At 72.9% G+C, this 53,495-nt stretch carries 60 protein-coding genes (1 of these 60 only partly in view); 30 read left to right on the top strand and 30 right to left on the bottom strand.

Features of this window, described 5'->3' with window-relative positions; all coding sequences use genetic code 11:
- Positions 1 to 241: 241 nt before the first annotated feature.
- Both ACLJPY_RS25830 and ACLJPY_RS25825 read left to right on the top strand, forming a co-directional pair.
- Positions 242 to 1,519 carry a sensor histidine kinase gene (locus tag ACLJPY_RS25830; RefSeq protein WP_410592192.1) on the top strand — a complete coding sequence of 426 codons (1,278 nt, stop codon included), beginning with the start codon at positions 242 to 244 and terminating at the stop codon, positions 1,517 to 1,519.
- Between the two features lie 101 nt (positions 1,520 to 1,620).
- Positions 1,621 to 2,046 carry a hypothetical protein gene (locus ACLJPY_RS25825; protein ID WP_410592190.1) on the top strand — a complete coding sequence of 142 codons (426 nt, stop codon included), beginning with the start codon at positions 1,621 to 1,623 and terminating at the stop codon, positions 2,044 to 2,046.
- Here ACLJPY_RS25825 and ACLJPY_RS25820 read toward each other — a convergent pair.
- The 5 genes from ACLJPY_RS25820 to ACLJPY_RS25800 all read right to left on the bottom strand — a co-directional run bounded on the left by ACLJPY_RS25820 (position 2,043) and on the right by ACLJPY_RS25800 (position 5,820).
- Positions 2,043 to 2,732, bottom strand: a complete 690-nt coding sequence (locus tag ACLJPY_RS25820; protein WP_410592188.1) for a GNAT family N-acetyltransferase — start codon at positions 2,730 to 2,732, stop codon at positions 2,043 to 2,045. The genes ACLJPY_RS25825 and ACLJPY_RS25820 overlap by 4 nt on opposite strands.
- A gap of 109 nt (positions 2,733 to 2,841) precedes the next feature.
- A complete protein-coding gene (locus ACLJPY_RS25815; protein WP_410592186.1) occupies positions 2,842 to 3,468 on the bottom strand; it encodes a hypothetical protein in 627 nt (208 codons plus the stop codon).
- An 81-nt stretch (positions 3,469 to 3,549) separates the two neighbouring features.
- A complete protein-coding gene (locus ACLJPY_RS25810) occupies positions 3,550 to 3,957 on the bottom strand; it encodes a VOC family protein (RefSeq protein ID WP_410592184.1) in 408 nt (135 codons plus the stop codon).
- Between the two features lie 100 nt (positions 3,958 to 4,057).
- The gene (gene pspAB, locus ACLJPY_RS25805; RefSeq protein WP_410592183.1) at positions 4,058 to 4,612 is read right to left on the bottom strand and encodes a PspA-associated protein PspAB; all 555 of its coding nucleotides are present in this window, start codon (positions 4,610 to 4,612) and stop codon (positions 4,058 to 4,060) included.
- A gap of 218 nt (positions 4,613 to 4,830) precedes the next feature.
- Positions 4,831 to 5,820, bottom strand: coding sequence for a zinc-dependent alcohol dehydrogenase family protein (locus tag ACLJPY_RS25800; protein ID WP_410592181.1), 990 nt, complete (start codon positions 5,818 to 5,820; stop codon positions 4,831 to 4,833).
- Between the two features lie 83 nt (positions 5,821 to 5,903).
- On the opposite strand from ACLJPY_RS25800, the gene ACLJPY_RS25795 reads away from it, so the two are divergent.
- From ACLJPY_RS25795 to ACLJPY_RS25775, 5 genes are all read left to right on the top strand, one after another.
- Positions 5,904 to 6,227 (top strand): ArsR/SmtB family transcription factor, encoded by a 324-nt coding sequence (locus ACLJPY_RS25795; RefSeq protein WP_410592179.1) that lies wholly within the window; start codon positions 5,904 to 5,906, stop codon positions 6,225 to 6,227.
- 70 nt (positions 6,228 to 6,297) lie between these two features.
- A complete protein-coding gene (locus ACLJPY_RS25790) occupies positions 6,298 to 6,738 on the top strand; it encodes a MarR family winged helix-turn-helix transcriptional regulator (protein ID WP_410592177.1) in 441 nt (146 codons plus the stop codon).
- Complete coding sequence (locus tag ACLJPY_RS25785; protein WP_410592175.1) at positions 6,735 to 7,541, top strand: ABC transporter ATP-binding protein; 807 nt, start codon at positions 6,735 to 6,737, stop codon at positions 7,539 to 7,541. Before ACLJPY_RS25790 ends, ACLJPY_RS25785 begins: the two co-directional genes overlap by 4 nt.
- The gene (locus tag ACLJPY_RS25780; RefSeq protein WP_410592173.1) at positions 7,501 to 8,322 is read left to right on the top strand and encodes an ABC transporter permease; all 822 of its coding nucleotides are present in this window, start codon (positions 7,501 to 7,503) and stop codon (positions 8,320 to 8,322) included. Before ACLJPY_RS25785 ends, ACLJPY_RS25780 begins: the two co-directional genes overlap by 41 nt.
- A 36-nt stretch (positions 8,323 to 8,358) precedes the next feature.
- The gene (locus tag ACLJPY_RS25775) at positions 8,359 to 10,479 is read left to right on the top strand and encodes a transglycosylase domain-containing protein (protein WP_410592171.1); all 2,121 of its coding nucleotides are present in this window, start codon (positions 8,359 to 8,361) and stop codon (positions 10,477 to 10,479) included.
- A 1-nt stretch (position 10,480) separates the two neighbouring features.
- On the opposite strand, the gene ACLJPY_RS25770 is transcribed toward ACLJPY_RS25775, so the two are convergent.
- Positions 10,481 to 10,906 carry a nitroreductase/quinone reductase family protein gene (locus ACLJPY_RS25770; RefSeq protein WP_410592169.1) on the bottom strand — a complete coding sequence of 142 codons (426 nt, stop codon included), beginning with the start codon at positions 10,904 to 10,906 and terminating at the stop codon, positions 10,481 to 10,483.
- 156 nt (positions 10,907 to 11,062) lie between these two features.
- On the opposite strand from ACLJPY_RS25770, the gene ACLJPY_RS25765 reads away from it, so the two are divergent.
- Positions 11,063 to 11,479 (top strand): zinc-ribbon domain-containing protein, encoded by a 417-nt coding sequence (locus tag ACLJPY_RS25765; protein WP_410592167.1) that lies wholly within the window; start codon positions 11,063 to 11,065, stop codon positions 11,477 to 11,479.
- 210 nt (positions 11,480 to 11,689) lie between these two features.
- Here the strand turns inward: ACLJPY_RS25765 and ACLJPY_RS25760 are convergent, their stop codons facing one another.
- Both ACLJPY_RS25760 and ACLJPY_RS25755 read right to left on the bottom strand, forming a co-directional pair.
- Positions 11,690 to 11,968 (bottom strand): hypothetical protein, encoded by a 279-nt coding sequence (locus ACLJPY_RS25760; RefSeq protein ID WP_410592165.1) that lies wholly within the window; start codon positions 11,966 to 11,968, stop codon positions 11,690 to 11,692.
- Positions 11,969 to 12,134: 166 nt separating this feature from the next.
- Positions 12,135 to 12,569, bottom strand: coding sequence for a single-stranded DNA-binding protein (locus ACLJPY_RS25755; RefSeq protein WP_410592163.1), 435 nt, complete (start codon positions 12,567 to 12,569; stop codon positions 12,135 to 12,137).
- Positions 12,570 to 12,692: 123 nt separating this feature from the next.
- On the opposite strand from ACLJPY_RS25755, the gene ACLJPY_RS25750 reads away from it, so the two are divergent.
- The 3 genes from ACLJPY_RS25750 to ACLJPY_RS25740 all read left to right on the top strand — a co-directional run bounded on the left by ACLJPY_RS25750 (position 12,693) and on the right by ACLJPY_RS25740 (position 14,620).
- On the top strand, positions 12,693 to 12,830 hold the full coding sequence (locus tag ACLJPY_RS25750) for a hypothetical protein (RefSeq protein WP_410592161.1): 138 nt from the start codon (positions 12,693 to 12,695) through the stop codon (positions 12,828 to 12,830).
- Positions 12,831 to 12,845: 15 nt separating this feature from the next.
- Positions 12,846 to 13,406, top strand: coding sequence for a phosphate uptake regulator PhoU (locus tag ACLJPY_RS25745; RefSeq protein WP_410592159.1), 561 nt, complete (start codon positions 12,846 to 12,848; stop codon positions 13,404 to 13,406).
- A gap of 209 nt (positions 13,407 to 13,615) precedes the next feature.
- Positions 13,616 to 14,620, top strand: coding sequence for a pirin family protein (locus ACLJPY_RS25740; protein WP_410592157.1), 1,005 nt, complete (start codon positions 13,616 to 13,618; stop codon positions 14,618 to 14,620).
- On the opposite strand, the gene ACLJPY_RS25735 is transcribed toward ACLJPY_RS25740, so the two are convergent.
- The 4 genes from ACLJPY_RS25735 to ACLJPY_RS25720 form a co-directional block, all read right to left on the bottom strand.
- Complete coding sequence (locus tag ACLJPY_RS25735) at positions 14,594 to 15,439, bottom strand: alpha/beta fold hydrolase (RefSeq protein ID WP_410592155.1); 846 nt, start codon at positions 15,437 to 15,439, stop codon at positions 14,594 to 14,596. The two genes, ACLJPY_RS25740 and ACLJPY_RS25735, sit on opposite strands and share 27 nt — an antisense overlap.
- A 382-nt stretch (positions 15,440 to 15,821) precedes the next feature.
- Positions 15,822 to 16,478 carry a GntR family transcriptional regulator gene (locus ACLJPY_RS25730; protein ID WP_410592154.1) on the bottom strand — a complete coding sequence of 219 codons (657 nt, stop codon included), beginning with the start codon at positions 16,476 to 16,478 and terminating at the stop codon, positions 15,822 to 15,824.
- A 24-nt stretch (positions 16,479 to 16,502) separates the two neighbouring features.
- Complete coding sequence (locus ACLJPY_RS25725; RefSeq protein WP_410592152.1) at positions 16,503 to 17,873, bottom strand: pyridoxal phosphate-dependent decarboxylase family protein; 1,371 nt, start codon at positions 17,871 to 17,873, stop codon at positions 16,503 to 16,505.
- 63 nt (positions 17,874 to 17,936) lie between these two features.
- On the bottom strand, positions 17,937 to 18,836 hold the full coding sequence (locus ACLJPY_RS25720) for a phosphatase PAP2 family protein (RefSeq protein WP_410592150.1): 900 nt from the start codon (positions 18,834 to 18,836) through the stop codon (positions 17,937 to 17,939).
- A gap of 110 nt (positions 18,837 to 18,946) precedes the next feature.
- Here ACLJPY_RS25720 and ACLJPY_RS25715 point away from each other — a divergent pair, with 110 nt between their 5' ends.
- The 3 genes from ACLJPY_RS25715 to ACLJPY_RS25705 are packed head-to-tail and all read left to right on the top strand — an operon-like array spanning position 18,947 to position 21,509.
- Positions 18,947 to 19,636, top strand: coding sequence for a response regulator (locus ACLJPY_RS25715; RefSeq protein ID WP_410592148.1), 690 nt, complete (start codon positions 18,947 to 18,949; stop codon positions 19,634 to 19,636).
- The gene (locus ACLJPY_RS25710; RefSeq protein WP_410592146.1) at positions 19,633 to 21,042 is read left to right on the top strand and encodes an ATP-binding protein; all 1,410 of its coding nucleotides are present in this window, start codon (positions 19,633 to 19,635) and stop codon (positions 21,040 to 21,042) included. The genes ACLJPY_RS25715 and ACLJPY_RS25710 overlap by 4 nt, the downstream gene beginning before the upstream one ends.
- Positions 21,039 to 21,509 (top strand): hypothetical protein, encoded by a 471-nt coding sequence (locus ACLJPY_RS25705; RefSeq protein ID WP_410592144.1) that lies wholly within the window; start codon positions 21,039 to 21,041, stop codon positions 21,507 to 21,509. The genes ACLJPY_RS25710 and ACLJPY_RS25705 overlap by 4 nt, the downstream gene beginning before the upstream one ends.
- Positions 21,510 to 21,539: 30 nt before the next feature.
- Here ACLJPY_RS25705 and ACLJPY_RS25700 read toward each other — a convergent pair whose 3' ends face one another.
- The gene (locus ACLJPY_RS25700; protein WP_410592142.1) at positions 21,540 to 22,130 is read right to left on the bottom strand and encodes an NADPH-dependent FMN reductase; all 591 of its coding nucleotides are present in this window, start codon (positions 22,128 to 22,130) and stop codon (positions 21,540 to 21,542) included.
- Positions 22,131 to 22,226: 96 nt separating this feature from the next.
- Between ACLJPY_RS25700 and soxR the strand changes: the two genes are divergently transcribed.
- Positions 22,227 to 22,709: a redox-sensitive transcriptional activator SoxR gene (soxR, locus tag ACLJPY_RS25695; RefSeq protein WP_410592141.1), complete on the top strand. Its 483-nt coding sequence runs from the start codon at positions 22,227 to 22,229 to the stop codon at positions 22,707 to 22,709.
- Between the two features lies 1 nt (position 22,710).
- On the opposite strand, the gene ACLJPY_RS25690 is transcribed toward soxR, so the two are convergent.
- The 3 genes from ACLJPY_RS25690 to ACLJPY_RS25680 form a co-directional block, all read right to left on the bottom strand.
- Positions 22,711 to 23,211 (bottom strand): mycothiol transferase, encoded by a 501-nt coding sequence (locus tag ACLJPY_RS25690; RefSeq protein WP_410592140.1) that lies wholly within the window; start codon positions 23,209 to 23,211, stop codon positions 22,711 to 22,713.
- Positions 23,212 to 23,284: 73 nt separating this feature from the next.
- Entirely contained in the window at positions 23,285 to 23,902 is a 618-nt protein-coding gene (locus ACLJPY_RS25685) for a hypothetical protein (protein ID WP_410592139.1), read from the bottom strand.
- A 2-nt stretch (positions 23,903 to 23,904) separates the two neighbouring features.
- Positions 23,905 to 24,600 carry a hypothetical protein gene (locus ACLJPY_RS25680; RefSeq protein WP_410592138.1) on the bottom strand — a complete coding sequence of 232 codons (696 nt, stop codon included), beginning with the start codon at positions 24,598 to 24,600 and terminating at the stop codon, positions 23,905 to 23,907.
- 241 nt (positions 24,601 to 24,841) lie between these two features.
- Here ACLJPY_RS25680 and ACLJPY_RS25675 point away from each other — a divergent pair, with 241 nt between their 5' ends.
- A complete protein-coding gene (locus tag ACLJPY_RS25675) occupies positions 24,842 to 25,582 on the top strand; it encodes an SDR family oxidoreductase (protein WP_410592136.1) in 741 nt (246 codons plus the stop codon).
- On the opposite strand, the gene ACLJPY_RS25670 is transcribed toward ACLJPY_RS25675, so the two are convergent.
- On the bottom strand, positions 25,579 to 26,007 hold the full coding sequence (locus ACLJPY_RS25670) for a DUF6314 family protein (protein WP_410592135.1): 429 nt from the start codon (positions 26,005 to 26,007) through the stop codon (positions 25,579 to 25,581). The two genes, ACLJPY_RS25675 and ACLJPY_RS25670, sit on opposite strands and share 4 nt — an antisense overlap.
- Before the next feature lie 67 nt (positions 26,008 to 26,074).
- Between ACLJPY_RS25670 and recQ the strand changes: the two genes are divergently transcribed.
- Positions 26,075 to 27,913 carry a DNA helicase RecQ gene (recQ, locus tag ACLJPY_RS25665; protein ID WP_410592133.1) on the top strand — a complete coding sequence of 613 codons (1,839 nt, stop codon included), beginning with the start codon at positions 26,075 to 26,077 and terminating at the stop codon, positions 27,911 to 27,913.
- A gap of 1 nt (position 27,914) precedes the next feature.
- Here the strand turns inward: recQ and ACLJPY_RS25660 are convergent, their stop codons facing one another.
- Positions 27,915 to 28,139: an antitoxin gene (locus tag ACLJPY_RS25660; protein WP_410592132.1), complete on the bottom strand. Its 225-nt coding sequence runs from the start codon at positions 28,137 to 28,139 to the stop codon at positions 27,915 to 27,917.
- 156 nt (positions 28,140 to 28,295) lie between these two features.
- On the opposite strand from ACLJPY_RS25660, the gene add reads away from it, so the two are divergent.
- The gene (add, locus tag ACLJPY_RS25655; RefSeq protein ID WP_410592131.1) at positions 28,296 to 29,270 is read left to right on the top strand and encodes an adenosine deaminase; all 975 of its coding nucleotides are present in this window, start codon (positions 28,296 to 28,298) and stop codon (positions 29,268 to 29,270) included.
- Here the strand turns inward: add and ACLJPY_RS25650 are convergent.
- Complete coding sequence (locus ACLJPY_RS25650) at positions 29,248 to 30,612, bottom strand: vWA domain-containing protein (protein ID WP_410592129.1); 1,365 nt, start codon at positions 30,610 to 30,612, stop codon at positions 29,248 to 29,250. The two genes, add and ACLJPY_RS25650, sit on opposite strands and share 23 nt — an antisense overlap.
- Positions 30,609 to 31,490 carry an AAA family ATPase gene (locus tag ACLJPY_RS25645; protein WP_410592128.1) on the bottom strand — a complete coding sequence of 294 codons (882 nt, stop codon included), beginning with the start codon at positions 31,488 to 31,490 and terminating at the stop codon, positions 30,609 to 30,611. Before ACLJPY_RS25645 ends, ACLJPY_RS25650 begins: the two co-directional genes overlap by 4 nt.
- Positions 31,491 to 31,600: 110 nt before the next feature.
- Here ACLJPY_RS25645 and mgrA point away from each other — a divergent pair, with 110 nt between their 5' ends.
- Positions 31,601 to 32,629 carry an L-glyceraldehyde 3-phosphate reductase gene (mgrA, locus tag ACLJPY_RS25640; RefSeq protein WP_410592127.1) on the top strand — a complete coding sequence of 343 codons (1,029 nt, stop codon included), beginning with the start codon at positions 31,601 to 31,603 and terminating at the stop codon, positions 32,627 to 32,629.
- Between the two features lie 324 nt (positions 32,630 to 32,953).
- Here the strand turns inward: mgrA and ACLJPY_RS25635 are convergent, their stop codons facing one another.
- Positions 32,954 to 33,814: an SDR family NAD(P)-dependent oxidoreductase gene (locus ACLJPY_RS25635; RefSeq protein ID WP_410592125.1), complete on the bottom strand. Its 861-nt coding sequence runs from the start codon at positions 33,812 to 33,814 to the stop codon at positions 32,954 to 32,956.
- A 149-nt stretch (positions 33,815 to 33,963) separates the two neighbouring features.
- Here ACLJPY_RS25635 and ACLJPY_RS25630 point away from each other — a divergent pair, with 149 nt between their 5' ends.
- The 3 genes from ACLJPY_RS25630 to ACLJPY_RS25620 are packed head-to-tail and all read left to right on the top strand — an operon-like array spanning position 33,964 to position 35,785.
- A complete protein-coding gene (locus ACLJPY_RS25630; protein WP_410592123.1) occupies positions 33,964 to 34,629 on the top strand; it encodes a TetR/AcrR family transcriptional regulator in 666 nt (221 codons plus the stop codon).
- A gap of 14 nt (positions 34,630 to 34,643) precedes the next feature.
- Positions 34,644 to 35,513, top strand: a complete 870-nt coding sequence (locus ACLJPY_RS25625) for a TIGR03564 family F420-dependent LLM class oxidoreductase (protein ID WP_410592121.1) — start codon at positions 34,644 to 34,646, stop codon at positions 35,511 to 35,513.
- Entirely contained in the window at positions 35,510 to 35,785 is a 276-nt protein-coding gene (locus ACLJPY_RS25620) for a cyclic-phosphate processing receiver domain-containing protein (protein WP_410592120.1), read from the top strand. The genes ACLJPY_RS25625 and ACLJPY_RS25620 overlap by 4 nt, the downstream gene beginning before the upstream one ends.
- Here ACLJPY_RS25620 and ACLJPY_RS25615 read toward each other — a convergent pair.
- The 4 genes from ACLJPY_RS25615 to sigC form a co-directional block, all read right to left on the bottom strand.
- Positions 35,782 to 37,005: a PucR family transcriptional regulator gene (locus ACLJPY_RS25615; RefSeq protein WP_410592119.1), complete on the bottom strand. Its 1,224-nt coding sequence runs from the start codon at positions 37,003 to 37,005 to the stop codon at positions 35,782 to 35,784. The two genes, ACLJPY_RS25620 and ACLJPY_RS25615, sit on opposite strands and share 4 nt — an antisense overlap.
- 134 nt (positions 37,006 to 37,139) lie before the next feature.
- Positions 37,140 to 37,598 carry a (2Fe-2S)-binding protein gene (locus ACLJPY_RS25610; protein ID WP_410592118.1) on the bottom strand — a complete coding sequence of 153 codons (459 nt, stop codon included), beginning with the start codon at positions 37,596 to 37,598 and terminating at the stop codon, positions 37,140 to 37,142.
- 10 nt (positions 37,599 to 37,608) lie between these two features.
- Complete coding sequence (locus tag ACLJPY_RS25605) at positions 37,609 to 39,855, bottom strand: molybdopterin cofactor-binding domain-containing protein (protein WP_410592116.1); 2,247 nt, start codon at positions 39,853 to 39,855, stop codon at positions 37,609 to 37,611.
- 165 nt (positions 39,856 to 40,020) lie between these two features.
- Positions 40,021 to 40,572 (bottom strand): RNA polymerase sigma factor SigC, encoded by a 552-nt coding sequence (gene sigC / locus ACLJPY_RS25600; RefSeq protein WP_410592114.1) that lies wholly within the window; start codon positions 40,570 to 40,572, stop codon positions 40,021 to 40,023.
- 110 nt (positions 40,573 to 40,682) lie between these two features.
- On the opposite strand from sigC, the gene ACLJPY_RS25595 reads away from it, so the two are divergent.
- On the top strand, positions 40,683 to 41,369 hold the full coding sequence (locus tag ACLJPY_RS25595; RefSeq protein WP_410592112.1) for a zf-HC2 domain-containing protein: 687 nt from the start codon (positions 40,683 to 40,685) through the stop codon (positions 41,367 to 41,369).
- A 30-nt stretch (positions 41,370 to 41,399) separates the two neighbouring features.
- Here the strand turns inward: ACLJPY_RS25595 and ACLJPY_RS25590 are convergent, their stop codons facing one another.
- Positions 41,400 to 41,912, bottom strand: a complete 513-nt coding sequence (locus ACLJPY_RS25590) for a PadR family transcriptional regulator (protein WP_410592111.1) — start codon at positions 41,910 to 41,912, stop codon at positions 41,400 to 41,402.
- An 89-nt stretch (positions 41,913 to 42,001) separates the two neighbouring features.
- On the opposite strand from ACLJPY_RS25590, the gene ACLJPY_RS25585 reads away from it, so the two are divergent.
- Complete coding sequence (locus ACLJPY_RS25585) at positions 42,002 to 42,562, top strand: hypothetical protein (protein WP_410592109.1); 561 nt, start codon at positions 42,002 to 42,004, stop codon at positions 42,560 to 42,562.
- The gene (locus tag ACLJPY_RS25580; protein ID WP_410592107.1) at positions 42,559 to 43,839 is read left to right on the top strand and encodes a carotenoid oxygenase family protein; all 1,281 of its coding nucleotides are present in this window, start codon (positions 42,559 to 42,561) and stop codon (positions 43,837 to 43,839) included. Before ACLJPY_RS25585 ends, ACLJPY_RS25580 begins: the two co-directional genes overlap by 4 nt.
- Positions 43,840 to 43,843: 4 nt before the next feature.
- Here ACLJPY_RS25580 and ACLJPY_RS25575 read toward each other — a convergent pair whose 3' ends face one another.
- On the bottom strand, positions 43,844 to 44,584 hold the full coding sequence (locus tag ACLJPY_RS25575) for a DUF427 domain-containing protein (RefSeq protein ID WP_410592106.1): 741 nt from the start codon (positions 44,582 to 44,584) through the stop codon (positions 43,844 to 43,846).
- A gap of 100 nt (positions 44,585 to 44,684) precedes the next feature.
- Between ACLJPY_RS25575 and ACLJPY_RS25570 the strand changes: the two genes are divergently transcribed.
- From ACLJPY_RS25570 to ACLJPY_RS25560, 3 genes are all read left to right on the top strand, one after another.
- Positions 44,685 to 45,884 carry an ROK family protein gene (locus tag ACLJPY_RS25570; RefSeq protein WP_410592104.1) on the top strand — a complete coding sequence of 400 codons (1,200 nt, stop codon included), beginning with the start codon at positions 44,685 to 44,687 and terminating at the stop codon, positions 45,882 to 45,884.
- A 91-nt stretch (positions 45,885 to 45,975) separates the two neighbouring features.
- Positions 45,976 to 46,413, top strand: coding sequence for a MarR family winged helix-turn-helix transcriptional regulator (locus ACLJPY_RS25565; protein WP_410592103.1), 438 nt, complete (start codon positions 45,976 to 45,978; stop codon positions 46,411 to 46,413).
- Positions 46,410 to 47,594, top strand: coding sequence for a cytochrome P450 (locus ACLJPY_RS25560; protein ID WP_410592101.1), 1,185 nt, complete (start codon positions 46,410 to 46,412; stop codon positions 47,592 to 47,594). Before ACLJPY_RS25565 ends, ACLJPY_RS25560 begins: the two co-directional genes overlap by 4 nt.
- A gap of 221 nt (positions 47,595 to 47,815) precedes the next feature.
- Here ACLJPY_RS25560 and ACLJPY_RS25555 read toward each other — a convergent pair whose 3' ends face one another.
- The gene (locus ACLJPY_RS25555; protein WP_410592099.1) at positions 47,816 to 50,539 is read right to left on the bottom strand and encodes a helix-turn-helix transcriptional regulator; all 2,724 of its coding nucleotides are present in this window, start codon (positions 50,537 to 50,539) and stop codon (positions 47,816 to 47,818) included.
- Between the two features lie 99 nt (positions 50,540 to 50,638).
- Between ACLJPY_RS25555 and ACLJPY_RS25550 the strand changes: the two genes are divergently transcribed.
- Positions 50,639 to 52,054 (top strand): FAD-dependent oxidoreductase, encoded by a 1,416-nt coding sequence (locus ACLJPY_RS25550; protein ID WP_410592098.1) that lies wholly within the window; start codon positions 50,639 to 50,641, stop codon positions 52,052 to 52,054.
- Between the two features lie 13 nt (positions 52,055 to 52,067).
- Here ACLJPY_RS25550 and ACLJPY_RS25545 read toward each other — a convergent pair whose 3' ends face one another.
- Complete coding sequence (locus ACLJPY_RS25545) at positions 52,068 to 52,544, bottom strand: pyridoxamine 5'-phosphate oxidase family protein (protein ID WP_410592096.1); 477 nt, start codon at positions 52,542 to 52,544, stop codon at positions 52,068 to 52,070.
- Between ACLJPY_RS25545 and ACLJPY_RS25540 the strand changes: the two genes are divergently transcribed.
- Positions 52,543 to 53,019, top strand: a complete 477-nt coding sequence (locus tag ACLJPY_RS25540) for a MarR family winged helix-turn-helix transcriptional regulator (RefSeq protein ID WP_410592094.1) — start codon at positions 52,543 to 52,545, stop codon at positions 53,017 to 53,019. The two genes, ACLJPY_RS25545 and ACLJPY_RS25540, sit on opposite strands and share 2 nt — an antisense overlap.
- Before the next feature lie 117 nt (positions 53,020 to 53,136).
- Here ACLJPY_RS25540 and ACLJPY_RS25535 read toward each other — a convergent pair whose 3' ends face one another.
- On the bottom strand, positions 53,137 to 53,495 hold the 3' portion of the coding sequence (locus ACLJPY_RS25535) for a PaaI family thioesterase (protein ID WP_410592093.1). Its footprint extends 142 nt past the window's final position; only the last 359 of its 501 coding nucleotides appear in the window; its start codon lies off the right edge, out of view; its stop codon occupies positions 53,137 to 53,139.

Here is a 53,495-nt window from a genome sequence, read left to right as displayed (position 1 = left end):
CCGCGAGGCACCGCCGGCCGCCCCACTCACGGCTCGGCTGCCGCGCGCCGCGTGATCGCCGCCGGGCGGCCAGGCACCTTCCGCACGCCGCGCGACCGCACCCGGTCCGCCCGGGCGTAGATCACGAACCGGTCGAGGACTTTGCTCCAGCGGGCTGGCTCCGGGCCCGGACGGTTGACGACCGGCCTGCCGCGCTGCCAGGCTCAGGCCGCCCGGACGGCCGGATGAATGGGGACCACCGATGCCCGAGGCGGGCTCTGCCGCACCGCCACGCGCCTTAGTTCGCACGCTCCTGCGCAGCGGCACACCCGCGGAACCCACCGAGCCCGTTCCCGACAACGGCGACCTCACCGCCGTCGGGGACGCGACGCTCGCCCGCGCCTCGCGCTACTGGGTCGTCGTTCCGCTGGCCTACCGGGTCGCCGCGTTCGTCAAGGTGTTCATCGGGTTCACCGCGGCGAACGGCGTGCTCGGGCTCGGGCCGGTGCTGGGCGCCACCGTGTTCGCCGTCGTGGTCAACACCGCCGCGGTGCTCTGGGTGCTGCGTTCGGGCGGGTTGCGGGCGCGGCTCACCGGGCGTGCCCTCGGGCTGGACCTCTCGCTCGGCGTGGCCCTCAACCTCGTGGTGGCGATGACCGCCCCCGCCTCGGTGCAGCCGTTCGCCGTCGACGTGTCCTGGACCTGGCTCGTCGGCTCGGTCGCCATGTGGGCCGGAACCTCCGGGCTGCCCGCGGCACTGTGGCTGTTCGCCGCGGCCGTCCCGCTCCGGGCCGCGCTGACGCTGGCCGGCGGCCTGCCGCTGAGCAACCCGCTCGCCGTGACGCGGTCGATCGGCTGCATGGTGGCGCTGGCCGTGGCGATCGTGCTCGCCGTGGCGATCCTCATCCTGCTCGGCGTCGGCACGCGGTTCGCGGTCGACATCGGGCTGCGGCGCGGGCGCGAAGCCGAACGCCACCGGACGCGGCGCATCATGCACGACAGCGTGCTGCAGACCCTCGAGGCGTTGGCCATCTCGGCGCCCGGCGACGACGCCCAGGCCGTCGCGCGGCTGTCGGAGCTGCGTTCGGTCGCCAAGGCGGAAGCGGCCGAGCTGCGCCGCCGGATCACCGAGCCGGTGCCGACCGGGCCGACGCGGAGCTTCGCGGTCGAACTCGCCGACGTCGCCACCGACCTGGCGCGCGACGGCCTGCGCACCCAGCTCGTCGCCGCGGACTTCGCCGACGACCACAAGGTCTCCCAGGACCGGCGCACCGCGTTGTGCGAAGCGGTCCGGGAGGCGCTGCGCAACACGGTGAAGCACTCGGGGACCAAGCAGGTCGTGCTGCGCGTGGAAGAACGCGACGGCGGCATCGCGGTGGTGGCCCGCGACCAGGGCCAGGGCTTCGACGTCCGCGCCCGGCCGCCGGGCTTCGGCATCAGCCAGTCCATCATGGCCCGGCTCGCCGAGGTCGGCGGGCACGGCACGGTGGACTCGCAGCCGGGGCGCGGCACCCGCGTCACCATGTGGGTGCCGGGCTGAGCCAGGCGACGGCGTCTCCCGGGCGTCGGTTGGCCGGATCCCGGCGGTTCATGGCAATCCAGCCACTCCCCCGCGCCCGCGAAGATCGCTAGCTTCGGCACGTGTCGAAAATCCTGCTCTCGATCCACGTCCTGGCGGCGATCCTCGCCGTGGGCCCGGTCGCCGTCGCGGCCAGCATGTTCCCCGCCGCGGTCCGGCGGGACGACGTCAAGGCGGCGACCCTGCTGCACCGCATCTGCCGCGTCTACGCCTACGCCGCCATCGCGGTTCCGGTGTTCGGCTTCGGCGTCGCCGGCACGATGCACGTCATGGGCGACCCGTGGCTGCTCGCGTCGATCGGCCTGACGGCGGTCGCGGCCGCCGTGCTCGCCCTGCTGATCCTGCCGCGCCAGCGGCGCCTGCTGGCCGCGGAGTCCACTTCGGACACCCTCGGCCGGCTGGCCGTGCTGACCGGCGTGTTCAACCTGCTGTGGGCGGCGGTGACGGTGCTGATGATCGTCCGGCCCGGGTCGTCGACCGGTGCCTAGACCCCGACCGCCAGCGGGACGCGGACCGCCACGAACTCCGGCCGGTGCCGCAGGGCGAACCCCAGGGAGAGGTAGAGGCGGATCGCGGAGGTGTTCCCCGCCGCCGCGTGCATCATCGGGATTTCGCCGCGCTCGCGGATGCCCGCGGCCACCGCGAGCACCAGCCGCGTCGCCAGCCCCTGCCCGCGGTAGGCCGGGTCCGTGCAGACCGCGCTGATCTCCGTGTAGCCGGGCGGGTGCAGCCGCTCGCCCGCCATCGCGACGAGCGCGCCGTCGCGCCGGATGCCCAGGTACGTGCCCAGCTCGACGGTCCGCTTCCGGAACGGGCCCGGCCGCGTCCGCTCGACGAGGTCCAGCATCTCGGGCACGTCCGCGGGGCCGAGCCGGACGGCCTCCGGATCGGGCGCGGCCGCGACCCCCTCGTCGACCAGCTGCACGCCGGGGATCTCGTCGAGCACCTCCCAGCCGGCCGGCGGCCGGGCGGTGGCCGCGGCGAGCACGACGACCGCCCCCGGTCCGGCGAGCTCGGCGACGTCCAGCCAGTCCTGCTCGCCGGGGTCGTCGGGCAGGGCCAGGAACGGCGCGACGTCCTCCGGGTAGCGCAGTACGCGCCCCTGCCGCTCCGCGAAGTGCGCGTGCGGACCGGCCAGCGAGGCCCAGGTCGGGTTGTCCAGCGGAGAAGCCATGCCTCCAGCATGCGGACACCCGGGCGGTAGCCGCGGTCACTCCCACATCCTGGGTCGCCAGCCGCCCTCCGAGGTCCGGCGTGGAGCCGGCCGACGGGCTGTCGGGCGCTCAGCCGACCGTGGTCAGCTCCTCGTCCGAGAGCACCTCCGACCCGGCCGTCACGACCAGCCTGCCGCCGCCGACCTGGTAGCGGTAGTCGCCGTTCACCGCGACGAAGCCGGCCCCGGACGCCTCGGCGGGCAGCGTGATGTGGGTGTCACCGGAGGCCGCCTGGCCGCGGGCCTGGCCGTCGTAGAAGATCCGCCCGTCGGGGGTGCGGCAGATCGTGACGACGGACTTCGCGGTCTGCCCCACGAGCAGCGCCGTTCCGGTGCCGCCCGGCAGGTAGCGGGCCGCGTCCGGCGGGCACGGCTTGTCCGCCGCCGTCGTCGTCGTGGACGGCGTGACCGGCGGGGTGACGCCGTTCGCGGTCGTGACCACGGTCTTGGTCGACGGCAGCACCGGCGTCGTGTACTGCGGGAACGGCCCGGACGCGGCCGGCGCGGGCCGGGGGCGTCCGGCGAACAGCAGGACCCCGCCCACCGCGAGGCCGGCGACGACCATCAGAGCCAGCAGGACCCACAACGCCCGAGCGCGGGCCCGGCCCGGTGCCAAGCCGCCGCAGGTGCCGCAGCGCCCGGCCGCGGGGTCGTTGACCGCGCCGCACTGCGCGCACGTCCAGGGAAAACCCGCCATCGGGCCTCCTTAGGCCCGGCGCCACGCCACGCCGGTCCCCCCATCGTCACCGACGAGGGCACCGGCTGCAACGGCTCGCGATCAGCCCTGCACGACGTTGACCATCCACGGGATGCCGAACTTGTCGACGCAGGCACCGAATTCGTCGCCCCACACCTGCTTTTCGAACGGAACCGTCACCGTGCCGCCCTCGCTCAGCTTGTCCCAGTAGCCGCGCAGGTCGTCGGCGTCGTCCCCGCTGAGGCTCACCGAGATGTTCGTGCCCGGGTGGTGCTCCATCCCGGCCGGGGTGTCCGACGCCATCAGCGTGAAGCCGTTTTCGGCCTCCAGCTGGGCGTGCATGATCTTGTCCGCGTCCGCGCCTTCGGGCGCACCCGATTCCCCGAACGTGTTCAGGGTGAGCGTGCCGCCGAAGACACCCTTGTAGAACTCCATGGCCTGCCGCGCGTCGTCGCGGAAGCTCAGGTACGGGTTGAGGCGAGAAGCCACGGCCATCTCCTTCGATCGGACGAGACCAGCATCCTCGCAGAGCCCGGGAGCTGCGCCAATCGGCGGATTTTCAGGGCCGTGGCCGTTCGGACGGCCCGGTTCAGAGCACGAACCGCCGCTGCGCGACGGGTTCCATCGGCAGCGAGCCGTGCAGCGCGGCCCGGGCGCGCAGCTCCAGGGCCCGGTCCAGCGGCCGGGCCCCCGGCGCCGCGGTGTGGAACGTGCCCCGGTCGAACAGGTAGACCAGCGCCAGCTTCCCCTCGCGACGCCCGGCCGGCTCGGCGAACTCGACGGTCGCGAACCGCAGCGAGCCGCCGTAGCCGGCCCTGGCCAGCCGGTCGGCGACGTCGACCAGGTCGCCGGTCAGCACGCGCAGGTCGCGGTTGCGGCGCCAGCACCGGACCGTCGAACGGCCGTGGAGGTCCTGCGTCACCAGCGGGTGCACCGGCAGCCGCGCCGACGTCGCGGCGATCAGCTCCGCCCGGGTGCGCGCCAGCGCGTCCCCGTCGATCTTGAAGTCGACCGTGCCGCCGCCGGTCGGCGTGAGGCCGAGCGCGGCCCGCACCCGCGGGGCGGCCGCGGCGAGGGTGTAGAGGGACTGCAGGTGCGGGCGGGAGGTCCAGCACCGGACGAGCTTGCTGTCCAGCAGGGTCACGACGAACGTTCCTATCCTCATTGCGAAGGCCGCCGGACCGGGCGCACTGGCAGTGTCCACTGTGGACGTCAGGCGCGGGGACGCGGGACCGGAGAGGACAGCATGCGCCCGCGGCGCGCGTTCCGGACCGCGACACCCACCGCGGCGCGGCGAACGGCACCCGCCCGCCGCCGAACGGTCGCTCCGGTACGTTCCGCCGATCAGCGGTACCCCTCGCCTCACGCGGTGGCGATCACGACCTTGCCGAAGTTCTCCCGCTGCTCGAAGCGCCGGAAGGCCGCTCCGGCGTCCTCGAACGGGTGAACGCTGTCGATGACGGGCTCGATCGGCCACACGTCGAGCCACCGGAGGAGGTCTTCGGTGTCCGCGCGGCTGCCGACCCAGATCTTCCGCACGGTCGCGCCGCTGCGGAACAGGTCCATGAAGTCGACCGCGGGCCCGCTGCGGCCGACGAACCCGACGAGCGCGATTTCGGCGTGGTGCGTCCCGGCGGCGACCAGGGACTGCGCGAACGTGCCGGGGCCGCCGACCTCGACGATCCGGTTCGCACCCCGTCCGCCGGTGGCGTCGAGCACCGCCTTGCCCCAGTCCGGCGTCGCGACGTAGTCGATCACCGTGTCCGCACCGAGCCCGCTCAGCTTCGCCGCCTTCTCCGGGCTCGAGGTCGTCGCGACGACCCGGGCCCCGCGCGCCTTCGCCAGCTGCACGGCGAACAGGGAGACGCCGCCGGTGCCGAGGGTCAGCACGACGTCGCCCGGACGCAGACCGTCCAGCGACGTCCACGCCGTCACCGCGGCACACGGCAAGGTCGAGCCCTGCTCGAAGGTCAGCGAGTCCGGCAGGGCGACCAGTGCGTGCTCCCGGACAGCGCGGTATTCCGCGAGCCAGCCGTCCTGGCCGTTGCCGTAGCCCACCAGCGTGCCGGGCATCCGGCCGGCGATCCAGTCCGCGTGGAAGGCGTTGATCACCCGGTCGCCCTCGGCGAAGCGCGTGACCCCCTCGCCGATCGCCGCGACCTCACCGGCGGCGTCCGAAACCGGGACCAGGGCGCCCGCTCCGGAGCCGAAGTGCTCACCGTTCAGGATGAGCAGGTCGCGGTAGTTCAGCGACACGGCCCGCACCCGCACGAGCACCTCGCCGTGCCGCGGCCGGGGCACCGGCTCCTCGCGCTGGACCAGGCGGCCGGATTGGGGACGGTAGACGCGCACCGCAACTCCTTGATGTTAACCGATTGGCTAACATCGACCATGGCACAGCCGCTCGCCCGCGGGCAACCGGGGATACTCGGACCATGGCCAGCCGCACCGCGACCCCCCTGGACCACCCGGACCTCGACGACGTCTCCTTCGCCGAAGCCCTGGAGGCACTGCGTGACCCGCACCGGCTGGCCATGGTCGCCGCGCTCGCCCGCGAACCCGGCCGGCCGTGCGGGGCGATCATGCCGCCGGTCAGCAAACCGGCGGCGTCCCGGCACTTCAAGATCCTGCGCGCGGCCGGACTGCTCCGGCAGTGGGACAGCGGCACGCAGCGGCTGAACGCCCTGCGCCGCGAGGAGTTCGACCGGCGCTTCCCGGGCCTGCTCGACTTGGCCCTCGCCGAAGCCGCGCGCGGCTGATCCGCCCGTTTCTCGCCAACCAGACATTTAGCGTTGCTAAAGGCTCTGGGGCAGAGCTACCTTCGGCGGCATGACCGAACTCGCCGACCGGCTGCTGGGCACCGTCCAGGGAATCCGCCGGGTGCTGCGCCGCCGGGTCCGCGTCGGCCTGCCGGGTCCGCCTTTGCCCGGCGCCCAGGTCGAGCTCCTGCGCGTCGTGGCCGACCACCCCGGCATCGGCGTCGCCGCGGCCGCGCGCGAACTGCACCTGGCGAACAACTCCGTCAGCACGCTGGTCAACCAGCTCGCCGACGCCGGGCTGTTGCACCGCGAAGCCGACCCCGCCGACCGGCGCGCGGCCCGGCTGACGGTGACCGCCGCGGCCGCGGACCGGATGGCGGCCTGGCGCCGGGCCCGCACCGGGCTGGTGGCCGACGCGCTCGCGACACTGTCCGAAGAGGACACCGCGACCATCGAGCAAGCGTTGCCCGTGCTCGAGAAACTCACCGCCCTCCTGAAGGAGCAGGCATGACCGAACCCGCGGCGGTGCGCTGCACCGGCCTGAGCCACTCGTTCGGCGCGACCCGCGCGGTGGACGGCGTGGACCTCGAAATCCACCCCGGCGAGGTGTTCGGCCTGCTCGGCCCGAACGGCGCCGGCAAGACGACCACCCTCCGGATGATCACCACACTGCTGCCGACCACCCCGGCCCGGATCACCGTCTTCGGCGTCGACGTCGCCCGCCGCCGGATGGCCGTGCGACGGCTGATCGGGTACGTCCCGCAGCAGCTGTCCGCCGACGGCGCACTGACCGGCCGCGAAAACGTCGCGTTGTTCGCGCGGCTCTTCGACGTGCCCCGCCGCGGCCGGGCCGACCAGGTCCGGCAGGCCCTGGACCTGGTCGGGCTGGCCGACGACGCCGACCGCACGGCCAAGACCTACTCCGGAGGCATGATCCGCCGGCTCGAACTCGCCCAGGCCCTGGTCAGCTCGCCCCGGCTGCTCATCCTCGACGAGCCGACGATCGGCCTCGACCCGGTCGCGCGGTCGTCGGTCTGGGACCGCATCGGCTCGATCCGCGAGGCCACCGGCATGACCGTGCTCGTCACGACCCACTACATGGACGAGGCCGAGCAGTACTGCGACCGCGTCGCCCTGATGCACGCCGGCCGGATCCGCGCGTTGGGCACCCCGGCCGAGCTGGAGAGCGACCTCGGCCCGAAGTCCACTTTGGACGACGTGTTCCGGGCCGTCACCGGGAACGGCCTGACGAGCGAAGAAGGAGGGATCCGCGGTGTCCGTGCCACTCGCCGTACCGCCCGCCGTCTCGGCTGAGGAGGGCCTGCTGCGCCGGCTGCGCGTGCTCGGCGCCCGCGTCGGCGCGATGTGCCTGGTGGAGCTGCAGAAACTGCGCCGCGACCAGACGGAGCTGCTCACCAGGGCGATCCAGCCCGCGCTGTGGCTGCTGATCTTCGGCGAGACCTTCACCCGGCTGCGCGCGATCCCGACCGGCTCGACGCCGTACCTCGACTTCCTGGCGCCGGGCATCCTGGCCCAGTCGGCGTTGTTCATCGCGATCTTCTACGGCATCCAGATCATCTGGGAGCGCGATGCCGGTGTGCTCGCCAAGCTCCTGGTGACCCCGACCCCGCGCGCGGCCCTCGTCGCGGGGAAGGCGTTCGCGGCCGGGGTGCGCGCGCTCGTCCAGGCGCTGATGGTGCTGATCCTGGCCGCGGTGCTCGGCGTCGGGCTGACCGCGAACCCGGTGAAGCTGCTCGCGATGGCCGTCGTGCTCGTGCTCGGTTCGGCGTTCTTCTGCTGCCTGTCCATCGTGATCGCCGGGATCGTGCTGTCGCGGGAACGGCTGATGGGCATCGGGCAGGCCATCACCATGCCGCTGTTCTTCGGTTCGAACGCGCTGTACCCGGTCGACCTGATGCCGTCGTGGCTGAAGGTGCTCAGCCACGTCAACCCGCTGAGCTACCAGGTGGACGCCCTGCGCGGGCTGCTGATCGGGACGCCCGCCCACCTCGGGGTCGACTTCGCCGTGCTGGCCGCGGCGACGGCCGTGGCCGTTTCGGTCGCGTCGGCCCTTCTCGGCCGGTTGGCCCGGTGAGGCACATGTCTCAGCGAACGGAAGCTTTATCGCCGGATGCCTAATCTCGGAATCGTGAAACGTCGTCGGGGCGTGGTCCCTTTTGCCGGGTTGTGCCTGCTCGCCGGAATTCTGGTGGCCGGGACGATGGCGCCCGCCGCCATCGGCGCGGGCCTGCTTTCGAATCAGGTCAGCGATTCGGTGGACGCCATTTCCGCCCAGCTCGCCGCGGCCGATCCACCGCTGGTGACCACGGTGACCGACCGCGACGGCACCCCGATCGCCACCCTGTACGCGCAGTACCGGCTGCCGGTCACGGCCGCCGGGATCGCCACCACGGTGAAGGCCGCGATCATCGCGGTCGAGGACCGCCGGTTCTACACCGAAGGCGGCGTCGACATGCAGGGGATGCTGCGCGCGGCGGTCAACGACAGCACCGGCGGTGCCCTGCAGGGCGCGTCGACGATCACCCAGCAAGAAGTCAAGAACTACCTGATCAACGTCGTGGACCGGAACGACCCCGCGGCCCAGCAGGCCGACCGGGAGGATTCCCTCGCCCGCAAGCTGCGCGAAGCGAAGATGGCCGTCCAGCTCAACGCCACCATGAGCAAGGACGACATCCTGGCCAACTACCTGAATGTGGTCGAATTCAGCGGAACCGTGTACGGGGTGGGCGCGGCGGCGAAAGCGTATTTCGGGACGACGCCGGACAAACTGACGGTGCCGCAGGCCGCGCTGCTCGCCGGAATGGTGAACAACCCCAGCGTCTACAACCCGTACACCCACCCGGACAAAGCGCTGCAGCGCCGGAACCTCGTCATCGACGACATGGTGAGCAACGGTTCCATCCCGGCCTCGTACGCGGCGACGGCGAAGGCAGCTCCGCTCGGCGTGCTGCCGAACGGCCCGGTCACGCCGTCTGCCACGTGCCTGGGCGCGGCGCCGGACGCCGGGTTCTTCTGCGCCTACGCCGAAAGCTACCTGGTGCACGCCGGGTTCACCGCCGACCGGCTGGCCACCGGCGGGTACACGATCAAGACCACGCTCGACCCGCGCGACTCGCAGGTGACCAAGGACGCCGTCGACGCCAACGTGCCGACCACCCAGGACGGCGTGGCCAACACCTTCGCCGTCGTCCAGCCCGGTCAGGACGGGCACCAGGTGCTCGCCATGGTCGCCAACCGCAACTACGGCACCGATCCGGCGAAGGGTGAGACGTCGACCGACATCGTCGCCGACGCGAGCAACGAGTTCGGCGCGGGCTCGTCGTTCAAGATCTTCACCTCGGCCGCGGCGCTCGTCACCGGCAAGGCGGGCCTCGACACGCCCCTGCCCAACCCGGACAGCCAGTGCTTCACGCCGCCGGACGCCGACGCGCACACGCCCTGCTACACCGTGCACAACGACGGTCACTACGCGGACCCGATCACCCTCGCCGACGGCCTGGCGACGTCGCCGAACGTCGCGTTCGTCGGGCTGGAGAACCAGGTCGGGATGCCCGCCGTGCTCGACATGGCGTCCAAGCTGGGCCTGCGGAACACCCTGGCGACCAACGACGCCGGCCGCACGCCGGACCCGAAGTCGGGCAACCCGCAGTACCGCGAGCCGCAGTCGCAGTACTTCGAGAACCTGCTGTCGTTCACCCTCGGCAACAGCCCGGTCAGCCCGCTGGAGATGGCCAACGTCTCGGCGACGCTGATGAGCGGCGGCGTGTGGTGCCCGCCGAACCCGATCCTGTCGGTGACCGACCGGAACGGCAACGCCGTTCCCGTTCCCCAGCAGGCGTGCGAACGGGTCATCCCCCAGGGCGTGGCGGACACGCTGGAAGCGGGGCTGAGCAAGGACACCACGAGCGGCACGTCCGCCGAAGCGGCCCGCGCGGCCGGCTGGACCCGCCCGGACATCGGCAAGACGGGCACGACGCAGCTGAGCGAATCGGTCGCCTTCGTCGGAGGCGTCGACGGTTATGCGGTGTCGTCCATGGTGTTCGCCGACGGACCGCACCCGCGGGAGATCTGCCCGGGCACGCCGGTGCACCTCGGCAACTGCGGCCACGGCGCGTTCGGCGGCACGGTCGCCGCGCCGCCGTACTTCCACGCCATGAGCCGGCTTCTGGCCGGAGTGCCCGACCAGCCGATCCCCGCCGCCGATCCGGGCTACCTCCAGGCGCGGTCGTGACCTACCGCGGTTCGAGGAAGACGAGCGGGATCTCGCGCTCGGTCTTCGTCTGGTACTGCGCGTAGTTCTTGAAGTCGGCGGTGATCTTCGGCCACAGCCGCGCGCGCTCTTCGGCACTGGCAACCCGGGCCCGCATCGGCCGCTTCGGGCCGCCCTTCAGCGACACCTCGACCTCGGGCTGGTCGCGCAGGTTGAGGAACCACGCGGGGTGCGTGTCGTCGCCGCCGCGCGAAGCGACGACCACGAGCGTCTCGCCCTCCTGGTAGGGCGAAGTCAGCAGCACCGACCGGGGCTGCCCGCTCTTGCGGCCGATGGTGGTGAGCTCCAGGACGGGCATGGCGACCTGCCAGCCCACCCGCCCACCCGTCAGCTTGATCAGGCCGCGGTGCACGGCATTCATCGTCTTCAGGGCGAAGTCGCTCGGCATGATCCCAATCTAGTCCGGCGGACGCGGCCGCCGCGAACGGGCCGGATATCCGTTTCGTCGGTTTCCGGTCCGGACGAGATCGCCGAAACCGCCCCGGCCGCGGGTCACGGTGTGCGAGGCTGCCGGGCGAAGGAAGAACCGAAAGAGAGAGAACCGATGCTGATCTGGGGCTGGCGTACACGCATCTACGTGCTGGCGATGACGACGTTCTTGTGCGGCCGGTGCGGCAACCCTGCTTCGCACGCGGTGCGCAAGGCGGTCACGAAGTTCACGCTGTTCTTCATCCCGCTGTTCCCGATCAGCGTCAAGTACACGGCGCAGTGCACGTTCTGCGGGATCGAGAACCGCATCCCGAAGGAGGACGCGCTCCGGCTGCAGGCCCAGGAGGAGCAGGGGCAGGGCTCGCAGCAGGCCGCGCCGGGGTACCCGCCGCACCCGTCGCAGGGCGGTGCGCCGCAGGGCGGGTTCCCGCAGCAGGGGTACCCGCAGCACCCGTCGCAGCCGCAGGGCTTCCCGCAGCCGGGGCAGCTGCCGCAGCAGGGTCAGCAGCAGTTCCCGCAGCAGGGTCACTAGGCACGGGCTGTCGCCGGCGGTTCAGCGAGTGGTCCGGACCGCCGGCGGCCCTGTCCGCCGCCCGGGCACTGCGGCGGCCGCGCGCCCTTAACCCGCGCACCATGACCGCGCCGTCGCCGAAGCGTTCGCCTCGGGCGCGCACGGGCCGCGTCCGGCTCCGGCGGTGGCAGTGCTTCACTGTTGAGTTGTCAAACAACGCCGGTCGCCGGGTCAGGCGGCCGATCTCTCGTCGGGGGCGATGAGGGCGCGGCCTTCGGGCGTCAGGACCGCCGGGACCAGCTCACCGGGGCGCCCCGGGCAGGCCGCGCGGATCAGGCCCTGGTGGGCCAGCGCGTGGGCCGCGAACTGGTCGCCGCACGACAGGCCGTCGATGAACAAGTCCGGCTCGCTGCTGCAGGACACCCGGGCGCGGCCCGCGCCGACGGCCCGGAGCATGGCCCGCATCCGGTGGTTGACCGCCGGTGAACCGGTGTTCTCGTTCCCGTTCATGTCGGTCCCTCCCGCTCGTGGTTCGGCCGCTGCCCCTGCGTCGATTCGGTGGGCGGGATTTCGACAGCAGGTCCGGCCGGAGCGTCTCCTCATCGTCGCCTCGGGCGATCCAGCACGGGTCGAATCCCCGTTGACGTGTTCGGAGGCGAACCGCGAGCGGACGGGATCAGAACGGCGGATCGCCCGCCGCCACCGGTTCCGGTGTCCAGGAGCTGCTGCCCTCACCTCCCGCCGCGCGGCTGAGCTTGGCCACCTTGGCCGTCGCGTACCGCAGGCTCGGGCCGATCTCCTCGACGTCCAGCTCCGTCACCGTGCGTCTCTCGCCCTCCTTCGTGTCGTACGACCGCTGTCTCAGCCGGCCGTGGACGACCACGCGGGTGCCGCGCGCGAGCGACTCCGCGACGTTTTCCGCGTACTGGCGCCACAAACTGCAGCGCAGGAACATCGCGTCACCGTCGCGCCAGGCGCCGGATTCGCGGTCGAACACCCGCGGGGTGCTCGCGACCGTGAAGTTCGCGACCGCCGAACCGCCCGGGGTGAAGCGCAGTTCCGGGTCGCCCGTGAGGTTGCCGACCACCGTGAGCGTTGTTTCGCCTGCCATCGGTCTCTCCTTCCAGCCGGGTGCGGGGTGCACCGCTGTCGCCGATGAGGAGAGCACGGGGGTCCGACAGTTCCGGACCGGGCGACGAGGTGCCGACACCCGGCCGGGGTGTTTCCTCCCGCCATGCCGACGGCGTTCCAACGGGAACTGGTCACGCTCGCCCACCGGCTCGCGGACCTCGCCGACCTCGCCGCGGTCGCGCTCGAAGAGGCCACGCGTTCGGTGCTGGAAAGTGACCACACGCTGGGCGGACGTGCGTAGGAGGAGGCCGCCGCGGTGGCCGCGCCCGGGGCCGCGTGCGAGGACCAGGCGTGCGCGCTGCCGGCCCTGCACACCCCGCGGGAGGCGGACGTGGAGGTGGTCGTCGCCGCCGTGCACACCGCCGCGGATCTCACTCGGATGGGTGGTCTTGCGCGGGAGGTGGCTTCGGCGCGGAGGCCCGTGCCGGCGGAGGTGCGGGCCGCGCTGGAACGGCTGGGCGGGCAGGCGGTCGCGACCGCGCGGGCTCTGCGCGCGCTGCTGGTGGGCGGGGACGGTGCGGCGCTCGGTGACGCGGTGGCTCTCGCCGAGGCCGCCGGGCGGGAGGTGCGGGAGTGGGCGTCCGGGGGTGAGTGGGCGCGCGGGGCCGGTGTTGCGGTCGATGTCGCGCTGCGGGGTGCGGTTTACGGGCGGTTCGTGGCGTTGGCGGGGCGGATCGGGTGGCGGGCGGCCGGGTTTGCGGCGGTGGGGAGTTGGCGGCCGGGGTGCGTTGGCCGGGTGGGTTCGCTGGTGGGCTGCCGGTCGGCGCTTGGCGGCTCGGGTCGCGGGAGGCGCTGGGCTGCCGGGCTGGGTGGCTGACGAGCCGAAGCTTCGCGACTCGGACCGGTGCGTCGGGTGAATCGGCGGCTGACCGGCTGCCGAGCCGAAGCTTCGCGAATCAGGGTCCCTGAGCACCGAAATGCCAAGTAGGGCCGGATCGGACCGCTGCGAGACTCGTCCGAACGACGTACCTCCGCCGTGACCCCGCCCACCCACGCCCCTTCCGGATCGCGACTACCGTGGCGGGCATGAGCAACACCGAGGCCTCTCCCGCCGAACTCGCCTGTGGTGATCGGGCCGCCGTCGTCGATCCGGAGCGGCCGGGTGTCGAGGTTCTCGCTCCTCGGGAGGTTCCGCTCGGCGGTCCGCGGGCCATGCGGGTGCGGCGGACCCTTCCGCAGCGGTCGCGGTCGCTGATCGGGGCCTGGTGCTTCGCCGACCACTACGGTCCCGACGAGGTCGCCGGGCCCGGGGCGATGGACGTCGCGCCGCATCCGCACACCGGGTTGCAGACCGTCAGCTGGCTCTTCTCCGGGGAGATCGAGCACCGGGACAGCCTCGGCACGCACGCCATGGTGCGGCCCGGCGAACTGAACCTCATGACCGGCGGGCACGGCATCTGCCACTCCGAGGTCTCGACCGCCGCCACGAAGACGCTGCACGGCGTGCAGCTCTGGATCGCCCTGCCCGAACGGCACCGGCACACCGCGCGGGCCTTCGACCACTACGTCCCTTCGGTAAACCGCATCGAAGGCGCGGAAATCCGCGTGTTCCTCGGCTCGCTGGCCGGCCGGACCTCCCCGATCCCGACGTTCAGCCCGCTGCTGGGCGCGGAAGTCGTGCTGGGCCCGGACGCGCACATGTCGCTCGGTGTCGATCCCGGCTTCGAGCACGGCGTCCTCGTCGACACCGGTGACGTCTTCGTGGCCGGCACCCACGTCCGGGCGGCGGAGCTGGGGTACGTCGGCACCGGCGTGCGCTCCCTGACCCTGAGCAACCGCGGCGTCGATCCGGCCCGGTTCCTGCTGCTGGGCGGCACGCCGTTCGAGGAAGAAATCCTGATGTGGTGGAACTTCGTCGGGCGCACCCACGAAGAGATCGCCGCGTTCCGGGAGGCGTGGGAAGCCGGGTCGGAGCAGTTCGGCAGCGTCACCGGGTACCCGGGCGAGCGCCTGCCGGCTCCCGCGCTGCCCGCGGTGCGCATCAAGCCGCGCCGCAACCCGGCGTCAAGCCAGGAAGCCGCCCACGGCTGAGACGAACGCGGGCGCGTCGTCCAGCCACGGGTAGTGCACGGCGCCGGGCAGCACGACGGCTTCGGCGTCCGGGAACAACGCGGCGAAACGGGCGGCGACGGTCGGGCTCGCGATCCAGTCCAGCTCGCCGGCCAGCACCAGCACCGAGGCGGTGACGGCGCCGAGCGCGGCACGCGTCGCCTCCGGTTCGAAAGCTCCGGCCGAGTTGTAGATGCGGGCGGCCGTGCCGTTGCGCTGGCCGGGTTCGCCGGCCTGGTGCCGGCGGGCCGCCGCGTCCCAGCGGCCGTAGTACAGCGGCGCGAAGGCGGCCCAGTCGGCTCGGGTCGCCTTCTTGGCGGCGATCGCCTCGTAGGCGGCGGCCGCGGCGGCGAACCAGGGCTCGCCGGTCCGCCGGGCCATGATCCGCCGTCGCTCGCCGGACGGGACGTCGAAGCCGACGGCCCGCGGGCTCGGCGCGATCAGCGCCAGCCGGCTCAGGCGCTGCGGGTACCGGGCCGCGTACCGGACGGCCAGGCTCGCCCCGGCGGAGTGCCCGAGCAGGTCGAACCGCTCGAGACCGAGGTGCTTGCGCAGTGCCTCGACGTCCTCGACCTGGCGGTCGCAGCGGTAGGTGGCGGGGTCGGCGGGCGGCTCGGAGTCCCCGGTGCCCCGCAGGTCCAGCACGGCCAGGCGGCGCCGGGCGCTCACCCCGCCGAGGTCGCCGAGGTAGCCGCCGGCCCGCATCGGGCCGCCGGGCAGGCACACCACCGGTGGCTCGGCGCCGGAACCCGAGAGGTGGCAGGCGAGCGCGGTTCCGTCCGGCGCGGAGAAGATCGGCACCCGCCGACCCTGGCACCCGCCGGGCGGCGGGACAAGACGGCGATTCCCGTTACCGAACCCCGCGCCGGGCAACCCACGACATCGCCGATCCCGACGCCTCCCGGCTCCCGCACGAGATCGACTCCCCGCAACGCCAACCCGATGTGCTCCGGCTCACCGCTCCCCCGGCGAGGTGTGCCTCCAACGCACCGACCCGACCACCCGGGGGCGGCACTTTCACGTGAAAGTGCCGCCTTCCACCTCACCGCTCCCGCGCCGGACAAGCCACCAACCTCGCCAACCCAACGCCCGGCACACCGCTCCCGCGCCGGATCAGCCCTCAACCCCGCCAACCCAACGCCCGGCCCCACGCGAGATCAGCCGCCAACCCGGCGCCCCCAGCTCACCCCTTCCGGGCCAGGTAAGCCTCCAGCGTCGCCAACCGATGTTCTCGGGCGAACCGCTCGACCTCCTCCGGCTCCGCGCCGCCTTCGATCAGTGCCAGCAGGCGGTCGTGCTCCTCGACCGACTGGGGGGCGCGGCCCGGAACCGAGCTGAACGTGCTGTCGCGGACCGCGGCCAGGCGCGTCCAGCAGCGGTGGACCAGGTCGACCAGGTTCGGGTTGGGGCACGCGCCGAACAGCACCTCGTGGAACTCCGCGTTCAACGCCGTGAACGCCACCGGGTCGAACTCGGCGAGGCTGCGGCGCAGGCGTTCGTTGAGTTCGCGGGCCCGGCCCAGCGCTTCCGCCGTCAGCAGCGGTGCGGCGAGACCGGTGGCCGCGCCCTCGACGATCGCCACCGTCTGCATCGCGTGCCGGTACGCCACCGGGTCGACGGCCACCACCCGGGCGCCGACGTTGCGCTCGAACTCGATCAGCTCTTCGGCCTCCAGCCGGCGCAGGGCCTCGCGCACGGGCACCGCGCTGACTTCGAGCTCGCGGCCGATCTGGTCGAGCACCAGCCGGTAGCCGGGTCCGTACCGGCCGTCGAGGATCCTGGCCTTGATCGTCTCGTAAGCCAGCTGCGACTTCGTGGCCGGTTTTCCCGCGGGAATCATGGAGGAACGATAGCCAAGCCGCGGTCAGGCGAGGCGCTCCAGCACGGCGAAGATGCGGTCGACGTCGGCTTTCGTGGTCCGCCAGTTGCTGAAGGCCGCGCGCAGCGCCGGGCGGCCTTCGTACACCGTCGGCGTCAAGAACGTGGTCCCCTCCTCGGCGATGGCGCGCACGAGCGAGTCGACGTCGGACTCCCCCGCCGGGGCGAAGCAGACGACGTTGAGCCGCACCGGCGCCAGGAGCTGCCAGTCCGGCGAGGCGTCGATCCGCGCGCCCAGGTCCCGGGCCAGCGCGACGCAGCGCTCGACGATTTCGCGGTGCCCGGCGCGGCCGTACGCCACGAGCGAGAACCACGCCGGCAACGCGCGCAGCCGCCGGGAGTTCTCCGGCGTGAGGTGCAGGAAATCCGGTGTCTCGCCGATCTCGCCGAGGTAGGCGGCGTTGTTGCTGAACACGCGCAGCTGCAGGTCGCGGCGGCGGGTGAACTGGACGGCCGAGTCGTAGGGCACGTTGAGCCACTTGTGCAGGTCGACGACCACCGAATCGGCCTGGTCGAGGCCCGCGGTGAGCGCCGCGTGCTCCGGCGCCAGCGCCGCGAACCCGCCGAACGCGGCGTCGACGTGCAGCCAGAAGCCGTACCGCTGCTTGAGCTCGGCGATCGCGCGCAGGTCGTCGAAGTCGACGGTGTTGACCGTCCCCGCGTTCGCGACGACGACGGCCGGGCCGTCGAGCGTCTCGAGCGCTTCGGCGAGCTTCGCGACGTCGACCGCTTCACGGCCCGGCAGCACCGGCACCTTCCGCAATGCCGAACGGCCCATTCCCAGCAGCGACAACGCTTTCAGGACGCTCGAGTGCGGCGAACCGGACAGCACGGTGACCGGCCCGAGCGCGGCGGCGCCTTCGGCCGAGACCGACACGCCGGCCCGCTCGCCGAGCCATTCGCGGGCGATGGCCAGCCCGGTCACCGTGGACATCGTGGCGCCGGTGACGAACGCGCCGGAGAACTCCGGGCCCAGCCCGAACAGCGTGGCCAGCCAGCCGACGGTCTCGCGTTCCAGGTCCTGCGCGGAGGAATCCAGCCCGCTGGCGGGGTTCTGGTCGTGGGCGGCGGTGAGCCAGTCCCCGGCCAGCGCGGCCGGGGTGGCGCCCCCGGTGACGAACCCGAGGTACCGCGGACCGGCGCTCGCGGCGAAGCCGGGTTCCCAGCGCCGCGCGAACTCCTCCAGCGCGCCCCGCGCCCCCGCGCCTTCGGCCGGCAGGGGCGCCGGCGCCACGGCCTCGGGTGGGACAGCGGCCGCGCGGTCGGCCAGCCCGGCGAGTGCCTCGGCCGCGGCTTTGCTTGCGGCGGCGAGGAGATCGGGCAGTGAGTGCAGGTCTTCGGCGAGCCTCGGGTCCATCTTGCCGACGCTAAGCGCGAGCGGCGTCCGCTGTCGCGGGCCAATCCGCCGAAACTGGCCCGGTCACCGCCGGAGGCGGCGGACGCGCGTCTCGGCCGGGTCGAACGCCACCCGCCGCAGCGGTCCCGCCAGCAGCAGCACCACCGCCATCGCCGAAAGCGCCGCGAGCACCAGCGCCGCCACGAACTGGGCGGCGCCCGACGTCGCCGTCGCCAAGACCGCGTAGCCGGCCAGGACGACGGCCGGCGGGGCCAGCAAGCCGGTCAGCACCGGGACCGGCGGCACCCGGTCACCGTCGGGGCGGCGGGCGGACACCACCGCCGCCCCGGCGCAGGTGACCGCGGCGACCAGCAGGCAGCCGCCGACGGTGTCGCTCAACCGGTGCCAGCCCAGTGCCACCGCCGCCGCCGAGACCCAGGCGACGCCGGCGCCGCCGGTCACCAGGACCATCAGCCGGAACCGGCGGGGCAGGACGATCGCGAGCGCCACGAGCACGGCCATCGCCGCGCTGACGTGCCCGCTCGGGAAGCTGTTGTGGCTCGCCACGCCGAAGCGGTCGCCGGTGCTCGGGCGGTCCAGGACGTACAGCTTGAGCAGCTGCGCCACCACCAGCGGCGCGGCCAGCAGCACCAGCGCCATCAGGCCGAGGGCGAGCCGTCGCCGCGCCAGGGAGATCACCACGATCAGGACCGCGACGCCGCCGAGCAGCACCACCAGGTCGGCCTCCCGCAGCGGAGCCGCCCAGTCCACCGTCGTCCCCGCGGACTGGGCGCTGCGGACGACGCCGTTCTCCACACCGCGGCCGGCTTCGGTGCGCACGAAGAGCAGGTAGGCCGCGACGAACGCGAAAGCGAACCCGGCCGCGCCCGCCGCCAGCACCGCCGTGCGGGACGCCGCCCGGGTCACGGGCGCGGGGCCGTCCGGGCGGGCCGCGGAGGGTGCGTCGGAAAGGATCACTGCCATGTCCCCGAGTCTGGGACGCGCGTTTCGGGATCCCGTCAGGACGATGTCATGGTTTCGCTACAAGATCCGCCCGGGTCGCCATGACGTGCGCTTTTCCGAATAATGGCGCCGTGGCCGAGGTATTGGTGGTAGAAGACGACGCGGCGGTGCGGGAGGGCCTGCAGCTGGCCCTGCGCCGGCAGGGACACGTGGTGCACACCGCGGAATCGGGCGAGCTCGGCATCGAAGCGCTCGTGCAGCACCGGCCCGAGCTCGTCGTGCTCGACCTGATGCTGCCCGGTATGGACGGCTTCGAGACCTGCCGCCGGATGCGGGCGGCGGGTCCCGTCCCGATCATCATGCTCACCGCGCGCAGCGACGACTTCGACGTCGTGGCCGGGCTCGAAGCGGGCGCCGACGACTACGTCGCCAAGCCCGTCGAGCCGCGGGTGCTCGACGCGCGGATCCGGGCGGTGCTGCGCCGGGCGACCGGCGAGCGGCCGGGCGAGCAGACGGCGGCCGAGGAGCGGCACGGCGACCTCGTCATCGACCGGGCCGCGCTCGAGGTGACCAAGCGCGGCACCCCGGTGTCGCTGACCCCGACCGAGCTGAAGCTGCTGCTGGAGCTCTCGCGCACGCCCGGGCAGGTCTACAGCCGCCAGCAGATCCTCTCCGCGGTGTGGGACCACGACTACCTCGGGGACTCCCGGCTCGTCGACGCCTGCGTGCAGCGGCTGCGCGCGAAGATCGAGGACGTGCCGGCCAAACCCGAACACGTGCAGACCGTCCGGGGGTTCGGCTACCGGTTCGGCCGCTCGTGACGGCACCGCGGATCCGGTCGTGGCTCGCCGGGCTGCGGCCCCGGCTGGTCGCCGCCTTCGCGGTCATCATGATCCTCGGCGCCACCGCCGCGGCGGGCACGAGCTACGTCTTCGCGCGGCGCGCCATCCTGGAAGGCATCCAGGACCAGACGATGCTGAAGCTGCGCGACCAGATCAGCGCGTACCTGCCGACCGTGTCGCTGCCGGCGTCCCAGGCCACGCTCGAGGCGTTCGCGACGGCGCTCAAGTCCAGCAACGCGCTCGTGGTCTACCGACAGCTGCACGCGACGTCGGGCCTGTCGATCGACGAGGTGCCCGCCGACCTGCGCCACGCCGTGGCGACCAGCACCAACATCCAGTTCCAGCGCGTCGACGTCCAGGGCTTCCCGTTGTTCTTCGTCGGCGTCCCCGTGCAGACCAGCGCCGGAAAGCCGAGCGGGCTCGAGGTCTACGCGATGGCACGGCTGACCGATCAGCAGCAGGCGATCGACGACCTGGCCCGCCACGCCTGGTTGTTCTCCGCGCTCGTGCTGCCGTTCGCGGTCGGCGTCGCGTTGCTCGCGGCCCGGCAGGTGCTGCGGCCGGTGCGCGCGCTGAACACCGCGGCGAGCCAGCTCGGCCGCGGACGGCTGGACGTGCGGCTGCGCGCGAAGGGCTCGGACGAACTCGCGCAGCTGGTCACCACGTTCAACCACACCGCCGCGGAGCTGGAGCGCACGGTCGGCACGCTGCGCGCGATGGAGGCCGACGCGCGGCGGTTCGTCGCCGACGTCTCGCACGAGCTGCGGACGCCGCTGGCGGCGATGAACGCGGTCACCGACGTCCTCGACGAGGACGCCGAGCAGCTGCCGCCGGACACCGCCGTCGCGGCCCGGCTGGTGTCGGCCGAGACGCGGCGGCTGACCCGGCTGGTGCAGGACCTGATCGAGATCTCGCGGTTCGACGCCGGGCGGGCGGAGCTGCGCCGGGAAGAACTGGACGTCGCGGCGGCGGTCACCGACACCCTCGCCGCCCGCGGCTGGGAACCCGGGGACGACCTGGTCGCGGACCTGCCGCCGGGCATCGTCGCCCGGCTCGACCGGCGGCGGCTCGACATCGTCGTGGCGAACCTGGTCGGCAACGCGCTGCGGCACGGCGCGCCGCCGGTCGAAGTGGTGCTGCGGGCGGAGCGCGGTGAGGTCGTGCTGACCGTCACCGACCACGGCCCGGGCATCCCCGCCGACGTGCTGCCGCGCGTGTTCGACCGCTTCACCAAGGCCGACACCGCCCGCGCCCGGTCCGAAGGCAGCGGCCTCGGGCTGTCCATCGCCCGGGAGAACGCGCGGCTGCACGGCGGCGACATCGTCGCGGCCGGCACCGGCACCGGCGCCCGGTTCGAGCTGCGCCTGCCCCGGGAGGTCCCGTGAAGAAGCTCCTCGTCCTCGCCGTGCTGCTGCTGACGAGCGCGTGCGGCATCAAGCCGACGCCGGTGCTCGCGGCGGGACCCGCCCCCACGCTGCGGAACCCGGTGAACGACGGGACCGCCACCGACGTGGTCCTCTACTTCCTCCGCGACGACCGGGCGGTGCCGGTCGCGCGGCCCGCCGTCTTCCCGATGCGGTTCGAAGTCGCCCTGACGATGCTGATGGAAGGTCCGTCCGCCGAGGAGACGTTCGAGGGGTACACGACGGCGCTGCCCCGCTCCGGCGAGATCGCGCTGACGCCCGGCCCGCCGACGACGGTCAACATCTCCTTCCCGCTACGGACGATCAGCGCGGCCGGGATCAACCAGCTGGTCTGCACCGCGCTCGCCGCACTGACGACGCAGCGGCCCGGCACCATCGCCCTCGCCGGGCCGGACATCCAGCTGCCGTACCAGACCTGCGAAGGGTGAACACCGGTGTCGACTTGACGGCAAGCCGCCTCAGCCCGGGTAGGGCCGGGCCGCCCGCGCCTCCGCCAGCGACCGCGCCCACCAGCCGAGCTGGTCGAGCAGCGCCTTCGCCGCGACGCCCGCCGCGTCGTCGTTCGGCACGCCGTCTTCGCCGAAGCACCCCTGGGCGCCGTGGAAGCTGACCGTCTCGCGGATGGTCACCGCGTGCAGCTCCGCGAAGACCGGGCGCAGGTGCTCGACCGCGCGCAGGCCGCCGGAAATCCCGCCGTAGGAAACGAAAGCGACCGGTTTGGCCCGCCATTCGGGCCGGTGCCAGTCGATGGCGTTCTTGAGCGAAGCCGGGTAGCTGTGGTTGTACTCCGGGGTGACCACCACGAACGCGTCGGCGGCTTCGAGCCGCGGGGTCACCTTCGCGACCTCGGCGGCGACGGCCGCGGGCGGTTCGGCGCCGAACGCCGGCATGGCCAGCGGGAGATCGGCCTCGGCGAGGTCGACGACGTCGGCTTCGAAGCCACCGTGCGCGTCCGCGACGCCCGCCACCCAGCCGGCGACCACCGGCCCGAACCGTCCTCCCCGGACACTGCCCACGATCACCGCGACCCGCACCCGCGCTTCCGACACACTTCCTCCTCGCCACAACGGAAACTCTGCCGTCGTCGAGGATGGGACTTCAAGCTCACTTGAAGTCAAGCGCGCCGCTGTGGTTGGGTGGCGGCCATGGTGAACGCCCCCACCCGCGCGCTGCCCGACCTGACGGTCGGCGAACTTTCCCGGCGCAGCGGAGTACCCGCGTCGGCCCTCCGGTTCTACGAGGACGAAGGCCTGATCCACAGTCGCCGCACCGCGGGCAACCAGCGGCGCTACCGCCGGGACACGCTGCGGCGGGTGACGTTCATCCGGATGTCGCAGCGGGTGGGCATGCCGCTGGCGAAGATCCGGGAAGTGCTCGGCCTGCTGTCCGACGACCGCACGCCCACGCGCACCGACTGGGCACGGATCTCCCGCTGCTGGCAGGACGACCTGAACGCGCGCATCCGCCAGCTGGAACAGCTGCGCGACCAGCTGGACGACTGCATCGGCTGTGGCTGCATGTCGCTGGCCAAGTGCCGGCTGGCCAACCCCGGCGACCGGCTCGGCGCCGAAGGCCCGGGCCCCCGGCGCCTCGCCGACCACCGCGGGGATGGCTGCGAAGACTGTTGAACTAGAGCAGGCCGCGGACGTACATCGCCTGCCCGGCGTGCTGGGTGTCGTCGTCCAGGACGCTGATCAGGCGCACGCCCAGTGACACCGGCGGGTCCCAGGCCTCGTCGACGATCCGGTCGAGGGCCTCGGCGTCGAGGCCGGTGACGAACCGGACCGTCTGCTCGTGCACGGCGTCGTAGTAGCCGGTGAGCAGGTCCGGCCCGTCGACGCGGACCGCTTCGACGTCGGCCGGGCGGTGGCCGTAGCCGGTGTCACCGGCCGGGAACGGCAGGCCGAACCGGGAAAGCCAGTCCTGGCCCGTCCACACCTGCTCCGTCCCGGCCACGTCGGCGACGTGGTCGTCCTGCACCCTGGTCAGGTGCCACACCAGCCAGGCGATCGAGTTGGCCTCGTCGTCCGGCCGGGTCCCGAGCTGCTTCGCGGTCAATCCCGCCACCGCCGCGTGCACCGTGCCCTGGACCCGGCTGAACCCCTCGACGAGCAGTTCGGCCACGTTCATCCGGCTGCCTCCCGTTTGCCGACGTTTTCCCGGGTGTGCGTACCCGATCATGCCCACCGGCAAACGACGCCCGCTACCGCGGCAGCAGCTGGTCGAAGAACGAGCGGTAGCGGCGCAGGGCGATCCGCAGTTCCTCGGTGGCCGGTTCGCCCTGCTGCCACTGGGACTCCAGCTCGCTCTTGTGCTCGGCGAACGTGGTGGCCAGCGCGCTGATCACGCCGGCGACGAGTTCGTCGGCCTGCTGGACGGCCTGCTTCGGGTCGTCGACGAAGCCGGCCTGGACGTTCTGCCAGCGGTCGCGGAACCCGGTGACCTTCTCCTCGTCGATCAGCGGCGGCGTCTCGACGTCTCCGCCGGAAGCGGGCCGCTGCCCGTCACCACCGGAAGCGGCGGGCGTTTCCACGTCACCGCCGGAAGCGGGCGCCTCGACGTCACCACCGGAGTGTGCCTCCACGTCACCGCCCGAATCGCGGGAAGCGGCCGTGTCGCCGGGGTCGCGGTGCCCGGCGGAGGCCAGGTCGGCGGTGCTCAGGTTCTGGTCCTCGGCCGTGGCGGACTCGTGGAAGCCGTCCCGGTCCTGGCCGGGAACCTCGTCCGTGGCGCTGTCGTCCCGGTAGCCGTCGTGGACGCCCTCACGCCCGGTCAGGTCCCGGTCGTCCTCGGCGTCGTGCCGCGTCAGGTGTTCGGTCATGGTCAACGTCCTCCATTCGACTCGGTCCGCGGGCTCGCGGACGCCTGGCGCTCGGTCACGTGACGGTCGGTCTCGTGCCCGTGGGTTTCGTTCCGCTCGGTGTCCCGGCGGTCGGTGTCGCGACCGCTGTGGTCGTGGCCGTTGCGGCGGTCGTGGTGCTGCTCGTCGTCGGCGCCGTCGGTCAGCAGGTCCTCGAACACGGTGCGGTAGCGCACCATCGCGTCCCGCAGGTCCTCAGTGGACGCTCCGTCGCGCTTCTGCTGCGTCGTGTGGGCGGCGCGGTAGTGCTCCAGGGTCTTGGCGTGCCGCACGGACAGGTCGGCCAGCTGCTGCTCGTAGCCCTCGGTCGGGTACCCGCGCTCGGCCATCAGGGAGTTCAGCAGCTGCTCGGCCTCGGCGACGGCGCCGGACGGCTGGTCGACGAACTTTTCCTGCACCTGCGTCCATTCCCGGGCGTAGCGCTCGCGCGCCGACGCCGAGAGCGGCCGGATGTCGAGTTCCTTGTGCCGGCGTTCCCGCTCGGCCAGTTCGCGCTGCGCGGCACGGGGGCTGTCCTTCTCCGCGACCGTGCGGTCGTACTCGGGACCGAACCGCTGCTGCAGCCGTTTCCGTTGCATTTCCTGCGTCACCAGCCAGATCACGGCGCCGAGCACCGCGACGGCCACGACGACGATCAACACGATCAGCCATGTGAGCATCGCTCAAACTCCTTCAAGGATGTCAAGCCCCCGATGCGACCGGTGTTCCCTGATTAGCCGCGCCGAAAACGGGCACCGGCCCCCCGACCTCGGGATTCGGCCGTCCGGCGGCGTGGATACGGCCGGATGTCCCCGCCCCGGCACGGGGAGGCGACCACCTCGAAGCAGTGTTACCAGAAAAGTGATATCGTCGATAACAGAAGGCGGCACGGAGGCCGCCCGGACCGGAAAGAAGGAACCGATGAGCACCCCCGACACCCGCGTCGCGATCATCACCGGCGGCTCCCGCGGCATCGGCCGCCAGGTCGCCGAGCGCCTGGCCGCCGACGGCATGGCGGTCGTCGTCAACTACGCCGGCAACGAAAAGGAGGCCGAGGCCGCCGTCGAGGCCATCACCGCACGCGGTGGCCGGGCGATCGCGGTCCGCGCCGACGTGGCCGACCCGGCCGCGGTCGCGGAGCTGTTCGACACCGCGGAACGCACGTACGGCGGCGTCGACGTCGTCGCCCACCTGGCCGGGGTGATGAACCCGCCGACCCCGATCGCCGACACGGACTTCGACGTCCTCGACCGCGTGCACCGCACCAACATCCGCGGCACGTTCGCGGTGGCCCAGCAGGCCGCGCGGCGGGTCCGCGACGGCGGCGCGGTGATCACCACCTCGACGTCGGTGCTCGGGCTGAACCTGCCCGGCTACGGCGTCTACAACGCGACGAAGGGCGCGGTCGAGGCGATCACCATGATCCTGGCGCGCGAGCTGCGCGGCCGCGACATCACCGTGAACACCGTCGCGCCCGGCCCGACCGCGACCGCGCTGTTCCTCGACGGCAAGGACGAGGAGACGATCACCCGGATGGCCGAGCAGCCGCCGCTCGAGCGGCTCGGGCAGCCGGAGGACATCGCCGAGGTCGTCGCGTTCCTGGCCGGTCCGGCGCGCTGGGTGAACGGCCAGGTGCTGCGCGCCAACGGCGGCATCGTCTAACGGGTGAACCGGCTGACGATGACGTGGTCCTTGGCCGGCCCGCGCACCGCCCACTCCTGCCGCCACCGGTCGGCGCCGGTCACCCGGTACTCGCCGCGGTAGTGGTCGGCGCGGCAGGGGTGGTCCGCCGTCCAGTGGCCCGCGCGCAGGTCGAGGTCGTGGAAGAAGCCGCCGTGGTCGAAGTGGACCGCCGCACGGCCGGGGCCCGCCGGGCGGTAGTGCAGGGTCCGCGTGACCGGCCCCGTGTGGCCGCCGAGCCGCAGCCGGCCCTCCTCGTGGTAGACGAGGACGCCCTCGGTCTCGGTGAAGGTGGCCGTTCCGGTCACCTCGCCCGCCGGGTCGCCGTCCGCGGTGAGAATTTCCCGCTCCAGGCGCCAGGCACCGGCGAAATACGCGGCGAGGTCGGGTACGGGCCAGTACTGCACCCCGCCAGTCTGCCATCCGCGGCGGGCCGGACCGGAACTGTCGGACCCCCGCTCTATAGTCGGGCGGGTGGCAGAGACCGACCTCGCACCCGCGTCCGACGCGCTGGAGACCCTCCGGCGCGTGTTCGGCTACGACAGCTTCCGCGGCGACCAGGCGGCGATCGTCGAGCACGTGATCGCCGGCGGTGACGCGCTCGTGCTGATGCCCACCGGCGGCGGGAAGTCGCTGTGCTACCAGATCCCCGCGCTCGTGCGGCCCGGCGTCGGCGTGGTCGTCTCCCCGCTGATCGCCCTGATGCAGGACCAGGTCGACGCGCTGCGGAACGCCGGCGTCCGCGCCGGGTTCCTCAACTCCACCCAGGACTACGCGGCGCGGCAGGAGGTGGAGTCGGCGTTCCTCAGCGGCGAGCTCGACCTGCTCTACCTGGCGCCGGAACGGCTTTCGGTCGAATCGACCGTCCGGCTGCTCGACCGCGGCAAGATTTCGCTGTTCGCGATCGACGAAGCGCACTGCGTCGCCCAGTGGGGCCACGACTTCCGGCCCGACTACCTCCAGCTCTCGGCGTTGCACGAGCGGTGGCCGGAGGTGCCGCGGATTGCGCTGACCGCCACCGCGACCGAGGCCACCCACAAGGAGATCGCGGCCCGGCTGAACCTCGACGAGGCCCGCCACTTCGTCGCGAGCTTCGACCGGCCGAACATCCAGTACCGGATCGTCGGCAAGAACTCACCGCAGCGGCAGCTGCTGGAGCTGCTGCAGACCGAGCACAAGGGAGACGCGGGGATCGTCTACTGCCTGTCCCGCAACTCGGTCGAGAAGACCGCGGAGTTCTTGGTGCAGAACGGGATTCCGGCGGTCCCGTACCACGCGGGGCTCGACGCGCGCACCCGCGCGAAGCACCAGTCGCGGTTCCTGCGGGAGGACGGGCTGATCGTCGTCGCGACGATCGCGTTCGGCATGGGCATCGACAAACCGGACGTCCGGTTCGTCGCGCACCTCGACCTGCCGAAGTCGGTCGAGGGCTACTACCAGGAGACCGGCCGCGCGGGGCGGGACGGCCTGCCGTCGACCGCGTGGCTCGCGTACGGGCTGCAGGACGTCGTCCAGCAGCGCAAGATGATCGACACGTCCGAAGGCGACGAGGCCCACCGGCGGCGGCTGGGCGCGCACCTGAACGCGATGCTCGCGCTGTGCGAGACGGTCGAGTGCCGCCGCGTGCAGATCCTCAACTACTTCGGGCAGCAGGCCGGCCCCTGCGGCAACTGCGACACGTGCCTGAACCCGCCGGAGAAGTGGGACGGCACGATCCCGGCGCAGAAGCTGCTGTCGACCGTCGTGCGGCTGCGCAACGAACGGCGCCAGAAGTTCGGCGCCGGCCAGGTCATCGACATCCTGCTCGGCAAGTCCACGCCCAAGGTCACGCAGTTCCAGCACGACACGCTGAAGACGTTCGGCATCGGCACGGAGCTGCGCGAGCCGGAGTGGCGGGCCGTGGTGCGGCAGCTGCTCGCCCAAGGCCTGCTCGCCGTGGAAGGCGACTACGGGTCGCTGGTGCTCACCGAAGCCAGCGCCGAGGTGCTGGGCGGTGAGCGCCAAGTGCTGCTGCGCCGGGAACCGGAGCGGGCCGCCGCCGCCAAGGTCCGCAGCACGCGGAAGTCGTCCGCGGCCGCCGTGGACATGCCCGCGGAGGCGGCGCCGCTGTTCGAGCGCCTGCGGGCCTGGCGGGCCGGCGTCGCGAAGGAACAGGGCGTACCCGCGTACGTCGTCTTCCACGACGCGACCCTGCGCCAGATCGCCACGCAACGGCCGTCGTCGCTGGCGGATCTGGGCACGGTCAGCGGCGTCGGGGAGAACAAGCTCGCCAAGTACGGCGAGGGGCTCTTGGAGGTCCTGACGGCCGAATGAGCTACCGGCCGGTGGCCGGTCCCGGCCGGCCCGGCTGCCCGGTCACCGAGTTGACCTTGCGGACCGCGCCGGCGATCTGCTGGTGGTACTTGCCCTTGGTCTTGTCGTCGACGAACTTCGCGGCCTTGCCGACGACCTGATTCACCTTTTCGGGGTTCTTCTTGGCGTAGGCACGAGCCGAAGCGGCTGCGCCGGCCAGCACGGTCAGCTTCTTCATCAAAGGCACGGTAGGTCCTCCCTCATCGGGTCCGGTCATCCTGACAACGCGGACGAACCACCCGGAGGTTCCCCGTGTGACGCGGCCCAAAACCTGGGGCCGGGAGCGGGCGCCGCCGGGAAAATGCCGCGCGGACCGCCGCCGTCCGGTCCTAGGCTCGCGATCATGCGCGACCTGGCCGCTCTGCCGAAGGCCCACCTGCACGTCCACCTGGAGAGCACGATCCGCCCGGGCACGCTCCGCGAGCTGGGCGAAGCGAACGGTGTCGACGTGCCGGCCGAGCCCCCGGTGTTCGACGGCTTCCGCGCCTTCGCCGACCACAACGCGCTCATCCGGTCGTGCCTGCGGCGTCCCGAAGACTTCGAGCGGATCGCCCGCGAGTACGTCGAGGACGAAACCGCGCAGGGCACGCGCTACGCCGAGCTCACGTTCACCGCGGCGTCGCACGGAGAACGCCTCGGCGACCTCGAGATGCCGCTGGCGTCCGTCCTCGCGGGACTGTCGCAAAGCGACGGACTCGAGTGGCGGCTGCTGCTCGACCACTCCCGGCGCCGGTCGGTCGAGCGGGCCGAGCGCACCCTCGACCTCGCGCTGAAGTACGACGAAGTCTTCGCGATCGGCATGGCGGGCGAGGAAAACCACTCGCTGCGGCCGTTCGCGGCGGTCTTCGAGAAAGCCCGCGCGGCCGGTATCCGCCTGCTGCACCACACCGGCGAGGACGCGGGGCCCGACAGCATCCGCGAGGCCCTCGAAGTCGGCCGGACCGAACGGCTCGGCCACGGCATCCGCGTGCTCGACGACCCCGCGCTGGTCGCCGAGGTGCGGGACCGCGGGCTGGCCTTGGAAGTGTGCCCGTCGTCGAACGTGACGCTGGGGCTGGTGCCTTCGCTGGCCGAGCACCCGCTCCCCCGGCTGCGGGACGTGGGACTGACGGTCACGCTCAACACCGACGTCCCGTCGGTCACCGGCGCCGCCCTCGCCGAGGAGTACGCCCGCGTGCAGCGCGCGTTCGGCTACGACGACACGACGATGGCGGACTTCGCCCGCGCGAGCGTCACGGCGTCCTTCGCCCCCGAAGCGACCAAGAAGGCCGTGCTGCGGGACATCGACGCCTGGCTCACACCGGCAGCAGCCGGGTGACGAGCGTGCCGAGCTGGTGCACCGTGCGGCACTCGTGCATCTCGACGACGTCGGCGTACCCCAGCGCCGCCGAGTCCCCCGTGGACCAGAGCGACCGGCGCTCGGGGTTGAGCCAGTGGACGTGCCGGGCGCGGGCCTTGATCGCGCGGACCGCGTCGAGGTTGGGGTCGCCGCCGTTGGTGCGGGCGTCGCCGAGGATCAGCACCGACGTCCGCGGGCCGATCGCGTCCGGCCAGTTCTCGGTGAACTGACGCAGGGAGCCGCCGTAGTCGCTGTGGCCGTCCCAGCGCACCAGCGCCGCTTCGGACAGCATGCGCGCGCCCAGGTGCTCGGGGTCGGCGGCACCGGTGGTGACCAGGTGGGTGACCTCGTCGGTGCTGTCGACGAACGCGAACACGCGGATCTTGCTGAACTGGTCGCGCAGCGCCTGCACCAGCAGCATGGTGAAGTTCGCGAACCCCGCCACGGACCCGGAAAGGTCGCACAGGAGCACGATTTCCGGCCGGCCGGGCCGCCGGTGGCGGTAGGCCGGGCGCAGCGGCACGCCGCCGGTCGAGAGCGAGCGGCGCAGCGTGCGCCGCAGGTCGATCTGCCCGCGCGTCATCCGGCGGCGGCGCGCGGCCAGGCGCGTCGCGAGCTTGCGGGACAACGGCTGGATGGTGCGCCGCAGTTCGGCGAGCTGGGTGCGGCTGGCGATGAGGAAGTCGACCCGGTCCGGCGAGGGCGCGATGGCGTGCTTGGCGACGCGCTCGCGGCCGCGGACCTCGGCGGCGCGGCGGCGCGCCTCGGTGCGGACCTGCCCGCGGAAGACCTCGACGCGGCGGCGGATCTCGTCGCGGTCGAGCCGGTCGGTGAACTCGCCGCGCGCGCCGCCGCCGCGGACCGCGGCCAGCACCCGCGCGATGAGCGTCTGCGGCTGGAGCCGCTCCAGCGTCTGGTGGGCGGAGAAGCCGCCACCGGGACCGGACGCCGAGCCGTACTGGCCGAGCATGTCGACGGCGAGGCCGGCCAGCTGCGAGAGCGCCTGCCGGTCGCCGTCGGCGAGCGCGGCGGCCAGCTCTTCGCGCAGGTCCTCCAGCGTCGACGGCTCTTCGCGGGCGCGTTCCGGCGCACCGACCCCGGCCGGGAAGTACAGGTCGAACGCGGCGTCGAAGACCGCCCGCTGGCCGCCGCGGCGGACCAGGGCCGCGGCCAGGCCCTCGCGGACGAGCGCCCGGTCGTCGAGGCCGAGCACCTCCAGCGCGGCCGCGGCGTCGACCGTTTCGCTGGGGCCCGCCGGGATGCCCTGGGCCCGCAGCACCTTGACGAACTCCGCGAGCCGCTCCGGCACGCCGCCGGTCACGACGCGTCCAGGACCTGTTCGAGCTTCAGGCCGGCGCCCGCCTTGGCGATGTCGTCCTGGTGCTTGAGCACGACACCGAGGCTCTCCCGCACGACCCGGTCGTCCAGCGTCGACGCCCCGAGCGCGAGCAGCGTGCGCGCCCAGTCGATGGTCTCGGCGACCGACGGCAGCTTGCGCAGGTCCATCGCCCGCAGCGCGGCGACCACGCGGACGACGGAGTCGGCGAGGGCGGCGTCGATCCCGGGCACCTTGAGCCGCACGATGTCGCGTTCGAGGTCTTCATCCGGGAAGTCGATGTGCAGGAACAGGCACCGGCGGCGCAGCGCTTCGGACAGCTCGCGCGTGGCGTTGGACGTCAGCACGGCGAACGGCGCGCGCGTGGCGGTGATCGTGCCGAGCTCCGGGACGGTGACCTGGAAGTCGCCGAGCACCTCCAGCAGCAGGCCCTCGACCTCCATGTCGGCCTTGTCGGTCTCGTCGATCAGCAGCACGGTCGGCTCGTCGGAGGAGATGGCGGTGAGCAGCGGGCGGCGGAGCAGGAACTCCTCGCCGAAGATGTCGGTGCGGGCGGCCTCCCACGTCTCGTCGCGGCCGGCGGTGATCCGCAGCAGCTGCTTCGCGTGGTTCCACTCGTACAGCGCGCGGGCCTCGTCGATGCCTTCGTAGCACTGCAGGCGCACCAGCCGCGAACCGCTGACCTGGGCGACGGCCTTGGCGAGCTCGGTCTTGCCGACCCCCGCGGGGCCCTCGACCAGCAGCGGCTTGCCGAGCCGGTCGGCGAGGAACACGGTGGTCGCCACCGCCGTGGAGGCGAGGTAGCCGGCCCCGGCCAGTTTGGCCGACACGTCGTCGACGGAGGTGAAGAATCCGGTGCCCACCACGTGCCTCCTAAGCGATCGCTCACCCGGAGCGTACCCGACCCGCGGCCGGGCCCGCCCCGGTTCCGCGCCGCGCGCGGGCGCGTTCCTCCGCGGCTAGCATCGGCCGCGTGACCTACGTTGCCGCTTCCGGCCGATACGACTCGATCCCCTACCGGCGCTGCGGGCGCTCCGGGCTCAAGCTGCCCGCGATCTCCCTCGGGCTGTGGCACAACTTCGGCCACGACCGGCCGCTGGAGACCCAGCGCGCGATCCTCCGCCGCGCCTTCGACCTGGGCATCACCCACTTCGACCTGGCCAACAACTACGGCCCGCCCTACGGCTCGGCGGAGGAGAACTTCGGGCGGCTGCTGGCCACCGACTTCCGGGCGTACCGCGACGAGCTGGTGATCTCGACCAAGGCGGGCTACGACATGTGGCCGGGGCCGTACGGCGAGTGGGGTTCGCGCAAGTACCTGCTGTCCTCCCTGGACCAGTCGCTCGGCCGGCTCGGCCTGGACTACGTCGACATCTTCTACTCGCACCGCTTCGACCCCGAGACGCCGCTGGAGGAGACGGTCGGGGCGCTCGACGCCGCCGTCCGCGCCGGGAAGGCGCTGTACGTCGGGATCTCGTCGTACAACTCCGAGCGCACGGCCGAGGCGGCCCGGCTGCTGCGGGAACTCGGCACGCCGCTGCTGATCCACCAGCCGTCGTACTCGATGCTCAACCGCTGGATCGAGGAGGACGGCCTCCTCGACACGCTGGAGCAGGCCGGCGCGGGCTGCATCGCGTTCTCGCCGCTGGCGCAGGGCCTGCTGACCGACCGCTACCTGACGGGCGTCCCCGGCGATTCGCGCGCGGCGCAGGGCAAGTCCCTGAACCCGGACACCCTCGACGAGAACCGGCTCGGCCGGGTCCGCGCGCTGAACGACATCGCGGGCCGCCGCGGGCAGTCGCTGGCCCAGCTCGCTCTGGCGTGGGCCCTGCGCGACCACCGGGTGACCTCGGTGCTGATCGGCGCGAGCAGCGTCCGGCAGCTGGAGGACAACGTGGGCGCGCTGGGCAACCTCGAGTTCTCGTCGGAGGAGCTGACCGAGATCGACGGGCACGCGACGGACGCGGACATCAACCTGTGGAAGCGTTCCTCGGACGCTTGAGCCGCGGGGCGGTGGTCCGGCCGTTGGCCGGGCCGGAGTGCCGGCCGGATCCGGCGATGGACCGGCCGGCACCGCGCTGCGGGAGCTGGGTCCGCCAAGGGCGGCGCGCTTGAGGCAGCCGGGCTCGGCCGCCGTGCTCGCTGGGCAGCCGCCGCGCCCGCCAGGACCGGCCACCGCGCCGGCCCAAACCGGCCGGCGCAGCCGCCGAGGCCTCAATCCCCCAGGTCGAGGCGCCCACTACGCCCGCGGCCGGGCAACCCGTTTTCGTCAAAGCGAGACCGCCGCAGCTGAGCCGGGCCGCGGGGGCGCCCCCCGGTTTCCACGTTACCGGGAGGCACCGACAGTTTCGGCGTCCCCGCCCTGCGCCTCCGCCGACAGCTCCTGCCACTCCGCCCAGGTCGCGAGCCGGTCGGCGTACGCCTGCTGGATCATCGGGTAGAAGCCGCGGCCGAAGAGCACGCGCAGGGGCGGGTTCGGCGCGTCGACGACCTTCAGCAACGCCCGGGCGGCCGCCTTCGGGTCGCCGGCGGGTTGCTTGGCCGCGACCTCGGCGATCCGGCGGCGGAGCCCGTCGTAGACCGGGGTCGTCTCGGCGACGTGGCCGTTGGCCAGGGGGTCCGGGTTCTTGCCGTCGCGGGTGGCGTAGCCGCCCGGCTCGACGATCGTCACCTTGATCCCGAACTCGGCGACCTCCTTGGCCAGGGTTTCGTTCAGCGCCTCGATCGCCCACCGGGACGCGTGGTACGCCCCGCCCAGCGGCATCGCGACTACCCCCGCGGCCGACGACAGCTGGACGAAGTGCCCGGAGCCCTGGTCCCGCAGGTAGGGCAGGGCCGCCTGGACCACCCACACCGGGCCGAACACGTTGGTCTCGAGCTGGTCGCGCAGCTCCGCCTCGGTCAGCTCCTCGATGGCGCCGATCTGCGCGTAGCCGGCGTTGTTCACGACGACGTCCAGCCGCCCGAAGTGCTCGGCGGCCCGCTTCACGTTCTCGAAGACGGCGGCCTTGTCGGTCACGTCCACCTCCAGCGGGAGCACCGCGTCGCCGTAGGTCGCGACGAGCTCGTCGAGGCTCGCCGTGGACCGCGCCGCCGCGGCCACCCGGTCGCCGCGGCCGAGGGCAGCCTCCACGAAGCAGCGGCCCAAACCGCGCGACGAACCCGTGACGAACCAGACCTTGCTCATGCTGCTTCTCCGTTCTCGCAGGGGCCGGTGGCATCCGGCCGACCACAGGACACCGGCGGGCAGACGGCCGTGACAGCGCGGCGGCGTGACCTGGATCACCGCGTTCCGAACGTTTGACCAAATTTCGAATTCAGTCATACGATGACTGCATGCCTCCCGCCGAAGACCGGACCGAACGGGCCGAGCGCATCCTCGACGCCGCCGCCGAGCTGCTGCTGCGGGCCGGGTACCGGCGGACCACCGTCGAGGACGTCGCCGAGCGGGCCGGGGTCGGTAAAGGGACCGTCTACCTGCACTGGAAGAACCGCGAGGAGCTGTTCCTCGCCGTCCTGCTCCGCGAGTCCGTGCGGGCGCTCGAAGACCTCGTGGCCGCGCTCGCCGCCGACCCGCTCGCCGTGCGGCTTTCGCGGCTGACCGAGATCCAGTACGCCAACGTCCTGCGGCGCCCGCTGCTGCGCGCCGGGTACGCCGACGACACCGAGACGCTCGGCAAGCTGCTGCCGAAGCTGCACGGCAAGCTCGACCCGCGGCACGCAGAAGCCTTCGTCGAGTACCTGGAGCTGCTGGCGGCGAACGACCTGCTGCGCACCGATCGGCCGGTCCGCGACCTCGTCGTCGCCTTCCAGGCCGTGCTGCACGGCTTCCTCGGCCGCACTCCCCCGCCCGAGCCGGCCCTGATCGCCGACACCGTCGCGCACGCCTTCGAACCGCTGGCCGTGTCGACCCGGCAGCTGCGCGCCGTGGCCCCACGGGCGCTGGAGCTGTTCACCGAAGCCGTCGCGCTCGACCGCAAGCAGCTCGAACGCGCGTACTGACCACTGGAGGGACCATGCGCACCGGAATCCTGATCGACGAACTCGGCGTCGGCTTCGACGCCATGACGGCGCAAGCACGCGAAGCGGCGAAGCTCGGCTACGGCACGCTCTGGGTGGCGCAGCGAGGCGGCTGGGACGCGCTGACGGCGCTGCCGGCTCTCGCCGCAGCCGCCCCCGGCGTCGAGCTGGGCACGTGCGTCGTGCCGACGTACCCGCGGCACCCGATCACCATGGCGGCGCAGGCGCTGACCGTCCAGGCGGCCGCCGGCGTGCCCGTCCACCTGGGCATCGGCCTGAGCCACAAGTTCATCATCGAGGGCGAGTTCGGGTACTCCTACGACCGCCCGATCCGGCACCTGCGCGAATACCTCGAGGCGCTGAACCCCTTGCTGCGCGGCGAAAAGGCGGACGTCCACGGCGAGACGCTGACGGCCGCGGGCGGGCTGAACACCCCCGGCGCCGGACGGCCCGCGGTGCTGCTCGGTTCGGTGAGCCCGCGGTCGACGCGCCTGGCGGGCGAGCTGGCCGACGGCGTGATCACGACCTTCGCCGGCCCTCGGGCAACCGCCGAGTTCGTGGTGCCGACGCTGGGGGCGGCGTCGCGGGTGGTCTCCGGCCAGCTGATCTGCGTGACGTCCGATGTGGACGAACGCCGGACCTGGGTCGAGCGGACGTACGGCGGCGCGGCGGACGTCCCGGCCTACCGCGCGGTCCTCGACCGCGAAGGCCACCGCCGGATCGCGGACACCGCGATCGTCGGCGACGAGGAAACCGTGCTCCGCCAGGTGAAATCCCTTGAGAACGCGGGCGCGACGGAACTGCTGGTGATGCCGTTCGGCCCGGCGGAGGAGCAGGCCCGGACCCGCGCCCTGCTGGCCGCGTGAACCGCCTCTGGGTCGACGACCTGCGGCCGGCCCCGCCGGGCTGGACGTGGGCGAAGTCGAGCGCGGAAGCGATCGAGCTGCTGAGCGCGCACCGGTTCGCGGCGATCTCGCTGGACCACGACCTCGGCGGCGACGACACGACCCGTCCGGTCGTGCTGTGGCTGTGCGAGCACGACTGCTGGCCGCCCGAAGTCCGCGTCCACACCGCGAACCCGGTCGGGCGCGAGTGGCTGACCGGGATGGCGCGGCGGTACGGCCCGGGCGTCCGCTAACGCGGCGCCGGGAGGTGGGTCGCCTCCGGGAAGAGGTTCAGCGCCCGCAGGGCCGCGCCCAGCTCGGCGATGTCCGCCGGGTTCGTCAGCGAGCGGCCCAGTTCCTCCGTGATGCGCTTCAGCCGGTGGCGGATCGTGTTGGGGTGGCAGAACATGCGCTCCGACGTCAGCTTCGTCGATCCCTGGCAGTCGAACCACGCGCGCAGCGTCAGCAGCAGCACGTTGCGGTCGTCGCCCGGGAGGTCGAGGACCGGCTGGAGCACGTGGTGGGCCAGCTGCACCGACGCCTCCGGCGCGCTGGCCACCAGGCCCGCCAGCGGCGATTCGGTGAACTGGACCAGCCCCGGCGTGCCCGGCGTCATGCTCGACAACGCCACCCGCGCGAGGTGGAGGGCGCGGGCGGTGTTGCCCAGACCGGTGAACACCGGGCTCATCCCGACCCGGCCCACCGGGTGCTCGCGCACCAGCGCCACGATCGCCGAAGCGGCGTTCGGGTCGCGCAGCGACACCACGCCGACCTGCAGGTCCGGGGTGAGCCGCCACGCCGACGCGTGCTGCAGCGCGCGCAGCCGGGCCTCGATCTGCGGCAGCGGTTCCTGGCCCAGCCGCGGGGTTTCCGCGGCGACGACGACGAACGTGCCGTCCAGCGACAGGTCGAGCACGCGGGCGATGTCCCACAGCGTGCCCTCGGTCGCGGCCCCGCCCGCGAACAGCGCCTCCACCAGCGCCGAACGCCGGTTCTGGTGCGCCACCACGACTTCCGCCGTCGTGTCGCGGTAGGACGTGGTGAGCGCTTCGGCGAGGTCGTCGATCAGCGCCCAGATCACCGCCGTCACGGCGACCAGCGCGGCGAGGTCGTCCCGCTGCGCGGTCAGCTCGACGAACCGGTGCCACACCTCGGTCAGGCCGATCCGGTAGGCGCGCAGCAGTTCCGGCAGCGGCGCGCCCTGCAGGGCCCGCGCCCGGCCGGTCGCGCGGGCCTGCGACAGGTCCGGGACGTCGGACCCGCGCAGCGTGCGCAGCACGTGGTCGAGGTTGGCGCGCACCGAGTTCCTCAGTTCGGCGTGCGAGACGAACCGGGCGTCGGCGTAGACGGGCATTTCGGCGAGGATCTGCCGCACGGTGCTTTCGATCAGCTCGGGCAGCTTCCGCTCGACCTCGGCGGCCAGCGAAGCGACCTGGGGCGCGCGCCCGTCGGCGAGAAGCGCCTGGTTGTGCATGGTGCCCTCCGGTCCCGGCCTCCTCGTCGAGGTCCGAGACCGACATCTAACCCGAACGGGACCGCCACGTTCGGGTGAACTTGCTACAAGAACCGCGGATGCGGAGGTTCTTCTGTAGAACCTCCGCATCCGCGTCAGGCCATCTTGGCGGCCGCGCTCTTGATCGCCTCCCGGATCCGGAAGTAGGTCCCGCAGCGGCACACGTTCTGGATGGCGTCGATGTCGGCGTCCGTCGGGTTCTTCGTCTTCTTCAGCAGCGCCACCGCCGCCATGATCTGGCCGGGCTGGCAGTAGCCGCACTGGGCCACGTCCTGCTCCAGCCAGGCTTCCTGGACCGGGTGCAGCTCGTCGCCGTCGGCCAGTCCTTCGATCGTGGTCACCTCCCGCCCGGCGCACTCCGACACCGGCGTGACGCAGGGGTTGAACGCCTCGCCGTCGAGGTGGCTGGTGCAGGCCTTGCAGACGTTGATGCCGCAGCCGTACTTGGGCCCGCGGACCTTGAGCTTGTCACGCAGCGCCCACAGCATCGGCAGATCGGCGGGCACGTCGACGGTGACGGTCTTCCCGTTCACCACGAAGGTGTAGTTGGGCACGGAACTCTCCTCAGCGCGGGAACGGGTCGAAGTCGACCGGGAAGGTGATCGGGAAGCTGCGGGGCTTGATCCCGGTCGCCCGGGCGTAGGCGTTGGCGATCGCGCCGACCGGCGCCGGCAGGCCGAGCTCGCCCGCGCCGCCGATGTCCGACCCGGTGGCCGGCATGACGTGCACGGTGACGTCGGTCGGCGAGTTCTTCTGCCGCGCGTAGTGGAACTGCGAGTAGCTGCCCTCCAGCGGCAGGCCCTTGTCGATGTGCAGACCCGCGGTGAGCGTCGTCGAAATCGCGTCGGTCAGGCCGCCGAGCATCTGCGCCTGGATCCCGCGCGGGTTCACCGGCTTGCCGACGTCGACCGCGATCGTGGCCTTCGTGACGCGCGGGTGCTTCGGGTCGCGCGCGTCCAGCTCGACCAGGCAGGCGGTGTAGGACTTGTACTCGCCGTGCACCGCGATGCCCTGCGCGAACCCGGCGGGCATCTTCTTGCCCCACTCGCCGAGTTCGGCGACCTTGTCGAGCACCGCGCGCTGGCGCTGCTCCTTGATGAACTCGCGGCGGAAGGCCACCGGGTCCTTGCCGAGCTTCGCCGCGATCTCGTCGACCATGATCTCTTCGGCACCGCGGGTGTTCGCCGAGTAGACCGACCGCCACGCCGAGGTGTGGAACTTCAGCGGGACCTCGTCGAGCAGCTGCGTGGTGACGCCGAAGTTGTACGGCGACTTGACGGTCAGCAGGAACACCGTCTGCGCGAAGCTGAGGTTGCCGCCGACGGGCAGCTTCGCCGCGAACGCCGTGAGGATCTCGCCGAGCCCGTGGCTCCAGTCGGTTTCGACGCTGGCGACGCGGTGTTCGAACGTCAGCACCTGACCGAGCGCGAAGGTCGCGCGGATCCGGTGGTAGCTCGCCGCGCGCGCCCGGCCGTGGCGCATGTCGTCGATCCGGCTCCACATCAGCCGGACGGGCTTCTTCATCGCCTTCGAGATGCGCGCGGCTTCCAGCGCCGCGTCGAAGAACAGCCGCCGCCCGAAGGACCCGCCGCCCTGCTGGACGTGCACGGTGACCTTGTTCTCCGGCAGGCCGAGCTCCTGCGCGATGGTCTGCTTCGCCACGATCGGCGACTTCAGCCCGGCCCAGATGGTCGCACTGTCCTCGCGGACGTCGGCGACCGCGGAGTTCGACTCCATCGGTGCGTGGCTGGCGAAGGCGAAGTCGAACTCGCCGTCGACGTACTGCGTCAGCAGCGGCGGCACCACGAACGGCAGCGCGGCGGCCCGCAGCTTCTTCTTGATCGTCTCGTTGTCCTCGCCGTCGACCGTGCCGGGGCCCCAGGTGACGTCGAGCGCGTTCTTGCCGTCGAGGGCCTCGCCGAAGGTCTCGGCCATCACCGCGACGCCGGTCGGGACGACGGCGATGTCGATGATCCCCGGCATGGCCCGGACCGCGGCCTCGTTGTTGACCTTCTGCACGGTGCCGTTGATCGTCGGCGGCCGCCGCACCATCACCGGCTTGGCCCCGGGGACGTCGAGGTCGAGCGTGTAGACCTGCTTGCCGGTGACCATCGCGCGGGCGTCCTTGCGCGAGGCCGGCGTCCCGACGAGCGTGTGCGCCGACTCCGCTTTCGGCTGGATCACCCCGACGCTCAGGCCCGAGCGGGACGCGGGGCCGGCGAGGGTGCCGTAGGAGGCGCTGCGCCCGTCCGGTGCCCACACCGCACCGTCGCGTGTGGACAGTCGCGAAGCGTCGGTCCCCCACTGCGCGGCGGCCGCGGCGACCATCCGGGCGCGGGCGGTCGCCGCGGTGCCGCGGACCGGGTCGTAGAGCGAGCGCATCGTGTTGGACCCGCCGGTGAGCTGGTTGAACAGCAGCTCGGTGCGGGCGTCGGAGAGCACCACGTCGACGCGGTCGAGCGGCAGGTCCAGCTCTTCGGCGACGAGCATGGCGGTCGCCGTCGTGATGCCCTGGCCGACCTCGGCGCGCGGCAGCTGCAGCCGCGCCCGGCCGTCGGACGTCAGTTCGAGCACCAGCATCCCGGCCGTCGGCGCGCACGACAGCGTCAGCACGTCCCCGAGGTCGAGGATCTCCGCGGGCTGCGGCAGGGTCGGGACGACGGCCTCGGCGCGGGCCGGGGCCACGGCGTCGGCGGTGAGTTTCGTGGCGACGGTGAGCGTGGGCGCGGCGACCAGGTAGGTCAGGAAGCGGCGGCGGCCGACCCGCCCGGGCTCGGCGGCCTCGGCGGGTTCGGTGGTGGGACGGGCCATCGGGAATCCCTTGCTGGGTGGTGGCGGGGTGCGCGCCACGCTAAGGAGCCCGTTGGCCGGACGTCAACGCGCCGTAGTCGAGTCGGCCCATCTCTGTGACGAGATGACAGCGGAAGCCGCCGAATGTGTGCGCCGCCACAGTGCCGGACGGCGCACCAGGCTGGTTCAGCCGGCCCCGCGGGCGCGCCGGGCCTGGATCAGGTCCTCGCGGGCACGGGCGACGCGGGAGCGGATCGTGCCGACCGGGCAGCCGCAGACGTCGGCCGCCTCGGCGTAGGACAGCCCGAGCACCTGGGTCAGGACGAGCACCTCGCGCCGGTCGCGCTCCAGCCCGTCGAGCAGCAGGCGCAGTTCGACGAGGTCCTCGAACCCGGCCGCGGGATCCCGGGTGCGCTCGGCGGCGGCTTCCCAGTCGGTGTCGGCGATCTTCGGCCGCGCCCCGGCGGCGCGGATCTGGTCGACGACGACCCGGCGGGCGATGGCCAGCAGCCACGTCCTCGAGGAGGAACGTCCCGCGAAGCGGCGAAGGCTGCCGAAGGCGCGAAGGTAGGTCTCCTGCGTCAAGTCGTCGGCGGACGCGGCGTCCGTGAGGTGCGCGAGGAAGCGCCAGACGTCGGCCTGGGTGGCGCGGACCCACTCTTCGAGCGCGCGCCGGTCGCCGTGGCCGGCGGACAGGGCCAAGGCCGTGACGCGGTCGTCGTCCTCACGGTGAGTCATGGACCGAGAACATACAGCGGCGCGAAGCGTCTCGATTGAGGGCGGTGGCGGGGAGGAAGGCGGAGGCAGTGACGGGGAACTCAGCGGATCCGCCGTCCGACTAGTGGACCATGAGGTGCGAGGACTGCCGTGAAGCGCTGTCGGCCCGGTTGGACGGCGAGGCCGAGCCGGTGTCGCCCGACGAGCACCTGGCGTCCTGCGCGGACTGCCGGGAGTGGCTCGCGGGCGCGGAACGGCTGCGGCGCACGATGCTGCTGCGCCCGGCGCCGGCGGTCCCGGACCTCACGGCGGCGATCCTCGAACGCACGCCGGCGCCGTCCGGCGAGGGCTGGGGGCTGCGGATCGCGTTGACCGCGGTCGCGATCGCCCAGCTGGGCCTGGCCTTCGCGGAGTTGCTCGGGACGGCCCACGGCGGCATCCACCTCGGCCACGAGAGCGGCGCGTGGAACCTCGCGGTGGGCATCGGCCTGCTGACGGCGGCGCTGCGGCCGGGCACGGCGGGCGGCCAGCTGCCGTTGCTGACCGGGTTCGTCGGCGTGCTGCTGGCGCTCTCGGCGGGCGACCTGGCGGCAGGCCAGGTGACGCTGTCCCGGCTGGCGACCCACGTGCTCGTGGTGCTCGGGCTGGCGTTGCTGTACGCGGTGCACCGGGCGCATCGCGATCGAGGCGCCCCGCTCCCCGCGGCGACGGCCGACGACGGCACGGTGACACCGGGGTCCACTGTGGACGCGCCGCCACCGGCACGCCCACGAGCACGCGGTTTCCGGCGCCAGGCCCACGGCCGCCATGTGGCTTGAACGCCCGCCGTCTAGGCCGTTATACGCCGGTCACTCGACCTGCTCGACCGCCCACTCCGCCCACCCGCGCTGCATGGCCGAGAAGCGCTTCCCCCACTCCAGCACCAACCGGCCGTACAGCGACTGGTTGTCCTCGCCCCAGTCGATCGTCGACTCCAGCTCCTCGAGCCGCTTTTCGCGCTCCCGGCCCGACTCCCCCAGCGTCGCGAGATAACCGCGCGCCTGCTCCGGAGCCACCGATCCGAGGAAGTACACCCGCAGCAGGGCGGCGCTGCGCGGCGGACCACCCGGGGAGACCTCGACGAGCCAGTGCCGCAGCTCGGCGAGCCCGGCGTCGGTGATCTCGTACTCCTTGCGCCCGCGCGGCCCCTCGGCGAGGACGCGGATCATGCCCGCGGTCTCCAGCTTGCCGAGCTCGCCGTAGAGCTGGCTCTGCGTGGCCGGCCAGACGTTGGCCATCGCCCGCTCGAACCGTTTCAGCAGGTCGTAGCCGCTTCCGGGCTCGTCGGCCAGCATCCCCAGCACCGCGTGTCGAAGGCTCATGACCCCATGATGACATTCCACTATTGACATGTCCAACCGACACGCTCTAACTTCGACCTGTCAAAATTGGAACGTCGGGGAGGACCGTCGTGAACTACCTGAAGAGCCTGCTCCCGTGGATCGCGTTCGCCGTGGTCGCGACCCAGTTCGACTGGCGCTGGTCCGGGCTGACCGGTCTGGTGATCTCCGCCGCGCTCCTCCTGCTCGCCCGCCGCGACCACCGAAGCGCGGACACGCTGATCATCGAGTGGAGCGGGTTCGCGTTCTTCATCCTGCTCACCGCCGTCGCGTTCAGCTTCCCCGCGTCACCGCTGAAGACCTACACCGGCGCCCTCACCGACGCCTGGCTGGCGCTCACCGCCTGGGGCTCGCTCGCCATCGGCAAGCCGTTCACCCTCGGCATCGCCCGCCAGTCGACGCCGGAGCAGTTCTGGGACAACCCGGTCTTCAAACGCGTCAACGTGCTCATCACGCTGGTGTGGGCGGCGAGCTTCACCGTCGGCGGGGTCGCGGGCATCGCGCTGCTGAACTTCGCGCCGCACGCCACCTTCGCGCTGATCGCGCTGAAGGTCCTCTGCTTCGCCGTCCCCGTCGTCTTCACCATCCGCTACCCGCGCGCCGTCCGCGCCCGCGCCCAGGAAGCCGCATGACCACCACCGATTTCCACCTCACCGGCGCCTACGCGCCCGTCCACGACGAGCTGACCGCGTTCGACCTCCCGGTGACCGGCGCCCTGCCGCCCGAGCTGACCGGCTGGTACCTGCGCAACGGCCCGAACCCGCGCGCGGACAACCAGCACTGGTTCACCGGCGACGGCATGGTCCACGGCGTCCGCCTTGACCGCGGCCGCGCCGCCTGGTACCGCAACCGCTGGGTGCGGACCGAGAGCTTCGCGGACCCGGATCTGAAGCTGTACAACGAAGACGGCACGCGGAACCTGCACAGCAGCGTCGCGAACACGCACGTGGTGAACCACGCCGGCCGCACGCTCGCGCTCGTCGAATCGTCGCTGCCGTACGAGATCACCACGGAGCTCGAAACCGTGGGGGTGTACGACTTCGGCGGCGAACTGGCCGACGCGATGACCGCGCACCCGAAGATCTGCCCGGCGACCGGGGAGCTGCACTTCTTCGGCTACGGCAGCATCACCGCGCCGCACGTCGGCTACTACCGCGCCGACGCGGCCGGGAAGCTCGTCGTCAAGCAGCCGATCGACGTGCCGGGGCTGACGATGATGCACGACTTCGCCTTCACCGGGGAGCACGTCGTCTTCTACGACCTGCCCGTCGTGTTCGACCGGGCGTCGGCCGGCCGCGGCATGCCCTACCGCTGGGACACCGGTTACGGCGCCCGGCTCGGCGTTCTCCGCCGCGATCGGCCGGAGGCGGGCGTGCGCTGGCTGGACATCGAGCCCTGCTACGTCTTCCACACGCTCAACGCGTTCGACACCGCCGACCGCCGGATCGTCGTGCACGTCCTGCGCTACGACCACCAGTGGTGGGCGGGCCACGAGGATCCGGCGGCGTCGCTGTGGCGCTGGACGATCGACCTCGCGGCCGGCACCGTCACCGAGGACCGGCTCGACGACCGGCCGGGCGAGTTCCCCCGCATCGACGACCGGCTCGCCGGGTCCGACACGCGCTTCGGGCACGTCACCGGCCGCGGCGTCCTGCGCCGGCACGACCTGCACGCGGGCACGGCCACCGAGCACGTCTTCGCGCCCGGACGCACGCCCGGCGAAGCGGTGTTCGTCCCGGCCGACGACGGCGAAGGCTGGCTGCTCACCTACGTCCACGACAAGGCCGAGGACCGCAGCGACCTCGTCGTGCTCGACGCCGGGAACCTCGCCGCGGCGCCGGTGGCGGCCGTCCACCTCCCGCAGCGGGTGCCCGCGGGGTTCCACGGGAACTGGCTGCCGGACGCGTGACGGGTCAGGCGAACTTCGTCTTCGGGCGGTCCTGGCGGACGCCGTCGACGTAGACGTCGACCTTCTCGTCGAGGAACGCGATCAGCCCGGCGGCGCGGGTGCTTTCGGGCAGCGGCGTCGGGTAGCTCCAGGCGAGGTCTTCCTGCCCGGCCACGTCGAAGTGCTCGGCGGCGCCCTTGTACGGGCAGTGCGTCACGACGTCGGTCTTCGTCAGCAGGTCCATCCGGACGTCGACGCGCGGCAGGTAGTAGCGGGTCGGCAGGCCGGTCTCGAACAGCAGGTGCGGCCGCACCGAGTCGGCGACCGTGACGCCGCCGACCTCGATCCGCACGTGGCGCGAACTCGGCAGGATGTCGATGCGGACGCCGGGGTCACGCGGGTGCGTGAAGATCTGCTCGTCCTCTTCGAACCAGTCGAACGCGCCGAACTCGAAGCGGACGTGGTCGCGGAGCTCCTCGAGCGGCGAATCCGGGTACTCCAGCGCGCCGTCCACCGCCTCGGCTCCGGCACCCTTTATCGTCGACAGAACAGCTTCTCCGCGGCTCGGCGAGTGCGCCGTCCGGCCGGAGGGGGTGAGAACGCCGCTCACGACGTCGGCGCGCGGGATGTAGTACGTGGGGTAGTACGGGACTTCCCACACCAGGAGGGGGTGCACGGTGTCCGCCACGACCTGCCCGGCGAGGAACACCCGTACCCGCTTCGCGCCCTGTGCCACGCGGACCCGGCCGCGTCCCGGAGTGCTCATGCTCCGCTCAACGGGCCGTGGAGTACCGGTATTCCGGCGGAACCGGCGGCGGGACGGCTAGCGTGGCAGGCAGCACGAGGACGACAGGAGGCGGGCACGGGTGGCCGGCGTAGAAATCCCCACGGTCGGTACCCCCGCCGGGATGCGCAAGATCAACCAGCGGGCGGTGCTGGACCTGCTGCGCCGCGGCGGCCCGGCGACCCGGCCGCAGGTGGCGAAGGACACCGGGCTGTCGAAGCCGACGGTCAGCCAGGCGCTGCTGGCGCTGGAGGCGGCCGGGCTGGCCCGTCCGACCGGGCAGACGTCCACCGGCACCGGGCGCTCGGCCGTGCTGTACGAGGCCGACCCGACCGCCGGGTACGTGCTGGGGGTCGACATCGGCCGGGAACACCTGCGGGTCGCGGTGTCCGACCTGGGCCGCACGCTGGTGGCCCGCCGCGACGAGCGGAACACGGCGCGGTCCGGGGCGGCGCTGGTGGCGGCGGTCGGGAAGATCGCGGCTTCGGCGGTCGCGGAGGCCGGTCTTTCGGCGGGCGACATCGTTGTCCGCGTGGTCGGCTCCCCCGGCGTCGCCGATCCGGAGAAGCGCTGCTTCCGGCACGCGCCGAACCTGCCGGGCTGGGGCCGCGCGGGGCTCATCGACGACCTCGAAGCGGCGCTGGGCCCGGACCTGATGGTGGAGAACGACGCGAACCTCACCGCCGTCGGCGAGTGGGAAAGCGGTGCCGCGCGCGGCGCGTCGGTGTTCGGCTGCATCGCGATCGGTACCGGCGTCGGCATGGGCCTGATGGTCGACGGCCGCGTGTTCCGCGGCGCGACCGGCGCGGCGGGCGAGATCGGCTACCTGCCCTACGGCCGCACGCGCGCGGCCGACGAGCCCACCACCCCGCCGGCCCGCGGCCACCTCGAAGAGGCGACCGCGGCCCAGTCGGTGGTCCAGGGCGCCCGCGAACTCGGCTTGGGCACGGCGAAATCGGCCCGCGAGGTGTTCCGCCTGGCCCGCGAAGGCGACGAGCTGGCGCGGCGCGCGGTGGAGACGGAAGCGGACCGCCTGGCGTACACGGTGGCCTCGGTGGCGGCGGTGATCGACCCGGAGCTGATCGTCCTGGGCGGCGGCATGGGCACGGCGGCGGACCTCCTGCTGGAGCCGATCGACCGGGCGCTGCGCGCGTTCACGCCGTTGGTGCCGAAGGTGGTCCAGGGCGAACTGGGCGAGGACGCGGTGCTGACCGGGGCGATCAGCGTCGGCCTGCGAGCGGCGGAGGGCCTGGTGTTCGACCGCCGGGTCGGTGCCGCTTAGGCCTGGAGCACCAGAACTAACAAGTTTTGAACTATCTCTGCCAGCTATGTTGCTTGCGCTCGCTAACTAGTACTGAATATAGTACTAACTCGTGGACGACGAGACGGTGAAGGCGGTGCGCCGGGGCGTGCTCCGGCTGGCCCGGCGGTTGCGCGGCAGCCGCTCGGCGGGAGCCTTGAGCCCCGCCAAGGTGGGTGTGCTGGGGTACCTCTCCCGGCACGGCCCGAGCAGCCCGGGCGAGATCGCCGCGGCCGACGCGCAGCGGCCGCAGGCGCTGACGAAGGTGTTCACCGAACTCGAGGCCGACGGGCTGATCAGCCGGTCGCCCAGCGAGGTCGACGGGCGCAGCGTCGTCCTCGGCATCACCGCCTCGGGAGAGGCCGCCCTCGAAGCCGACATGCGCGAACGCGACGAGTGGCTGGCCGAGGCGTTCGGCGCGCTCGGGGAGACCGAGCGCGGCGTCCTCCGGCTGGCCGCTCCCCTGCTCGAGCGCCTCTCCGACCACCCCGCCGCCCAGGAGAAACCATGACTTTCCCGCTGCCCCGCGCGTGCCCGTACACGCCGCCGCCCCGGCTGGCCGACCTGCAACGCGAGGCCCCGATCAGCCGCGTCCGGATCTGGGACGGCAGCACGCCGTGGCTGCTCACCCGGTACGACGACGTCCGCGCGGTGCTCGCCGACCGCCGCTTCAGCGTCGATCCCACCCGGCCCGGCTACCCGGCCCGCGGCCCGGCGAGCCGGGGCAGGCGGACCGGCCGCGGCTCGTTCATCTCCATGGACGGCCCCGAGCACACCCGCCTGCGCCGGATGCTCATCGGCGAGTTCACCGTCCGCCGGGTCGAGGCGCTGCGGCCGTCGATCGAACGCACCGCCGCCGAGCTGCTGGACGACCTGACCGCCGGCCCCCAGCCCGCCGACCTGGTGAGCGGGTACGCGCTGCCGCTGCCGTCCACCGTCATCAGCGACCTGCTCGGCGTGCCCTACGAAGACCACGCTTTCTTCGAAGACCGCGCCCGCGCGATGCTGGACGATTCCGCCGGCGGCGAGACCAACCGGGCCGCCACCGCGGAACTCGCCCGCTACCTGGGCACGCTGCTGCACCGGCGAAGCACCCACCCGACCGACGACCTGCTCGGCCGCCTGAGCGCGGAGCAGGTCGCCACGGGGGCGCTGTCCCGTTCCGACGCGGTGGCCACGGCCATCCTGCTGCTGGTCGCCGGGCACGAAACCACCGCCAACCAGATCGCGCTGTCCACGGCGTTCCTGCTGGACAACCCGGAGCACGCCGAGGCGTTCCGGAGCGCGGACGGTCCCCCGGCGGCCGCGGTCGACGAACTCCTGCGCCTGCTGACGATCACCCACCTCGGCCGCCGCCGCGTCGCGACCGCCGACGTCCGGGTCGGCGACGTGACCATCCGCGCCGGCGAGGGCGTCATCGCCGCGGCCGACATCGCCAACCGCGACCCCGGCGAGTTCCCCGACCCCGACGAAGTGGACCTCGCCCGCAGCCCCAACCACCACCTCGCCTTCGGCCACGGCGAGCACCTGTGCCTCGGCCACCACCTCGCCCGCCTCGAACTGCGGGTGGCGCTGACCGCGTTGCTGCGCCGCCTGCCCGGCCTGCGGCTCGCGGCCCGGACGGACGAGCTCCCGTTCCGGCACACCCACCCGATCTACGGCATCGACCGGCTCCCGGTGGCCTGGGACTGAGAGACAACGGCGAACCGGCCTCGACGTCGCCTGGGACCACGGGACAGATCCGCTCGGAAAGAGCGCGGCGCTGGAACCGGCAACCGCCGTCCCGAGAACCACGGAACCGGCCAGTTCCCCGTCCCGCGCCGGACAACGCGACCGCGGCGAACCAAGCCAGCCCAGCGAAAGGCGACATCACCTGGCTCGCCACCTCACCTGTCGAACCGATCTCTTCCGGACTACGGCACCGCCACGAACCGGGCCAGCTCGGCGCGGGAAGTGACGCCCAGCTTGGGAAACGCGTTGTACAGGTGGTACCCCACCGTCCGCGGGCTGAGGAACAGCTGCGCCGCGATCGCGCGGTTGGTCGCGCCCGTGGCCGCCAGGCGCACCACCTGTGCTTCCTGGGCCGTCAGTGCGTCCAGTGCGGCGGCCTGCCGGGGCGCCGTGCGGGGGCGGGCGCCGATCGCCGCCAGTTCGTGCTCGGCCCGGGCGAGCCACGGGGCCGCTCCGAGGCGGTCGAACAGGTCCGCCGCCATGCGGAGGCGGGTGGCGGCGTCCGCTCGGCGGCGGGCACGGCGCAGCCATTCGCCGTAGCCCAGGAGCGTGCGCGCCTGCTCGAACGGGCGGGTGCCCTTCTCGTGGTGCGCCAACGCTCGCAGGTAGTGCGGTTCCGCTTCGGCCGCCGGGGCCAGCAGGGCGTGGCAGCGGTGCGTCAGCTCCAGCGCCCACGCCTGTTCGCCCGCCTCCGCCCAGTCGCGGAACCGCGCGGCGTACCCGGCTGCCGCCTCGTGCTCGCCCACCCGGACCAGCGCTTCGACCAGGCTCGGTGTCGCGGACCGGCCGACGGCGGTGTGCCCGCCCGGCCCGGTCAGCAGGCCGGTCAGGTGCCGCACCGCGGCCGGGTGGTCGCCGCGGCCCAGTGCGAGCACGCCGCGGGCGTGCTCACCCCACCACTCCCCCGCGGCCACCCCGCTCGCCTGCCCGGCCCGGGCCGCGCACCGTGCCTCGTCGCCCTCGATCGCCGCCACCAGCGCCAGGATCCCGCGCAGGTGGCCGGCCCGGCGGGCGTGCCCGGTCGCTTCGGCGATGTGCAGCGCCTCGGCGCCGTCGGCCTCCGCTTCGGCGTGCCGGCCGTGCAGGATCCGCAGCTGGGTCCGGATCTGCAGCGCGTGCGTCAGCTCGCCGATCCGCCCGTGGTCCCGGCAGTACCGGACGAACTCGTCGGCGAGTACCGCCCCCTCACGGTCCGCGCCGGCGATGATCGTGGTGAACAACCGGAAGAGGAGCTCGGACCCCGGGGTCGTCCACGTCGTGCGCAGGAGCCGGAACGCGCCGCGGTGGTCACCGGCCAGCAGCAGCGCGCACCCCTGGACGCCGGCGAAAACGGCCCCGGCCAGCTCCGGGTGACGCGTGGTCACGGCGGTCATCAGCCGCCGGGCGTGCTGCACGGTCTCGACGTCGCCCGCGAGGTAGGCGTAGGCGGCCGCGTCGCCGAGCATGGCCGTGGCCTTTTCCGGTGCCGGGACGGCGATGGCGCCGACGGCGTCGACCGCGATGCGTCCCGCGGCCGCGGCGTTGCCGAGTTCGAACTCCCACGCCGCGCGCACGCCGGCCAGCTCCGCCAGGAGGCCGGGATCGGTGGCGAGCCGCGCGCCGCGTTCGGCCAAGGCGCCCGCCCGGGCCAGCTGCCCGGCCTCGGCCGCCGTGACCGCGGCCCGGACCAGGCGCCGCGCGCGGGTCTCGTGGTCTTCGGTCAGCTGCGCGGCCCGCTCGTGAGCGGTCGCGGCCACGGCGGGCGCACCGCGGCGGGCGGCCCGGTCCGCGGCCTGCTCGACCAGGTACCCCAGCGGCTCGTCGGTCCCGGTCGTCGCGGCCGCGAGGTGCTGGGCGCGCCGGTCCGCCGCCTCGTCGTCCCCGCCGGGCCCGAGCGCGGCGGCGAGGGCCCGGTGCGCGTTCTGCCGTCGCGCCAACGCCGCACCCCGGTAGGCGGCGGCCTTCACGAGCGGGTGGCGGAAGACCAGCAGCTCGCCCTCGACGCGGACGAGCCCGGCGTGCTCGGCCGGTTCCAGGTCGGCGACGCCGGCACCGAGGGTCGCCGCCGCCCGCACGACCAGCGCGAGGTCACCGGTGCCGTCGGCGGCGGCCACGGTCAGCAGGGTGCGGCTGCCGTCCGGCAGGGCGCCGACCCGCTCGCGGAAAGCGTTCTCCACGCGCCCGAGCGGTGACGACGCCTCGGTGTGCCACCCCAGCGGCGGCAGTTTTCCCGCCCGCTGCTCCGGTCCGAGCGAACGGGCCAGCTCGATCAGGGTCAGCGGGTTGCCGGCGGAGTCGGCGACGAGGCGGTCGCGCACCGCCGGGGCGAGCTCGCCGCCGTGCTCGCCCAGCACGGCGGCCGACTGCGTCTCGTCGAGGCCCTGCAGCACGAGCTCGGGCAGCCCCGCGGCGGGGAACGGCCGATCGCCGTCGCGCACCGCGAACACCACCGCCACCCCTTCGGCCTGCAACCGCCGCGCGGCGAACAGCAACGCCTCGGCCGAGGCCTGGTCCAGCCACTGGGCGTCGTCGGCCAGGCAGACGACGGGCCGTTCCTCGGCGGCCTCGGCCAGCAGGGTCAGCACGGCGAGCCCGGTCAGGAAGCGGTCGTGGCCCGCGGGCGCGGCGGCCAGGCCGAATGCCGCGCGCAGGGCGCCGGCCTGGGGAGCGGGCAGTGTGTCGACGCGGTCCCGGAGCGGGTGCAGCAGGGCGTGCAGGGCGGCGAACGGCAGATCCACCTCGGCTTCGGTGCCCGTCACCCGCAGCACGCGGGCGGTGCCCTCGGCCAGTCCCGCCAGGTGCGCCAGGAGCGCGGACTTCCCGATCCCGGCCTCGCCGTGGACGACCAGCGCCGCGCCGCGCCCCCGGGTCACGGCACCCAGCACCTCCGCCAGGCGCGCCGTTTCCCGGTCCCGACCGTAGATCACGTCCCGAACCTACCGGTCGATCCAGGTATCGGTGACTGATCCGGTCCATCGTCCGATTGCCTAGCGTCGCCGCGGTAACCACTACCGAAGGGGATCGTGATGCCGGACGTGATCGTGGTGGGCGCCGGACCCACCGGGCTGCTGCTCGCCGGTGACCTCGCGGAGGCCGGGGCCGACGTCACACTGCTGGAAAAGCGTGACGGCACGGTGTCCAACCTGTCGCGGGCGTTCGCCGTCCACGCGCGCACCCTCGAGGTGCTCGACGCGCGCGGGCTCGCCGAAGAGCTCGAGGAAACGGGCGTGAACCGGCTGTCCGAGGCCCGGTTGTTCGGCCGGGTGACGGTGAACCTCGCCCGCCTGCCGAGCCGCTTCCCGTACCTGCTGGTCACCGCCCAGTACAACGTCGAACGGGTGCTGCGGGAGCGGGCGGTCGCCGCGGGCGTGGAGATCGTCACCGGGACGCCGGTCACCGCGGTCCGGCAGGACGAGGACGGGGTGACGGCCGAAACGCCCGGCGGTGTCGTCCGCGCGGCGTACCTGGTGGGCACGGACGGGTTCCACAGCACCGTCCGGACCGCTCTCGGGCTGCCGTTCCCCGGCAAGTCGGTCCTGCGCTCGATCATGCTGGCGGACGTGCGCCTGCGGGAGGCACCGCCGGAAACCCTGACGGTCAACGGGTTCGGCACCGAGTTCGCGTTCATCGCGCCGTTCGGCGACGGCTGGTGGCGCGTGCTGGCCTGGGACCGGCTCCGCAGCGTGCCCGACGACGCGCCGCTGGACCTCGAGGAGATCCGCGCGATCACCCGGCGCGCGCTGGGCACCGACTTCGGCATGCACGACGCCCGCTGGATGTCCCGCTTCCACAGCGACGAGCGGCAGGCCCCGCGGTACCGGGTCGGGCGCGTGTTCCTCGCCGGCGACGCCGCGCACGTCCACTCCCCGGCGGGCGGGATGGGCATGAACACCGGCCTGCAGGACGCGGCGAACCTCGGCTGGAAGCTCACCGCCGTCCGCCACGGCGCGCCCACCGCGCTGCTGGACACCTACCAGGCGGAGCGGCACGCGGTGGGCCGGGAGGTGCTGCGGATCAGCGGCACGATCATCCGCATGGCCATGCTGCGGTCGCCGGTCCTGCGCGTCCTGCGCGGCCTGGTCGGCGGGACGGTGGTGCGGGTGCCGGCGGTCCACCGCACGCTGATCGGACGGCTGAGCGCGGTCGGCTTCCGCTACCCGGCGCCGAGCGGGGAGCACAAGCTGGTCGGCACCCGAATGCCGGACATCCCGCTGGCCGACGGCACCCGCCTGTACGAAGCCCTCCGCGGCGGCCGGTTCGTCCTCCTCGGCGACACGAAACCGGACGGCTGGACCGGCCGGGTGCACGTGGCGGCCCCGGCCGAACCGGCGGGCACCACGGTCCTGGTCCGCCCGGACGGCTACGTCGCGAAGGTGTTCGCCGGCGCGCCCGGCGCCGCCGCGCTGCACACGACGCTGACCGCGCTCGCGGGCCGCGCCTGAGCCACCCGGCCGGTCACGGTGCCGCGCCGGACGCCGCCCGCCAGGCCTCGCCGCCGGCCGAGAGCCGCCAAGGTGTCAAGCGCAGCACCGTGATCTTCGGGTCGCGGTGGTCCTCGCCGCCCAGGATCCTCGGGTCGTACCCCAGCGGCTCCGGGGTCGAAGCGAACAGCTCCCACAGGTCTTTGCGCGTCCGCTCGTCGTTCTCGAAGTCCGCGCGGCACTCCGCCACGGCCACCTCGTGCTGCGGGTCCCAGTACGAGCACGATACGTACGGCGACGCCGCCAGGTGGGCGAGCTTCAGCGGCGTCGGCCGGGTGAACAGGCGACCGACCAGGCCGTCCGGCGTGTCTTGCCAGATCGGGTGGACGACGCGGGAGCGGGGCCGGCCCCGCCGGTCGACCGTCGCCACCGTGCACCAGACGATCCGGTGCGCCACGCGCACGAACGCTTCCGCCAGCTCCGCCGGCACCCTGGTAGATTCCACAACCATGGTTGTGGAATCTACCAGCCTCGATCTGTCCTTGACAGCGCTCTTCGCGGGCTGGGCGATGACCGACGAGGTCCAGCGGCGGCTGGCCGCGCGGGGCTTCGGCGGCTTGCGCTTCAACGACGGCGTCGTGTTCCAGCACGTCCTGGCCGCACCGCTGTCGGTCACCGCGCTGGCCGAGCGGATGGGCGTGACCCAGCAGGCCGCGTCGAAAGCCGTCGCGGACCTCGAACACCGGGGCCTGGTGCGGCGCGAACCCGACCCGGCGGACGGACGGACGAAACTGCTGCACCTGACCGAGCACGCGCTTGCCGCCGTCGAAGCGACACGCGTGCTGCGGCAGGAACTCCAGGAGGAACTGGTCGCGGAGCACGGCACCGAGCGGGTCGAAGACGCCCGCACCCTCCTGGCCGCGATCATCGGCCGCTACGGCGGCGGCGACGCGATCGGCGCGCGGCGGGTGCGGCCGCCGCGGTGATCACCCCGCGCGCAACCGACACCGACGGCAGCGACGTGCTCGACCCGGGCGGCTTCGAAGTTCTTGCGCACTAGAGGTCTTCGAGGCAGCGGACGACGATCGCGCGGTGGGAGCCGCTCAGCGCGTGATGACGCAGGTGCCCGACGCCGTGGCCAGCAGCTTTCCCTCGGCGTCGCGGATTTCCCCCTCCGCGAAGGCGATCCGCGAGCCCTCCTTGACCACCCGGCCCGTCGCGCGGATCTCCCCGCGGCCGGCGTGGATCGCGCGCAGGTAGCTCACCTTCAGCTCCACCGACGCGTACCCCACGCCCGCCGGCAGCGTCGTGTGCACCGCGCAGCCGATCACCGAGTCCAGCATCGTGGCCGCCACGCCGCCGTGGACCATGCCGATCGGGTTGTACAGCGACTCGTCCGGCTCGGCGACCGCCACCACCTCGCCGGCTTCGACGTGCTCCCAGCGCATGCCGAAGTGCGCGG

The organism is Amycolatopsis sp. lyj-23, assembly GCF_046549135.1.
GTDB lineage: Bacteria > Actinomycetota > Actinomycetes > Mycobacteriales > Pseudonocardiaceae > Amycolatopsis.
This window is presented reverse-complemented; position numbering and strand designations above follow the sequence as displayed.

Excerpts from the sequence above, each read along its gene's own strand:
- ACLJPY_RS25830 (WP_410592192.1), top strand. The coding sequence starts at position 242 with ATGCCCGAGGCGGGCTCTGCCGCACCGCCACGCGCCTTAGTTCGCACG.
- ACLJPY_RS25820 (WP_410592188.1), bottom strand. The coding sequence starts at position 2,732 with ATGGCTTCTCCGCTGGACAACCCGACCTGGGCCTCGCTGGCCGGTCCG.
- ACLJPY_RS25815 (WP_410592186.1), bottom strand. The coding sequence starts at position 3,468 with ATGGCGGGTTTTCCCTGGACGTGCGCGCAGTGCGGCGCGGTCAACGAC.
- ACLJPY_RS25795 (WP_410592179.1), top strand. The coding sequence starts at position 5,904 with ATGGCCAGCCGCACCGCGACCCCCCTGGACCACCCGGACCTCGACGAC.
- ACLJPY_RS25790 (WP_410592177.1), top strand. The coding sequence starts at position 6,298 with ATGACCGAACTCGCCGACCGGCTGCTGGGCACCGTCCAGGGAATCCGC.
- ACLJPY_RS25785 (WP_410592175.1), top strand. The coding sequence starts at position 6,735 with ATGACCGAACCCGCGGCGGTGCGCTGCACCGGCCTGAGCCACTCGTTC.
- ACLJPY_RS25775 (WP_410592171.1), top strand. The coding sequence starts at position 8,359 with ATGCCTAATCTCGGAATCGTGAAACGTCGTCGGGGCGTGGTCCCTTTT.
- ACLJPY_RS25770 (WP_410592169.1), bottom strand. The coding sequence starts at position 10,906 with ATGCCGAGCGACTTCGCCCTGAAGACGATGAATGCCGTGCACCGCGGC.
- ACLJPY_RS25765 (WP_410592167.1), top strand. The coding sequence starts at position 11,063 with ATGCTGATCTGGGGCTGGCGTACACGCATCTACGTGCTGGCGATGACG.
- ACLJPY_RS25760 (WP_410592165.1), bottom strand. The coding sequence starts at position 11,968 with ATGAACGGGAACGAGAACACCGGTTCACCGGCGGTCAACCACCGGATG.
- ACLJPY_RS25755 (WP_410592163.1), bottom strand. The coding sequence starts at position 12,569 with ATGGCAGGCGAAACAACGCTCACGGTGGTCGGCAACCTCACGGGCGAC.
- ACLJPY_RS25750 (WP_410592161.1), top strand. The coding sequence starts at position 12,693 with ATGCCGACGGCGTTCCAACGGGAACTGGTCACGCTCGCCCACCGGCTC.
- ACLJPY_RS25740 (WP_410592157.1), top strand. The coding sequence starts at position 13,616 with ATGAGCAACACCGAGGCCTCTCCCGCCGAACTCGCCTGTGGTGATCGG.
- ACLJPY_RS25730 (WP_410592154.1), bottom strand. The coding sequence starts at position 16,478 with ATGATTCCCGCGGGAAAACCGGCCACGAAGTCGCAGCTGGCTTACGAG.
- ACLJPY_RS25725 (WP_410592152.1), bottom strand. The coding sequence starts at position 17,873 with ATGGACCCGAGGCTCGCCGAAGACCTGCACTCACTGCCCGATCTCCTC.
- ACLJPY_RS25720 (WP_410592150.1), bottom strand. The coding sequence starts at position 18,836 with ATGGCAGTGATCCTTTCCGACGCACCCTCCGCGGCCCGCCCGGACGGC.
- soxR (WP_410592141.1), top strand. The coding sequence starts at position 22,227 with ATGGTGAACGCCCCCACCCGCGCGCTGCCCGACCTGACGGTCGGCGAA.
- ACLJPY_RS25690 (WP_410592140.1), bottom strand. The coding sequence starts at position 23,211 with ATGAACGTGGCCGAACTGCTCGTCGAGGGGTTCAGCCGGGTCCAGGGC.
- ACLJPY_RS25685 (WP_410592139.1), bottom strand. The coding sequence starts at position 23,902 with ATGACCGAACACCTGACGCGGCACGACGCCGAGGACGACCGGGACCTG.
- ACLJPY_RS25680 (WP_410592138.1), bottom strand. The coding sequence starts at position 24,600 with ATGCTCACATGGCTGATCGTGTTGATCGTCGTCGTGGCCGTCGCGGTG.
- ACLJPY_RS25675 (WP_410592136.1), top strand. The coding sequence starts at position 24,842 with ATGAGCACCCCCGACACCCGCGTCGCGATCATCACCGGCGGCTCCCGC.
- add (WP_410592131.1), top strand. The coding sequence starts at position 28,296 with ATGCGCGACCTGGCCGCTCTGCCGAAGGCCCACCTGCACGTCCACCTG.
- ACLJPY_RS25635 (WP_410592125.1), bottom strand. The coding sequence starts at position 33,814 with ATGAGCAAGGTCTGGTTCGTCACGGGTTCGTCGCGCGGTTTGGGCCGC.
- ACLJPY_RS25630 (WP_410592123.1), top strand. The coding sequence starts at position 33,964 with ATGCCTCCCGCCGAAGACCGGACCGAACGGGCCGAGCGCATCCTCGAC.
- ACLJPY_RS25625 (WP_410592121.1), top strand. The coding sequence starts at position 34,644 with ATGCGCACCGGAATCCTGATCGACGAACTCGGCGTCGGCTTCGACGCC.
- ACLJPY_RS25615 (WP_410592119.1), bottom strand. The coding sequence starts at position 37,005 with ATGCACAACCAGGCGCTTCTCGCCGACGGGCGCGCGCCCCAGGTCGCT.
- ACLJPY_RS25605 (WP_410592116.1), bottom strand. The coding sequence starts at position 39,855 with ATGGCCCGTCCCACCACCGAACCCGCCGAGGCCGCCGAGCCCGGGCGG.
- sigC (WP_410592114.1), bottom strand. The coding sequence starts at position 40,572 with ATGACTCACCGTGAGGACGACGACCGCGTCACGGCCTTGGCCCTGTCC.
- ACLJPY_RS25595 (WP_410592112.1), top strand. The coding sequence starts at position 40,683 with ATGAGGTGCGAGGACTGCCGTGAAGCGCTGTCGGCCCGGTTGGACGGC.
- ACLJPY_RS25590 (WP_410592111.1), bottom strand. The coding sequence starts at position 41,912 with ATGAGCCTTCGACACGCGGTGCTGGGGATGCTGGCCGACGAGCCCGGA.
- ACLJPY_RS25580 (WP_410592107.1), top strand. The coding sequence starts at position 42,559 with ATGACCACCACCGATTTCCACCTCACCGGCGCCTACGCGCCCGTCCAC.
- ACLJPY_RS25575 (WP_410592106.1), bottom strand. The coding sequence starts at position 44,584 with ATGAGCACTCCGGGACGCGGCCGGGTCCGCGTGGCACAGGGCGCGAAG.
- ACLJPY_RS25560 (WP_410592101.1), top strand. The coding sequence starts at position 46,410 with ATGACTTTCCCGCTGCCCCGCGCGTGCCCGTACACGCCGCCGCCCCGG.
- ACLJPY_RS25550 (WP_410592098.1), top strand. The coding sequence starts at position 50,639 with ATGCCGGACGTGATCGTGGTGGGCGCCGGACCCACCGGGCTGCTGCTC.
- ACLJPY_RS25540 (WP_410592094.1), top strand. The coding sequence starts at position 52,543 with ATGGTTGTGGAATCTACCAGCCTCGATCTGTCCTTGACAGCGCTCTTC.
- ACLJPY_RS25545 (WP_410592096.1), bottom strand. The coding sequence starts at position 52,544 with ATGGTTGTGGAATCTACCAGGGTGCCGGCGGAGCTGGCGGAAGCGTTC.